Here is a 56679-nt window from a genome sequence, read left to right as displayed (position 1 = left end):
TGACCCAGATCGACTACGACCGCGAGATGGCCTTCATCGGCGAGCTGACCAACCCCGACGGCAGCCGCGAGACCCTGGGCGTGGTCCGCACGGTGACCGACCCGGACAACGAGAAGGCCGAATTCGCCGTGGTGGTGCGCTCGGACCTCAAGGGCTCGGGCCTGGGCAAGCGCCTGCTGACCAAGATGATCGAGTACTGCCGCAGCCGCGGCACCGGCGCCATCGTCGGCCAGGTGCTGAAGGACAATTCGCGCATGCTGCGCTTCGTCGAGCACCTGGGCTTCGTCCCCGTGCGCACGGTGGACGGCGACATCGTCGAGGTGGAATACGACCTGACCAAGCCGGCGAAAGATTAGGACGGCGCAGGATTAACCCAGCGCCGCTTCGGCCTCGGCGCGGGTGGCGTAGACGGGGAAGACCCGCATCAGGCCGCTGACCTGGAAGACGTCGCGGACCGGCTCGTCCATGCCGAACAGGTGGACGCGGCCGCCCTCGGGGTTGAGGCGCTTGGCGGCCAGGATGAGGGCCCTGAGGCCGGTGCTGGCGATGAAGGTGAGGTGCGACATGTCCACCAGCACCTCGGCGGCGCCGTCGTCGAGCGCCCTCTGCAGGCTTTCGTCGAACGCATCGGCCACCGCGCTCGACAACCGCCCGGCCACCGTCACCACGGCGATTCGACCCTGGCGGTCGATCTGCAGCTCCATATCCGTTCCCCCTCACCCCAGCGGCTTGAACAGGCGCAGGCGGTTGCGCCCCTCGACCCGATCATAATCCGCCCGCGCGACAAGCGTCATGACAAACTGCAATCTCCCGTCGGCAGCGTCCTTGGCCTCGGGTTCGGGCGAAGCGCCGTCATCGACGATTTCGGCGAGCATCCCCTCCGCCCCAAGCCCGAGGTGCACCGCGATGGTCCGGGCGCCGCCCCGCCCGCCGGCCCGGCGCACGATGGCGGCGACGCAGTCCTCGACCGCCATGGTCAGGGCGTAGCCGGCGGCGACCGGCACCTCGTGGCGGTGCAGATAGGCATCCAGCGCCGCCACCAGGCGGGCGACCTCGACCAGATCGGCGGCGATCTCCATCTCGAACCCGGACCGGCCCGGGACGCGGCCGAGGAAGCGGATCGCAACGCCGGTCAGGTCGTCGCTGTGGGGCTGGCCCTGTTCGAAGCCCCGCACCGCCGCCAGCATGGATTCGAGCAGGGCCGCCGGCTCGGCGCCGGCCCAGGCGCCGGCCAGCCCGGCCAGGCGATGGCGCCCGAATTCCTCGCCGGACGGGGCGGCCGCCTCGACGACGCCGTCGGTGTAGACCAGGACGGTGTCGCCGGAGGCCAGCGCCAGTTCGGCCTCGGAATAGGTGCCGCCCCAGATGACGCCGAGCAGCAGATCGTCGGCGCCCCTGACCCAGTCGGTCGCGCCGTCGGCCCGGATCAGCAGCGGCCAGAGATGGCCGGCATTGGCATAGGTGAAGGTGCCGGCGACCACGTCCAGGATGCCGTAGAACAGCGAGACGAACATGCCGCGCTCGTTGTCGGCGCTGAGCTGCTCGTTGAGGCGCTCCAGGCAGCGCGACGGCGACAGCCCGAACAGGGCGGTGGCGCGCAGCAGGGTGCGCACCATGGCCATGTAGACGGCGGCCGGCACGCCCTTGCCCGAGACGTCGCCAACGGCGATGCCGATGCGGTCGTCGTCGAGCCTGAAGAAATCGTAGAAATCGCCGCCGACCTCGCGCGCCGGAACCATCACGCCGGCGCCGGCCGCCGCCACATGGGGCGGGAACTGGCGCGGCAGGATGGACATCTGGACGTCGCGGGCGACGTTCAGCTCCTTCTCCACCGCCGCCAGGTAGTCGAGCTCGACCTGGCGCAGCCGCTTCTTCTCCAGGCACGCGCCGATGCGGGCGCGCAGCAGCACCCGGTTGAACGGCTTGGACAGGTAATCCTCGGCACCGATCTCGATGCAGCGCGCGATGTTGTCGGATTCGTCCAGGGCCGACACCATGATCACCGGCAGCGCCCGCAAATCCGGCGACGACTTGATCGCCTTCAGCACCTCGTCGCCGTTCATGCCGGGCATGATCATGTCGAGCAGGACCAGGTCGAAGGGCTGCGCCGTCACCGCGTCATAGGCGGCCAGCCCGTCGGCCACCGCCGTCACCTGATGGCCCTCGCGGGTCAGGTACTGGACCAGGACGTCGCGGTTCTGGGCGCTGTCGTCGGCCACCAGGATGCGCCCGACCGGACCGGCCGGCGGCGCCTCTCCCTCGCGCGCGGCGGCGGGCGCTTGCGGCGGCAGCGCCCGCTCGATGGCCACCAGCACCTCGGACACCGCGTCGAGGACGTGGTGCGCCGCCGCGCCGGTCGCCCCGTCGCCCTCCTCCTCGGCGATTTCCAGGACCAGCTCGCCGAATCCCTTCACCGCCACCAGCGGCGAGCGCAGGTCGTGGCGAAGGCGCGAGCAGACGGACTCGGGCGAACCTTCGGCATCGAAGCCGGCGGCGGCAGGGTCGGCGGCCATGGCCTGCAACTGGCGGGCGGCCACGGCCATGCACTCGGTCTCGGCAACGCCGCCGGCGGCGGCGAGATCGTCGGTCAGCGTCACCAGCCGTGCCGCCGCCGGCCCGACGATCTCGCCGACGCGGGCGAACGGCAGCGCCAGCGGGGCGTCGGCCGGCCGGGTCATGGCTGCAACAGCCGTTCGATCTTTTCCAGCAACTGCGGAAACTCGATGGGCTTGGTGTCGTAGTCGTCGCAACCGGCGGCCAGCGCCTTCTCGCGATCATCGGCCATGGCGTGCGCGGTCAGCGCGATCACCGGAACCGCGCGGGTCGCCTCGTCCTGCTTCAGCACCCGGGTGGCATCCCAACCGTTCAGCACCGGCAGGCTCATGTCCATCAGCACCAGATCCGGGCGCTCGGCGCGGACCATGTCCACCCCCTGCTGGCCGTCCTCGGCCAACAGCACCCGGTAGCCCTTGCGCTCGAGGCGGCGCGACAGCATGTCGCGGTTCATCTCGTTGTCTTCGACCAGCAATATGGTCGCCATGTCGCCGCCCTCCGGCTGTCATCGTTCTGTAATGTTCAAGTACTTGATCCCCCCAGATTATCACAATCATAATAGGGGTATCCATCCAGGGTGGAGACGACGTGTCCGAGGCTGCAGTACCCCCGACGGAAAACTGGAACGTCCGGGTCCGCGACTTGGTGATCGCCCAGCCCTCGGTCGATGCCGACTCCCTGTGCGGCGACGTCTTCCGCATGCTCACCGACCATGCCGACTGGCCGGGCGTGGCGGTCACCGACGCCGAGGCCCGGGTCCTCGGGCTGGTCAGCCGCAGCGCCTCCATGGCGATCCTGGCCAAGCCGGTGATGCTGGATCTCTACACCCGCCGCCCCGTCGAGCGGATCATGCAGCCCGCCCCGCTGCTGGTCGATGCCGACGACAGCATCGACGAGCTGTCGGCCCGCATCCTGGGCGAGAACGTCAACGCCCTGGTGGACGGTTTCGTCATCACCGAGAACGGCCGCTATGCCGGCCTCGGCACCGCGCTCAGCCTGCTCGAGGCGACGGTGGCGCAGGCCCGGCGCCGCTCGGAATGGATGGAGCAGGCGCGCGAGGCGGCCGAGGCCGCCAACATCGCCAAGAGCCGCTTCCTCGCCAACATGAGCCACGAACTGCGCACGCCGCTGAACGCCATCATCGGCTACAGCGAGATGGTCGAGGAGGAGTTGGAGGATCTGGGCGAGACCGCCCTGGTGCCGGACCTGAAGAAGATCCGGGGCGCCGGCCGGCATCTGCTGTCGCTGATCAACGACATCCTCGATTTGTCCAAGATCGAGGCGGGCAAGACCGAACTGTTCATCGAGGGTTTCGACGTCCTGGCCATGATCGCCGAGGTCGCCGCCACCGTCGATCCGCTGGTCCATGCCAAGGCCAACCGGCTGGAGGTCGAGTGCCCGGCCGACATCGGCGCCATGGAGGCCGACCTCACCAAGGTCCGCCAGACCCTGTTCAACCTGCTGTCCAACGCCGCCAAGTTCACCGAGAACGGAACCATCCGGCTGGTCGCCGGCCGCGACGGCGACCATGTGGTCTTCACCGTCTCCGATTCCGGCATCGGCATCTCGCCCGAGCAGATGGCGCGCCTGTTCCAGCCCTTCAACCAGGCCGACGCCTCGACCACCCGCAAGTACGGCGGCACCGGCCTCGGACTGGCCATCAGCCGCGCCTTCTGCGAGATGATGGGCGGGTCGATCACGGCCGAGAGCGAGGCCGGCAAGGGGACCGCCTTCACCGTCCGGCTGCCGGCGCGGGTGGTCAAGGACAGCCCGCCTCCGGTCGCGCCCGCCGCGTCCACCGCCACGGCGGCGGCGGCGCTCATCCTGGTGATCGACGACGACCCCGCCGCCCGCGACCTGATCGGGCGCATGCTCAGGGATAGCGGCTTCCGGGTCGCCACCGCCGAGGACGGCGAATCCGGCCTCAGGATGGCGCGCGAACTGCGGCCCGGCGCCATCACCCTGGACGTGCTGATGCCCGGCATCGACGGCTGGAAGACCCTGACCGCGCTGAAGGCCGACCCCGACCTGGCCGCCATCCCGGTGATCATGGTCTCCATGGCCGGCGATGCCGAAATGGCGGTGGCGTTGGGCGCCACCCACGTCGTCCCGAAGCCGGTGGACCGCAATGCCCTGGCCGCAATCCTGGGGCAGCTCAGGCCCGGCGCCGCCGGCCGCGTCCTGGTGGTCGAGGACGACCCCAACAACCGCGACATGCTGACCCGGATGCTGGTGGGCGACGGCTGGAGCGTCGATACCGCCGCCAACGGCCGCCTCGCCCTCGACCGGGTCGCCGAGCGCCTGCCCGATCTGGTCCTGCTCGACCTGATGATGCCGGAGATGGACGGGTTCGACTTCCTGATCGCGCTGCGCCGTAATCCCGAGGCACGGGAGGTGCCGGTGGTGGTGCTGACCGCCAAGGACGTCACCGCCGAGGATCGCGCCCGCCTGGCCGGCTCGGCCCAGCGCATCCTGGCCAAGGGGGCGGTGGACCGGGAATCGCTGCTGGCCGAACTTCACCGGCTGATTCCACATCCGCAAAAAAGATAAAATTCGAACGGAATTCGCCTCTTCTTATGCTTTATTTGATGCACAAATAAATTATTTCACGGCGACATGGTCGTCGTCGTATAATGGCCTGTCCTTAAAGTATTCATCGGCGACAGGCCATGCGCACCCTTGCCACATTCTTGCGTCTTTCCGGCGACCGCCGCGGCGCGGCGGCAGTGGAATTCGCGGTGATCGCCCTGCCGCTGTTCATGATGCTGTTCGGCATGATCGAGACCGGCATCATGGCCTTTACTTCGGCGGTGCTCGAGGCGGCAACGCGCGAGGCCGCCCGCCAGGTGCGCACCGGCGTGGTGCAGAACGCCGGCGACGCGGTGGCCCGCTTCCGCGCCGAGTTCTGCCCGCATCTGCCGGCCACCCTGGCCTGCGACCGCTTCCACTTCGACGTCCGCACCTTCCCCGACTTCGCCGCCATCACCCTGCCGCCGGTCACCCTGGATGCCGCCGGGGTGCCGCAGGGGCTGCAATTCGCCCCCGGCGCGGCCAACGAGGTGGTGACGGTGCGGGTCATCCACCCCTACCGCTTCGTCACCCCCTGGGTGGGCGAGGTCATCAGCGGCGGCGGCGACGTCGTGCCGCTGATCTCGACCGCGGTCATGCGCACGGAGCCGTTCCAATGAGCCCGCGCTGCACGAGCCCTCGGGCGCCGGGCGGCGGGCTGCGCCTTGGTTTTCTCGGCTGTACCAGGGGCGCCGTCGCGGTGGAGTACGCCTTGCTGCTGCCGGCCATGGTGTCGGCCCTGCTGGGGGCGGTCGAGACCTTCCAGGCGGTGCAGGCCTATTCCAAGGCGGTGTCGGCGGCACAGACGGTGGCCGACCTCAGCGCCCGGGCCGACAGCCACAGCGGCGCCACCCTGGCCGCCATCGCCACCGCCGCCCAGCGGGTGATGGACCCGCTGCCCAGCACCACCGCCAGCATGGGCATCCGGGTCGAAAGCGTGGTCTTCGCCGCCAACGGCACGGCGACGGCGCAATGGGGCTACAGCTGGGGTTCCGGCGCCGATCCGGTGCCGCTGTCCAAGGTCACCGGCCTGGGCAAGGCCGGCGAGAGCGTGGTGACGGTGTCGTTCCGCTATGCCCACGCGCCGCTGCTGCACGACCTGTTGGGCACGCTGACCTTCCGCGAGACCGCGGTGGCGCGCCCGCGCGTCACCCGTGTCATCCCCTTCTCCGGCTAGGGAGGTCGCCATGCGATCCCTGCTTTCCTGTTCCAAGGGCAGCGTCGCCGCCATCTTCGCCCTCACCCTGGTGCCGGTGCTGCTGGCGGTCGGCCTGGCGGTCGACACCGCGCGGGCCTATGCGGTGAAAAGCCGCCTGCAGCAGGCTCTCGACGCGGCCGCCCTGGCGGTGGGGTCCTCCACCGGCACCGATACGGAATTGCAGGCGCTGGGGCAGAAGTTCTTCGACGCCAATTTCAAGCCGTCGGGGCTGGCCACCACCTCCAGCATCCAGATCGCCGTCAATGGCGACACCATCACCGCCGCCGGCACCGCCACCGTCGATACCACATTGATGGGGCTGGCCGGCTTCGACACCATGCAGATCGCCGAGCAGTCCCAGGTCATCCGCGCCATCCGCGGCCTGGAACTGGCGATGGTGCTGGACAATACCGGGTCCATGACCAGCAACGACAATATCGGCGCCCTGCGCGAGGCGGCGGCCGAGCTGACCGACATCCTGTTCGGCGGCCAGGCCGTGCATCCCAAGTTGCGGATCGCGCTGGTGCCCTATTCCGCCTCGGTCAATCCCGGGGCGGTCTCGGAATCCCTGATCGCCGGCAGCGACGTGGTCGATCCCAATAATGTCCTGGGCTGGAAGGGCTGCGTCATCGAGCGCGCCCAGCCCGACGCGGTAGCCGACACCCCGGCCTCGACCCGGTCCTGGACCCGCTATCAGTGGCTGCCGGCCATCGACAACAGCTACGATCCCACCACGGCATCGACGGTGCGGGCCGACCCGTCCACCGGCAATGGCGGCACCGGCCCCAATCTGGGCTGCCCGACGCCCATCACCCCGCTGACCGGCGACAAGGCCACCCTGGATTCCGCCATCGCCGCCATGCGCGCCTGGAGCCGCGGCGGCACCTTCAGCGACATCGGCATGGCCTGGGGCCTGCGGGTGCTGTCGCCCGAGCCGCCCTTTACCGAGGGCCTGGCCTGGAACACGCCGAAATGGGACAAGGCGGTGATCCTGATGACCGACGGCGAGAACCAGTTCTACAAGCTGACCAGCAATTCCGGACCCAACAAGCCCAATACCGCGGTCAATTCGGACCAGACCGGCTATGGCCGCCTGGACGAGCTGGGGCGGCTGGGCACCACCAGCCTGACCACCGCCAAGGCCACCATCAATTCGCGCATGACCTCGGTGTGCCAGGCGATGAAGGCCAAGGGCATCATCGTCTACACCATCACCTTCACCTCGGGGATCAACAGCGCCACCAAGGAGCTTTACCGGTCGTGCGCGTCCTCGCCGTCCAAGTACTTCGACTCGCCCACCCAGGACGAGCTGAAGGCCAGCTTCCGCGCCATCGCCACCGAATTGTCGCAGCTGAGAATCAGCCTGTAGCGGCAATCGGCCGGACAAGCCAAACCTCCGGCCAGTGTTCCACCCTTCGCAAGCCGGCTATGGTCCGGTCGGGACGGCAGGACGGGGGTACGGATGACGCAGCTCGATTTGGCGCCGCCAACGGGACGGCGCGGCAGGGAGCTGGGCGTCTACGGCTTCATATTCATCACCTTGTTGGGCTTCGGCCTCTGGCTCGGCATCGACCTCGCCGACGGACGGCAGCGGATCATCGCCGACCGGACGCAGTTGGCGATCCAGAAAAGCCAGTTCATGAGCCAGTGGTTCGGCTCCAACATCCTTGCCGCCGACTACGTTCTTCGGGGGATCAACGACAAGGTGGGTCCCGGCAGCCTCGATCCCGACAAGGCCTTGGGCCTGTCGGGCTGGCTCACCGAGAAGACGAAATCCGTTCCCGGCGTGGTCGGGATCACCATCTATGACGAGACCTGCGTTTTCGTGGCGGCGGCGGATCCCGGGCTCATCGGCTTTCGCAGCAACCAGAAGGTCTGTGTCGAGCGGCCGGAGCGTATCGAGGACAGGCTTCACGTTCAGTACGTACCGGCCGAGAAATCGGCGTCCAAGCGGGCGGTCGTCCTGGCGTCCCGTCACCGCCTGTCGCCGGACGGGCAACTGCTTGGCGGCGCGCTGGCGGCCATCGACCTCGGCTTCGCCCGCGACTGGATCGGCACCTTCGACGTCGGTGCCGACGACGTCCTTGCGGTGGTGGACGGCGACGGCATCCTGCTGGCCCGCAATCCGCACCTTCCCGAGGCCATCGGCAAGCGGACGCCGTCGCCCGCCGGGCAACCCAGCTTCGGCGAAACCCGCTCCAGTGCCGGCTTCATTGCCGTCTCGCCCCTCGACGGCCGCCAGCGCATCTACGGGATCAGCAAGATCGAGGACGTCCCGATGGTGATCATCGTCGGCTTCGACATGAGCGGCAGCCTGGCGGAATGGCGGCGGCGGGCCTGGCAGTTGTCCGCCGGCTACTTCTCCCTGGTGATCCTGTCCCTGCTCGCCCTGCGCGCCCACATGACGGCGCTGCATCAACGAGAAGAGATGCGCCGCCTCGCCACCACCGATGCCCTGACCGGAGTCTCCAACCGCCGCCATTTCGTCAGCGCCGGCGTGCACGAGACCCAGCGGGCGTCCCGGTACGGCAGCACCCTTTCGGTGCTGATGGTCGACATCGATCACTTCAAGGCGATCAACGATACCTGGGGCCATGCCACCGGCGACCGTGCCATCCAGTCCCTGGCCCGGAACATGGTCGCCCCGGTGCGCGACCAGGACATCGTGGGGCGGCTGGGCGGCGAGGAATTCGCCATCCTGCTGCCGGAAACCTGCCAGGACGGCGCCAGGACCATTGCCGAACGGCTGCGCCTCGCCGTCCAGGACGACTCGTCCATCACCACCGCCGATGGCGCCACGGTGCGGTTCACCATCAGCATCGGCGTTGCCACCTACACCACCGGCGATTCGTTCGACAACCTGATGACCCGGGCCGACCAGGCGCTCTATCGGGCCAAGGAAGGAGGGCGCAACCGGGTGGTGGCCGGATAGACTATCGCGCCGCCGCCTCCTTGCCCTCCACCGCGCGGCTGCACGAGCTGCCGCAGGCGTAGACCACGGTCCTGCCCCCGGGATCGATGCCCTTGCCCGCCCCGTAGGTCACGGTGACCGCGCCGGCGCCGCCGGGATGAACCACCACCCGGGCCTCCAGCAGCACCGCCCGGCCGCCGCCCAGCACCGTCAGGGTGGTGCCGCCGGGGCGCTTGCCGAACACCGCCAGGCGGTTCGGCCCCTCCACCGACACGTCGGCCACGGTGGGGTCGCCCACCACCACCGAGCGGGCCGGCTTGGCCAGGGTGACCAGCGCGGCGTGCCCCGCCCCGACTTCGATGGGGGCGTCGGCGGCGGCGGCCGGAGACAGCGCGGCGAAGGCGGCCGCGAGGGCGAAGGCTTGCAGTCTCGACATCTTCCCCATCCCGAATGAAGTATTGGACAAAGTCATCATAATGCAGATAATAGGGAGCAGGCAAGTTTTGCTTGTTCGTTATTTACTTTTAATATGGGCGAAAATCATGACGCATTTTATGCATCTTCCCGCCGCCGCCCTGCTCGCGCTGTCGCTGGCCGCCTGCGCCGGTGCCCCCGCCCCCGACGGCGCGGGCGTCGATACCGTCGCCAAGGCGGTGGAGCCGTCCTTGCGCGCCGCCGCCGCCACCGCCGAGGCCAATCAGGACTGGAAGGGGGCCGCCCATCACTGGCGCACCCTTCATTCCCGCTATCCCCAGGACAAGGCCCTGGCGCTATCCCTGGCGCGGGCGCTGCGCTACGCCGGCGAGGCCCAGGCCGGCGCCGACCTGGTGCAGCCGGTCCTGGATCGGGTGGGGCGCGACCCGGCGCTGGTGGCGGAACTGGGCAAGGCCTGGCTGGCCGCCGACCGCCTCGGCCTGGCCACCCGCACCCTGGAGGAGGCGCGGTCGCTGGCGCCCTCCGACTGGGAGGTGCACTCCGCCCTGGGCGTCGCCTTCGACGCCGCCGCCCGCCATGACGAGGCGCGGGCGGCCTATGCCAGGGCGCTGGAGCTGTCGCCCGACAATCCGCAGGTTCTCAACAATCTCGGCCTGTCCCAGGCCATGGCGGGCCGGCTGGACGAGGCCGTCGCCACCCTCCGCCGCGCCGACGACCAGCCCCGCGCCGGCAGCCAGATCCGCCAGAACCTGGCTTTGCTGCTGGCGCTCAAGGGCGACGCCGTGGCTGCCGAACGGGCCGCCGCCAGGGACCTGCCGCCCGAAGCCACCCGCGCCAACGCCGCCTTCTACCGATGGGCGGCGGGTCAGGGACGGTAATCCTTCATTTCTCCCCTTCTCCCCTCCCCTTGATGGGGAGGGGTTGGGGGCGGGGTGAGTTCCGCGACACCGCCGACGCGGTTCCCCCCCACCCCGGCCCTCCCCCGCGTGCGAAGCACGCATTGTTGAAAGGCGGGCTTCGCCCGCAAGGGGGGAGGGAGTCTTCTCCCCTCCCCTTGATGGGGAGGGGTTGGGGGTGGGGTGAGTTCCGCGACACAGCCGACGCGGTTCCCCCCCACCCCGGCCCTCCCCCGCAAGGGGGGAGGGGGAGAAGGGGGGAGGTTGAGAGTCAGCCGCCGGCCCGGAACTGCATCACCTGGATCACCGCCGGACCGGCGATGACCAGGAACAGCACCGGCAGGAAGAAGGTGATCATCGGCACCGTCAGCTTGGCCGGCAGGGCGGCCGCCTTCTTCTCGGCGGCGGCCATGCGCGACTCCCGGGTTTCCTGGGCCAGCACGCGCAAGGCCTGGCTCACCGGGGTGCCGTATTTCTCGGACTGCACCAGCGCCGTGGCCAGCGACTTGAACAGCGGCAGCCCGGTGCGCTCGGCCAGATTGTCCCAGGCCAGCCGACGGTCGCCGAGGAAGGCCAGCTCGGCCGCCGCCAGCCCCATCTCCTCGGCCAGGGCCGGCGAGGACGAGCCCAGTTCCTCGGTGACGCGGATCAGCGCCCCTTCCACCGACTGGCCGGCCTCGACGCAGATGACCATCAGGTCGAGGGCCTCGGGGAAGGCGCGGGTCAGAGCCTGGCGGCGCCGCTGCACCAGATTGGCCAGCCACAGGGCCGGCACGTAGCTGCCGGCGATGAAGGCCGACAGCGCCACCATCAGCCGGGTGGTGGCGGGCCGGTCGCCGAAGGCGGGGGAGTAGACATAGAGCAGCGCAGCCACCAGCAGCACCACCGGCAGGGCGACGCGGGAGAAGATGAAGGTCACGGCGGCGGTGTTGCCGCGGTAGCCGGCGCGGGCCAGCTTCAGCTTCAGATCCCGGGCCTCCAGCAGTTCCTGCAGGTTGAGCCGGGCGATCACCGCCTTCATCAGGCCGACATGGCGCCGGGGCTGGAAGCGGCCGCCGCCCAGGCGCTCGCGCTGGCTGGCCGACAGCTCGCGGCGCCGCTCCGCCACCGCCTTGAGGCGCCCCGCCAACTGGTCGCGCGACGCCAGCGGCACGCCGAGGGCCAGCACCGAGACGAAGGCGGCCAGCGTGGCCACGGTGACGATGAGGATTTCCATGGCGGCCATGGCCGGCTCCCTTTCCCTCACATGTCGAAATTGATCATCCTGCGCATGACCAGCGCCCCGGCCAGCATCAGCACCACCCCGATGGCGACCAGGAACTGGCCGGTATCGGTGGTGAACAGCAGCATCACGTAGTCGCGCCCGACCAGGAACAGCATGCCGGCCACCACCAGCGGCAGCGAGCCGATGATGGCGGCCGAGGCGGTGGCTTCCGACGAATAGGCCTTGATCTTGTCGCGCATGCGCTTCCGCGCCCGCAGCACCTCGGCCAGCTTGGCCAGGGTCTCGGCCAGGTTGCCGCCGGTCTGCTGCTGGATGGCCAGCACGATGGCGAAATACTTGAAATCGGCGGTGGGGGTGCGCTCGACGGCGCGCTCCAGCGCCTCCTGCAGCGACAGGCCCAGCTTCTGGCCTTCCGCCATCAGGCGGAACTCGGTGCCCAGCGGCGCCGGCATGTCGCGGCCGATGATGGCGATGCACTCGCCCAGGGGCAGGCCCGAGCGCAGGCCGCGGACGATGACGTCCAGGGCTTCGGCGAACTGGCCGGTGAAGCGGCCGATGCGGCGGGCCGCCAGCACCGACAGGGCGAATTTGGGCAGCCCCAGGCCGACGATCAGCGCCGCCAGCGGGATGGCCAGCGGCGGCAGGTGCCCGGCCCAGGCGAACAGTGCCCCCAGCGCCGCCAGGGCGGCATTGACGGCGAGATAGTGCCAGAGGCCGGCGCGGATGCCGGCCTGCATCATCTGCTCGCGCAGCCGGAAGGCCCAGGTGGCGCCCTTGCCCTCGGCATCGATGCGGGCCTGCAGCGTGCGCCGCTTGACCGACGGCCCGCGCGACGGGTCCAGCGCCTCCGGCCTGACGCCGCCGATGCGGGCGATGCGGCGGCGCAGGGTGGCACGCGGCCCCTTGACCGCATCGGCCAGCCACCAGGCGAACAGTCCCAGCGCCGACAGCAGGGTCAGCACCACGGCGAAGATCAGGACGGGCAGGTCAGACATGGTCGCTCAAGGCCTCCGCCAGCTCGCGTTCACGGCCGAAATAGCGGGCGCGGTCCCAGAACGCCGGGCGGATGCCGGTGGCGCGGTGGCGCCCGGTGATGCGTCCCTGGGCATCCTCGCCCTCGATGTCGTAGACGAACAGGTCCTGCAGGGTGATGACGTCGCCCTCCATCCCCACCACCTCGGTGACGTGGGTGATCTTGCGGCTGCCGTCCCTCAGGCGCGAGGCCTGGACGATGATGTTCACCGCCGAGCTGATCTGCTCGCGCACCGCCTTGGCCGGCAGGTTGTAGCCGCCCATGGCGATCATGTTCTCGACGCGGGACAGAGCGTCGCGCGGGGTGTTGGCGTGGATGGTGCCCATGGAGCCGTCATGGCCGGTGTTCATGGCCTGCAGCAGGTCGAAGGCCTCGGGGCCGCGCACCTCGCCGACGATGATCCGCTCGGGGCGCATGCGCAGGCAGTTGCGCACCAGATCGCGCATGGTCACCTGCCCCACTCCCTCCAGGTTGGGCGGGCGGGTCTCGAGGCGCACCACGTGGGGCTGCTGCAACTGCAGCTCGGCGGCGTCCTCGCAGGTGACGATGCGCTCGCCGGCGTCGATGTAGAGGGTCAGGCAGTTCAGCAGGGTGGTCTTGCCCGAGCCGGTGCCGCCCGACACCAGGATGTTGCAGCGGCTGGCCGCCGCCACCTCCAGCAGCTTGGCCCCGGCCGGCGAGATGGTGCCGAAGCCGATCAGCTTGTCCAGGGTCAGCTTGTCGCGCTTGAACTTGCGGATGGTGAGCGTGGGTCCGTCCAGGGCCAGCGGCGGCACGATGACGTTGACGCGGCTGCCGTCGGCGAGGCGGGCGTCGCAGATGGGGCTGGCCTCGTCCACGCGGCGCCCCACCGCCGAGACGATGCGCTGGCAGATGTTCATCAGCTGGGCGTTGTCGCGGAAGCGGATGTCGGTGAGCTCGATGCGCCCGTTGGTCTCGATGTAGACCTTGCCGGCCCCGTTCACCATGATGTCGGCGATGTCGTCGCGGGCGATCAACGGCTCCAGCGGCCCCAGGCCGAGCACGTCGTTGCAGATGTCGGCGATGACCACCTGCTGCTCGGCCGCCGACAGCGTGAGGTTCCGCATGGAGATGATCTCGGCGACGATGTCCGAGATCTCCTCGCGCACCGCATGGCCGTCGAGGCGCCCCAGCTCGGTGGGATCGACCGAATTGATGAGGTCGTTGAAGATGGCGATCTTGATGTCGGAGAGACGCTGGTCGGGCAGACGCTGATCGGATGCCGGCGCGGCCGCCTGAACCGCCGCCGGCTGGGCGGCCGGGGCAGGAACGGGAGCGGAGGCGGCGCGGCGTCCGAACATGGCATTCACCTCGCCAGCAGGCGCAGCAGCGGATTGCCGCGCGGCGCGGTCTCGCGGACGGTACGGCCCGACAGCCGCTCGGCGAAGCCCCGCACCTGCTCCACCACCTTGTGCCCCCGTGCCGCCTCGGCCAGCATCTGGCCGTTATTGGCGGCCTCGCCGAACAGCTGGGGCTCGAAGGGAAGCGCCAGGGCCGGTTCGGCCCCCAGGGTCTCGGTGAAATCCTTGGGCGACAGCTGGGTCTTGCGGTAGCAATCGAGCTTGTTGAGGACCACCTTCGGCGCCGCCCCGGAACGGCGGCCGGACAGACCGTCCAGCAGGGTCTTGGCCTCCCGCAGGCTGGCGAGGTCGGCCTGCGCCACCGCCACCACCTCGTCGGCGCCGGCCAGGACATGGCCGGTCCAGTCGCACCACAGCCGCGGCAGATCGACCACCACCACCGGCGCCATGCGCGAACACAGCTCCAGCAGGCGATCGACGCCGTCCAGGGTGGCGGCGGCGGCCTGGCGCGGATCGGCGCCCGCCGCCAGCACCCGCAGTTGCTCGCCGTAAGGCACCATCAGGCGTTCCAGCAGCACCGGGTCCATGCGCTCGGGCGCCGCCAGGGCGTCGGCCACGGTCTGGCGCGGGTCGATGTTGAAGGCCAGCAGCGAGGTGCCGAAGGCGAGGTCGAGATCGACGTAGAGGGCGGCTTCGCCCAGCACCCCGCCCAGGGCATGGGCGGTGTTCTGGGCCAGGGTCGAGGCCCCGGCGCCGCCGCGCACGCCCCAGAACGCCATCACCTTGCCGCGCGGGGCGGCGGCCGGGTCGGCGAACAGCGCAGCCACCGCCTCGGCCAGCGGGGCGGCGGCGACCGGGGCGACCAGGTATTCGCTGACGCCCTTGGCCATCAGGGTGCGGTAGAGGCGGATGTCGTTGAGCTGCCCCACCACGATGACCCTTGTGCCGGGCTCGCACAATTCGGCCAGCTGGTCGAGGCGGCGGCACAGCGCGGCATCGTCGTCGTCCTCCTCGACGATCACCACCTGGGGCGAGGACCGCCCGCCGTACTCCGCCACCGCCGCCGCCAGACCGCCGGGGAAGCTCTGGATGCGGGCCATGGCGAAAGCGCTGTCGGCGGCCAGCCGGGCCACCGCCTCGGCGAAGGCCGGCGTGAGGGTGAAGGCGTCGATGGTGGCGCGGCAGATCATCGCCCCCTCCCCTATTTGCTGCCGACGGTGGACAGGGTGGCGCTGGGCTTGGCCTCCTCGGCCTTGGAGGCGGTGGCCTTGCCCTCGCCGTACTTGGTCAGCACGTCGGCCGAGCGCACGCCGGAGCGCCCGGTGGCGCCGCGCGCCCGCTCCAGATCGGCCGGGTCGGAGACCATCAGGCCGATGTTGCGGGCGATGGCGCAGCCGAAATTGGCGGTGTTCTGGTTGCGCCGGTCGGGATTGACCGCCTCGGGCCAGGCGCCGCATTCCGGCACCACCGCCACCCAGATGGGCACCCGGATCTCGGCGGCGACGGCCGGGGCGGTGGCGAATGTGACGGCGACGGCATCCGCCCCGGCCTCGTCCAGCGCCTCCGTCACCACCCCGGCGAAGGTGCGCGCCGCCTCGTCCGACGGCCCCGCCGCCGCCACCGCCACCGGCCCGGCGCCGCGGCGCAGGTGCTCGCGCACCAGATCGGCGATCACCGCACGGTCGGCGGGCGACAGCGGCGCGCCGTCGCGCCACGGGCTCAGCGCGGCCACCGCCTGGCGCTTCTCCACCGTCGGGCGGAAGCGCTGGTGCGGGTCGTAATCGGCCAGGGGCGCGGCTTCGCAGGCGGCGAGCAGGGCAACGGCGGCAAGGATGGCGAACGAGCGCATGGGGGGCTCCTATTGCACGATGTAGCCGACCGGACCCTGCAGCTCGGGCGCAACGGCGGCGCCGGCGCGGCCCGACAGGTAGGTCTCCTGCAGCCGGTTGAGCAGGATGCGATCGAGGTCCGAGGATGGCGCGAAGCCGTCGGTGGGCAGGGCCAGGCCGGGCTTCTCCAGCGGCTGCACCACATAGGCGGAGACGATCACCACCAGCTCGGTTTCCTTACGCTGGAACGAGGTGGACTTGAACAGCGCGCCCAGCACCGGCACGTCCATCAGCCCGGGCATGCCCGACAGGGTCGAGGTGATGTCGTTCTGCAGCAGCCCGGCGATCATGATCGAGCCGCCCGATGGCATCTCCACCGTCGACGAGGCGCGGCGCACCGACAGGCCGGGGATCTGGGTGCTGGACAGGGTCACCGTCAGCGAGCTGTCGATGGCGCTGACCTCGGACTGCATCTTGAGCGAGATGCGGCCGGGATCGAGAACCACCGGGGTGAAGTTAAGAAGAACTCCGAACTGCTTGAATTCTATTGAAATCTTGCCCAGGTCCTCGGCCACGGGAATGGGGAACTCGCCGCCCGCCAGCAGATTGGCGGTCTCGCCCGACACGGCGGTCAGATTGGGCTCGACCAGGGTGCGGATGAGGCCCTGGCGCTCCAGCGCGCTCAGGCTGGCGACCAGCGAACTGATGCCGGTGACCGAGACCGTTCCGAACAGCTGCGAGGCGCTCTGCGTCAATCCGATGGTTGACGCGGTGGCGATATTGGCGACCTGGTCGCCCATGCGGGCGATGGGACCGGACAGGCCGACGCCCAGCTCCTTCAGCACCGTCTTCTGCATCTCGGCGACCTTGACCTGCAGCATCACCTGCTGCTCGGCCGAGACCCGCAGCAGGTTGACCACGTTGGCATCGTCCTTGACGAAGCGCCGCGCCAGCGAGCGGGCGTTGACGACGGCGACGTCGCTCTTCACCGTGCCGGCGAGGTAGATGCTGTCGCCGACCCCGGAGACGCGGATGCGGGTCTCGTCCGGCAGCACCTGGGCCAGCACCGCTTTCAGGGCCTCGGCATCCACATGGACATCGACGGCGATGCGGCGCATCACCGTGCCGGTGGCGTCGAAGAAGGTGACGTCGGTCTGCCCCACCCCGCGCGCCGCCAGCAGCACCTGGGTCGGGCTGCGCACCAGGGCATCGACCACATCGGGATTGCCGACCACGATGTCCCTTACCGGCGCCGGCAGCAGGATCTCGGTGGTCTTGTTGAGGGCCAGACGGGCGATGTCCGACGGGGCGCGGGCGGGCGTCGCCAGCGGCTGGGCGGCGACGGCGATACGCGGGGCCGGGACCGCCGGCGGCGGCTCGGCGGCGAAGCCGGGCTGGGCCAGGAACAGGCCGAGGGCGGCAAGGGCGGAGCGGATGCGGATCATCTCAGTAGCTCCCGGTCGAGACGGTGCCGGCGCGGTTGATGCGCACGCCGCCGCCGCCGTTGCTGGTCCGGGGCTCGCCGTTCAGGGCGCGCATGGCCTTCGACGCCTCGATGTCGGCAGTGAACGAGGCCATGGCGGTGGTTTCCGGCGCCTCCTCCTCCCGCGCCTGCGGCCGCAGCACCAGGGACAATTGCCCCATCATGCCGGCGGCGATCATGGCTTCCGCCTGCTTGGGCGACACCTCGATGGTGGCGGTCTTGCCCTGGATGGCGGCGCCGTCCTTGCCGCGGGCGATCTGCTGGTCGATGGCCAGCACCTTGACGTCGCGCAGCACCGTCTCGGCGGCGAAGCGGACGATGGGGCCGCCCTTGCCCACCGAGTCCTGGTCGGCGCGCTGGAAATCGGCGGCCATCACCACATCGACGCGGTCGCCCGGGGCGACGAAGCCCGACACCGCGCTGGCATTGCTGATGGCCACCGAGACCGCGCGCATGCCGGGGGCGAGCAGGCCGGCCAGCAGCCCGGCATCGGGCTTGGCGGCGGCGGCCTGGGTGAAGGGCTCGCCCTCGGCCAGGGCGCGGCGGGTGACCAGGCCGACCATCTGCGCCCGCGGGTCCTCGCCCGGCTTGCGGGCGACGAAGCGCTGGGCCGCATTGGCCGGCCACGGCTCGTAGCGCAGATCGGCCTCGGCCAAAGCGGTGCCGGCCGCCACCTCGCGGGCCACCACCAGCACCTCGGCAACGGGCGCCGCCTGGGTCGCCACCGGCCGCGCCGCCTGGGTCGAAACCCAGCGCTGGGCCAGGAAGGCGGTCGCGGACGCGGCGGCGACGGCAACGGCCATCAGAACGATTACGACGGGTTTCATCCCTCATCCCTCCCCCGGGCGCGGCCGATGGCCTGGCGCCCACCCGATGCCGGCGTCTCAGCCGGCCAGCCCCGACATGCCCGCCCGGGCAATCCAGTCCGCCCCGGCGGCGGCGATGGCGACGCCGTAGGGCAATTCCGCGCTGCGCGCCGCGCCGCCGGGAAGCCGGCGCAGCACCAGCACCACCACGGCCAGGATGCCGCCGGCCAGCGCCATCACCACCAGGAAGCGGGGCATGCCGGCGAAGCCGACGAACAGCCCCAGGGCGGCGGCCAGCTTGGCGTCGCCGCCGCCCCACAGGCCCTTGGCGAACAGCACGAAGCCGCCGGCCAGCACCACGGCGGCGGCGGCGAGATGGGTCAGCGGCAGCGCGCCGAGGGCGGCGAGCCCGGCGAAGGCGGCCGCGGCCAGCAGCGGATCGCGGTCGGGGATGCGGCGGCACCGGAGATCCGACACCACCGCATCCACCAGAGCCGCCCCCAACACCGCGAGCCCGATGATTTCCGCCATCCCCGCCATGCCCATGCCCTTTCCCAAAAAGCGAAAGCGCCTCCCGGCCGGACCGGGAAGCGCTTTGTCACGCGGCGACCCGGCCGGCGGGATTGTGTCAGTTGGCGCTCTGCGCGGTGGTGAGGTCGGTGCCGATGCCGGTGAACATCTGGTTCAGCGCGGGACCGGCCACCTGGGCGCCGGCGACCAGGGCCAGCGAGATGAAGGCGGCGATCAGGCCGTATTCGATGGCGGTGGCGCCCTGTTCGTTGCGGGCGAAAACACGGATCAGCGTGCGGATCGAGGTCATGGTCAGCTCCTGTTGCTCGGATGCCCCGCCTGGGGCTGTTCGTTCATTTCCGGGATCGGGGCCGGCCCTTCGGCCTTCGCATCCCCTCCCCATCCACGAGAACAGGTATACCTCTTCACAGAACTTGCATCAATAAAAAATGTGGCCTGCGTGGCATTTTTATTTACGCGTTGCATGTTTTATTTCAGATTTTTTTTGTTGGTTGTTTGGATTTTCTTTATGCGTATCTTTCATAAAATTGCATCGAATTTTGCGCGGAATCAAAAAGGCCGCCGCCCCCGGGGGGGACGGCGGCCGCTGTAGCCGGAAAACCGCTTATGCCCGCGCCATCAGCTGCAGGCGCGGCCAGTCGCTGATCACCAGGCCGATGCCGCGCCGGCGCACCACGCCGTCGCGGGCCAGCTCGCCGATGGCCTGGGCCACCGTCTCGCGCGTGGTGCCGACCCAGGCGGCAAGCTCCTTGTGATTGGGCAGGTCGGCGATGATCCAGGCGTCGGGCTTGCCCTGCTCGGGTTCGGCCAGGCGCACCAGCTCGCCGCAGATGCGCTGGGTCTCGCTGGTGGTGGCCAGTTCGGCCACCCGGTGGTCGAGGGCGCGGACGATGCGGGTCAGGCGTTCGAGCACCCTGACCGCCACCTCGGGATGGGCGTGCATCACCTCGAGGAAGGCGGGACCAGGCAACGAGGCGAGCCGCGCCGCCTGCGTCACCACCACCCGCGCCGAACGCCGGAGGCCGTCGATGGCGGCCAGTTCGCCGAAATAATTGCCGGCCACCACATCGGCCAGCGCGATATCGCAATCCGCCCGCTGCGTCAGGATGCGGACGGCGCCGGTGACGACGAAATAGACTTCCAGGGTGTCGCTGTCGCGATCGAACACCTGATCGCCGACCTCGAAGCGATGCCAGGTGCAGCGGGCCTCGATTGCGGCAAGGTCTTCGGGCGTGAGACCGGCGAACAACGCGAAGCGGGCCAGTCCCTCTTCGGTCTTGGTCATGGCAAATTCCTAAACCGGCGCCCATCCGCCGGCGCCGATTATGGCCAAAGCCGGGGCACCGGCGCAACCTCCGTCACGGCGGCCACAGCAGGACGATGAGCGGCGGTGCCAGCACCGCCACCATCACCGACAGCGGCAGGCCGAGATGCCAGTAATCGGAGAAGCGGTAACCGCCCGGCCCCATCACCAAGGTGTTGCACTGGTGCCCGACCGGGGTCAGGAAGTCGCACGCCGCCCCCACCGCCACCGCCATCAGGAAGGGATCGGGATTGGCCTCGACCTGGCGGGCCAGCGAAGCGGCGATGGGGGCCAGCACCAGCACGGTGGCGGTGTTGTTGAGAAAAGGGGTGACCGCCATGGCCGCCAGCAGAATCGCCGCCACCGCCCCCAGGGGCGGCAGCCCTTGGACCGAATCCGCCAGGGCGGCGGCGATCAGGCCGGAGCCGCCGGTCCGCTGCAGCGCCTCGCCGATGGGGATCAGGCAGCCGATCAGTACCAGGATCGGCCATTCGACACGGTCGTAGGCGTCGGTGAGCTTCAGCGCTCCGGTGGCCACCATGGCCACCGCCGCCGCGAAGAAGGCGGCCGCCACCGGAATGACGCCGCTGGTCGACAGGGCGATGGCCACGCCCAGGATCGCCACCGCGCGCCAGGCATGGGCCGGGCGGTCGAGATCGATGCGCCGCTCGGCCAGCGGCAGGCAGCCGAGAACGCCCAGCAGCGTCGGCATGTCCTCGGCATGGCCCTGGAATACCAACAGGTCGCCACGGCGCATACGGGTGTCGCGGATGCGCTGGCGCACCGGTCGGCCGCGCCGCGACAGCGCCACCAGATTGAGCCCGAAATGATCGCGCAGGCGAAGATCGCGGGCGGTGGCGTTGATCAGCGCCGACCCCTCGGTCACCACCGCTTCGGCCACCGCCACCTCGTTGCCGCTGGCCGCCTGGGGAATCTCGGTGGCGCCCGGAACCTCGAGCTTGGCCCGCATCACCAGGCGCTTGAGGGCGGTTGCGTCGCAGCGCAGCACCAGCACGTCGCCGCCGAACAGCCACCAATGGCCGGCCGGGATATAGCGCCGGCCGCCGTCGCGGATCACCGCGCAGATGGTGACGTCGCCCTCGCCCGCCTCCTCGAGCGCCTCGACGGTCTTGTTGACGAAGGGGGACGCCGTCGGCAGCAGCATCTCGGAGGTATAGTCGTCGACCATGAACGGCTGGCCCGCGCCACCGCCCCTGCCCCGGGGCAGCAGGCGCCAGCCCACCGACAGGAAGGCCACTCCCAGCACCGTCAGCGCCAGCCCCAGCGGCGTGAACGAGAACATCCCGAAGGGGGTTCCCAGCATCTCTTCACGCATGCGCGAAACGATGATGTTGGGGCTGGTGCCGATCAGGGTGCAGATGCCGCCCAGCAGCGAGGCGAAGGCCAGCGGCATCAGCAGCCGCGACGGCGGGGTGCCGTGGCGACGGGCGAGCTGGATGGCGACCGGCAGGAAGATGGCCAGCGCCCCGACGTTCTTCATCACCGCCGACAGGATGGCGACCGCGCTGCCGAGCACCACCACCTGCCGGGTCACCGAGTCCAGGCGGCCGGAAATGCGTCCCAGCAGCAGGTCCACCAATCCGGACCGTTCGATGCCGGCGCTGACGACCAGGGCCGAGGCGACCAGGATGACGATGTCGTCGGAAAACCCGGTGAACGCCTCCTTGACCGGCACCACGCCGATGGCCACGCCGACCACCAGCGCCGTACCGGCGACGATGTCGTAGCGGAACCGGTCCCAGATCAGGAACCCCATCACCCCCGCCAGCAGGGCGAAGGTTGCGAGCATTTCGGCGGTCATGCGGGCCCTCCCGTCCTCGGCAAACAGGGCGCGGCGCCCGCGGTTCTGGGGCAATCCCTCGTCATGGCTATTCACCATGCCCGGCCCGGGTGCGGAACCTCGCCGCGCCCCTCCGGGTTGGTTTGGCATCATTCCAATCCGGAGCCCCGCCCCATGGCATTCAATCCCTTGCAGGAACGCGGCATTCCGCTCGACCGCCAGATCCGCAACTGGTCCGAGCTGAACACCACCCCCTACCGCAAACAGGACGTTCACCCCTACAGCCGCTGCCGCGGCATCGTGATGAACGGCATCGAGGTCGAGGCGGTGATGTTCTCGCACCAGATGAACCGCAACACCCTCGACCCCGAGGTGAAGAAAGCCCTGGCGACGGTGCGCCGCGTCGAGGCGCAGCAGCAGAAGGCGATCAACTGGCTGATCCCGGGCGACGAGAGCACCCTGGAGGTCACCATCGGCTACGAGCAGGTGGCGGTCGATCTCACCGCCTGGGCGGCGCAGCACGAGCCCGACCCCTATCTGCGCCAGGTGTACGAATTCGGCCTGCTCGAGGATTTCGACCACCTCTACCGCTACGCCAACCTCTACAGCCTGCTGCAGGGCAAGGACGCCCAGTGGCTGGTGGACGGCCTGACCGAGATCATGCCGGGCCGCCCCACCATCTTCGAGCACCGTGACCCCGCCGACGAGATCCGCCGCCCCATGACCAGCCTGGCCGCCGATCCGCAATCGGTGCTGAACGCCATGACCGTCACCGCCGCCGAACAGCAGACCATGAACTTCTACATGACCATCGGCAACCGCTTCACCGAGCCGCTGGCCCGCGCCACCTATCTGGAGATCGGCCTGATCGAGGAGCAGCACGTCACCCAGTACGAATCCATCCTCGACCCCACCTGCACCTGGCTCGAAAATCTGCTGTTCCACGAATACAACGAGTGCTGGCTGTACTACTCCTTCATGGAGACCGAGCCCGACCCCAAGGTCCGCGCCCTCTACGAGCTGCACCTCAACATGGAGATCGAGCATCTGCGCATCGCCTGCGAGATGATGCGCCAGATCGAGAAGCGCGACCCCGAGGCGATCCTGCCCAAGTCCATCGACCGGGTGATGACCTTCCAGGAGAACAAGGCCTGGGTGCGCCAGATCCTGGCCGACCAGGTCGATCTGACGGCCAAGGGCTCGCAATTCATCAACATCGCGGAACTGCCGGTCGACGACGCCTATTACGCCTATCAGGCCCGGGTCAACGAGGGCGGCTGCCCGACCGAGCAGGTCATCGCCGAGACGGCTTCCGCCAAGGGCGACGAGTACCGCCTGGAGACCGAGGGCGAGCACCCGGTCCCCGGCCTGCGCCGGCCGGATGCGCGCAAGGGAGCATCGACGGAATACGCCCGCTGCCTGTTCAACGAGCCGGGCGGCTTCCCCCACGGTGCCTCCCCCACCCTGCAGCAGCCCCCGGCGGGAGGCCCGTCATGAACGCCGCCATGCCCCTGATCGCAGATCGCGGCATGGGCGAGCCCATCTCGCTCGCCGCCATGCTCGCCGCCGGCAAGAAGGTGGCGCCGGAGGCGGTTTCGCTGCTGATCCAGGACCACCGCGAGGCCGTCGCCTTCTTCGACTGGTACCAGCACTGCTCCGACCCGGTTGAAAAGGCCGAGGTGGCGCGGCGCCTGTGCACGGCGCTGCGCGCCCACATGACGGTCGAGGAGGAGATCTTCTACCCCGCCGCCCGCCAGGCCACCGGCGACGACGGCATCGTCGACCATTCCATGGCGGAGCACGACGAGGCCCGCCAGCTGATCGACCATATCGAGGCGCTGGTCAAGTCCGGCGGCGGCGACGACGATTCTGTGGCCGAACTGCGGGAAGTGATCGAGGACCACGTCGCCGACGAGGAGGAGAAGATGTTCCCCGAGGTGCGCGCCGCCGGCCTCGACCTCTATGACCTGGGCTGTCGACTGGCGGCGCGCCGGGGCGAATTGCTGTTCGAACTGACCGGAAAGGAGATCGCCATGGCCGACGCCCCCCTGCACATGGACAGCCCGCAGATTCCCATCGCCGCCGACCAGGCCCTGCCGCTGTTCGCCGACGGCCTGCGCAACGCCCACGCCATGGACAAGAACTGCCGCGAGATGCTGGAACGCCAGGTCGATCGGCTGGAGAACTACCCGGCGGTCAAGAACCGCCTCAGCCTCCACCTCAAGGACAAGGACGCCCAGTTGCAGCGGATCGAGACCATCCTGGACGACATGGGCGAATCGCCCTCGACCATGAAGGACATGGCCGGCAGCCTGGGCGGCAACCTGTCGGCCATGATGAACGCGCCGGCCGAAGACGAAATCCTGAAGAACTCGGCCGCCAACTACGCCATGGCCAACCTGGAGATCGCCACCTACGAATCCCTGCTGGTGCTGGGCGAGGCCGCCGGCAAGGTCGACGCCATCCGGGTGCTGCAACAATCGTTGAGCGAGGAACGCGCCATGGCCAACTGGCTGGCGGAACACCTGCGCGAAACCGCGGTCATGTTCATGAAGGTGAAAAGCGAGGGCGGCCAGGCCAGCCACTGAAGCGATTCCGGGTGCCGCCCCCCGTGGCGGCGCCCGGCGTTGGCCTTAACAACTGCATACCACCGAGATTGCTCACCATGGCCGAAGACAAGCAGATCCTGGCCTCGCAGCCGGTGGTCGAGGAAACCGTCCACCTCTCCACCAGAACCGTCCCCACCGCAACCCTGCGCGTATCGACAACCACGGAACACGCCCGGCAGCACGTGGAAACGCCGCTGGAGATCCAGGACGTCTTGGTGGAGCGAGTGCCGGTGGGGCGCTGGGTCGACGGCGCGTTGGCCCCCCGCCAGGAGGGCGACACCACCATTTTTTCCGTGGTCGAGGAGGTGGCCGTGGTGGAGAGGCGCTTCCGCTTGATCGAGGAGGTCCGGGTCACGCGCCGGACGCGCTCGGAAACCTTCGCGGCCGATATCGACCTGCGGCACAACCGCGTCTCGGTGGAACGCACCGAAATGAAACCCAACCCGAAAGGACGCCAATGACCAATGTCATCGGACTTTACGACAATCCCGAGAAGGCCCGGCAGGTGATCAGCCAGCTCGCGCGCAAGGGCATCAACGAAGACGAGCTTGAATTGATCGCCCAGGACGAAGAGGACCTGGAAGGCCATCTCGGCGGATTTGGCATGAGCCAGGAAAACGTGCGGCTCTATGCCGAGGCGGTGCGCCACGGCAAGGCCATGGTGAGCGCCCACACCGACGACGAGCATGTCGACGAGGTCAGGGACCTCTTCAACGCGAACGGCGCGCTCGATGTGGACGAGCTTTCCCGCCAATTCCAGGCGGACGACAAGGCGAAGCAAGACCGTCCGAAACAGGTCTCGAAGGACACCGAAGTCATCCGCCAGGTCGAGGAAACCCTGACGGTTGGCAAGCGCAAGGTCCTCGAGGGCGGCAAGCGCGTCTCCACCACGGTCCGCGAAGAACCCGTGGAGGCACGGGTCACGTTGCGCGAAGAGAAGATCGATGTCCAGAAGCACCAGTCCGACCGCGCACTGAGCGCAAAGGAGGCCAACGCCGCCTTCAAGCAGCAAACCCGGGATTTCACCGAGACCCGCGAGGTTCCCGACGTGAAGAAGGTGACGCGCGAAACCGGCCGGGTCGAGATCACCCGCAGCGCCAGCGAGCACGAGGAGGTCATCAAGGAGACCGTGCGCAAGAGCGAGGTCGAAACCGAAGACACCAAGCCGGAGGCGAAGGGCCGGTAATCGGTCCGAAGGGCAGGCGCGACCAGCGGTTCCTTTTTCGCCTGTCGGCACGGAAATTCATAAGACAAGCCGGATGCTATCAGGTTGAATCGCGAGGCGATCCAACCTGATAGCTGACCAACCTGATAGCTGAATCGCACTCTAGACCCAGGATGTCGTGCCGGCGTGCCGTCCGATCAACGATGCACAAGACAACTCAGACTTACAGGTAACTCAAAGATCGTGTTGAACGCCCACCAATTATTCCAGCATTTCTTGCCAAACAGGCATGGCACGCGGCACCGCGCCTCCGCCCGGGCTGCTTTCGGCTCTTGAACTCTGCCGCCGCGGCCCCGTGCGTTTCCCCCTTTGCCATCCAACCCGCCGCGCTATAAACCTCGGCTCTTGGCAAGCCCAAGACCCGCGCAGCCGTAGCTCGGCTGGATCGGCATCACGGAAATTGGAGACGGCCACTGGCTGGCCCGCTTCGCCGATATCGATCTCGGTATCATCGACCGTAGGACCATGAAACTTCACAGCTTTCGGCCGGCGCGCCCGCCCCGCCCCAAAGCACCCGCAACCTCGCCGGTGTCAGCCATGTATCCGGTATGAGGTGTCAGGGATCTATCCGCGTGCTCAGGCACCAGCCCCCCACCCTGCCTCTTCCATGGGGAGGGGGACGTGCCTTTACTGCTTCGGCGCCGGGCCGGGGCGCTTCTTGCGCGCCTCGGTCTCGCTGCCGTCGTCGAAGATGTCGAACAGGTTCCTGAGGAAACCCGGGGTCAGCACGCTCAAGGGGTTGACCACCACGTCCGGCTCCGATGACGGCCCCTTCATGGAGAAGTTGAAGGCCAGCAGTCCGCCGCCCTTCTCGCCGCCGGTGATCAGCCAGCCCAGCACCGGAATGTTGCCCAGCACCGAGTTCAGCGCATAGGCCGGCACCACCGTGCCCTCCAGGGCCAGGCGCGAGGCTTCCAGGTCGATCTGGCCCTTGGCGGTGATGCCCAGGGCCGGGCCGTAGGCGCGGGCGTCCTTCACCGTCAGCAGCCCCTCGGACAGGGTGAAGGGGGCGTCCAGGGTGGTGAAGCTCACCCCCTCGCCCTGCATCAGGTCGACGATGCCGGTCAGCGCGGCGACGGTCAGCAGCCGCGCCAGCGCCGGGGCGTTGCCGATGTGGTAGTCCGACACCCGGATGGTGCCCGACAGCGGCTGGTCGTCGCGGGAATCGTCATAGGCGGCGTCCACCTCGAGCTTGCCGCCGCGCATGTGGCCGTAGGCGTCGAAGGCCCGGAGCACGCCGCCGGCATCGTCCGAGGCGATCTTGACATTGCGCCGGTTGGGACCGCCGGGGCGCAGCTCCAGCGCCAGCGGCTTGCCCGAGTCCAGCGTGCCCTTGACGGTCATGCTGCGCCAGTCGGTGGCGTCGCGGCTCATGGCGACAGAGGCATCGACCAGGCGGCCCGGCTTGGACAGCCACAGATTGCGCACATTGGCGGTGATGGCCATGGGCGGCAGGTCGTCCTTCTTGCGCTCGGCCCGCGCCCGACGCGCCGCCTCGGCCTCGGCCGGGGTCTGCTCGCCGGTCGAGACCAGCGGCTCGGCGTTGAAGGACTCGCCCCTGGCGCTGATGTCGAAGCCGCCGCCCGGGCGCAGCGTCATGACCCCTTCCACGTCGGTGCGGCCGCCATAGCTCAGCTTGGCGAAGTCCACCCGGCGCGGCTTGCCGTCGCCGTCGAAGGCCACCGCGCCGCGGGTCTGCAGGTCGCCGGCGGTGACGGCGAAGCGCGGCACCGCGGCGATCCTGTTCTTCACCAGCTTGACCAGAACCTCGGCGCCGCCGGTGGTGCGGTCCTCCTTGCGCCAGCCCAGGCCGGGCAGCTGCATGGCCGCCGGGGACAGGTCGATCTTGGCCTCGATGTCGCCGTTGCCGCCGCCCTGCAGGGTGGCGACCACCTGCGCCGCCACCGTGCCGGAGATGAAGGGGGCGACGAAGGGCGGGCCGTCGAGGCCCAGGCTCTTGCGCTGCTCCTCGTCGACGCGGGCGGCCTTGAGCTCGTAGCGGGAGCGGAAGGGCACGCCCTTGACGGCGAAGTTCTCGCGCCAACTCAGCTCGCCGGGAATGGTGCCCAGCACCACCGGGCCGGTGGCGTCGAGGCCCTTGGCATCGACCACCAGGTCGAGATCGGCGGCCGAGAGGTCTAGCCCCAGCGCCACCTTGGGGATCGACACCGCCTTGGTCGAGGATTGCACCTTGACCGACAGATCGTCCAGCCGCAGCGCCTTCAGCAGCGGGAATTTCAGGCGCAGCCGGGTGACCGCCTCGCCGGTCACGGTCTTGGGGTCGATGCCCAGCGCGCTGGCATAGCGCAGCGGCGGGTTGTCGATCAGCCTCAGCGCGTCGGTCACCGGGCCGCCGACGGTCAGGTCGATGTCGGCGAACTGGTCGGCGGCGCTGAGGCCCGACAGCACGATCAGGCCTTCCTTCACCCTGAGGCCGTAAAGCTCGCCGGCCTTGACGTTGATGCGCAGGGCCTCGGCGTCGAAGCTGGCGACGGCGGCGGCGTTCTTCACCACCGGCATGGGGTGGAGGTAATCGACGGTGACGCCGTCGCCCTTCAGCTCGCCCGACAGGTGCCCGATGACCAGATCGTCGAAGGTGCCGTTGGCGGACCGCGCCGACAGGGTCATCCGCGCCTCGCGGGCGACCCCCTTCGACATGTTCTTCACCACCCATTCCCGCGGATTGGGCGCCGCCGCCGCCGGCCACAGTTTGGGCAGCTCGTCGAAGGGCACCTCGTGCAGCGCCGCCTCGACCTTGACCGCGGTATCGCCGCCCAGGCCGTCGGCGTTTCCCGACACGGTCAGGCGCGGCCCGCCGAAATCAATGGCCAGTTCGTCCAGCTGCGCCTTCCTCAGGCCCTCGTAGGCACGGCCGCGCAGGGCCACATTGGTAACCTCCCGGCGCATGCCGAGATGCTGGGTGAGGTCGAGCGATCCGGCGCCGCCGGTCATGTCGAAGGCGATTTCGTCCACATGGCCGTCGATGGTGCCCCGCACCCGCGCCACGCCGGCCAGCGGCATGTCGATGAGGCCGAGCGGGGTCAGCGCCCCGCCCAGGCGGGCCAGCGAGGCCGGACGCAGGCCGGACAGCCACACCTCGCCCTCGACCACGCCGCTGGCCTTGGCGAAGGTGGCGCTGGCATCCACCGAGCCCTCCTCGCCGGCGAGGTCCAGCACCATGCCGATATCGGCGGCCAGCCCGTGCGCCACCCGCCGGACCTCGATGTCGGCATCGGGGGCGTGCCAGGTGGTGCCCAGGCGCAGGTCCTCGACCATCAGATCGGCATCGACCACCGCGGCGCGCTGCAGATGGCGCCCCGGCTGGGCCGGATCAGGCTCGCCCACCAGCGCGTCGATCAGGCGCGCCACCACGTCGTGCGACGAATGCGGCCCGGCCGCGTCGCCGATGCCCAGTTGCAGGGCGCCATCCTCGCCGCGGACCAGGCGCAGGCGCGGCCGGTACAGGGTCACCGAACTGGGCGCCAGGACGCCGGTCATCAACGCGCGGCCGTTGAGGTTCATGGCGACTTCCGGCACCTCGGCGACCGCCTGCTCGGAGCCGCCGGCATAGGCCTTCACCCCGAGGGCGCGGATTTCCAGCATGCGCTGGCCGGGGGCCATGGCCAGCACGGTGGTGTCGAGCCGCACCGAAACCGCGCCATCCCTGGCGGTCAGCGCCTCCTCGATATAGGGCGTCAGGAAGTCGAGCGAGATCGGCCCGGTGGACAACCGCCATGCGAGCAGGGGCAAGGCGATCAACAGGCCGACGACCGAGACACCGATCAGCTGGAACAAACTGCGGACGGCGCCGTGAACCACTGGCGTAGGGCCTCCAAGACCACCTTGACCGGCAGGGCCGGTTTGACGAGTGTGAAGCAATCACAACGCCCGGGGATGCACAAGGTGAAGTTTCCATTCGATGAACAGGACTTGCCGGGCATCGCCGACGCCGCCCTCGCGTCGCGCGGCTTCGAGCAATGGTCGGAGCACGCGGACGAAGAGGAGGATGCCGGCCTCGCCCAATACATGCGCGCGATTTCCGGCGATACCAGGGCGGCCCGCCTGCTCGCGGCGATCTTCGGCAATTCCCCGTTCCTGACCCGGGCGGCGGTGCGCGAGCCGGCCTTCCTGCGCCGCCTGCTCGACGACGGTGCCGATGAGACCTTTCCCGCCCTGTTGGCCGAGCTGGCCGCCGAGGTGGCGGCCGAGACCGACATGGCCCGGCTGATGCGCGCCCTTCGCATCGCCAAGCGCCGGGTGGCGCTGCTGGCGGCGCTGGCCGACATCGCCGGGGCCTGGGACCTGGCGCGGGTGACGGCGGCGCTGTCGGACTTCGCCGAGGCGGCGACCCGCCACGGCGTGCGCTTCCTGCTGCGGCGCGAGGCGGCGAAAGGCGAATTCGCCCTGCCCCATCCGGACGACCCCGAGCGCGGCTCGGGTCTGGTGGTGCTGGGCATGGGCAAGTTCGGCGCCGGCGAGCTGAACTATTCCAGCGACATCGACCTGATCGTGCTCTATGACCACGAACGGCTGGCCTATACCGGCCGGCGCTCGCTGCCGGAATGCATGATCTCGCTCACCAAGGACCTGGTGAAGATCCTGGATGAGCGCACCGCCGACGGCTACGTCTTCCGCACCGACCTGCGCCTGCGCCCCGATCCCGGCGCCACCCCGGTGGCGGTGTCGCTGGTGGCGGCCGAGGCCTATTACGAGGGCTACGGCCAGAACTGGGAGCGGGCCGCCATGATCAAGGCGCGCCAGGTGGCCGGCGACGACGAGGCCGGCGCCGCCTTCCTGCGCTTCCTCAGGCCGTTCATCTGGCGCAAGTCGCTGGACTTCGCCGCCATCCAGGACATCCATTCCATCAAGCGCCAGATCAACGCCTATCGCGGCGGGCGCACCATCGCGGTGGCCGGCCACAACATCAAGCTGGGCCGCGGCGGCATCCGCGAGATCGAGTTCTTCGCCCAGACCCAGCAGCTGATCTGGGGCGGCCGCGATCCGGCCATGCGCTCTCCGCGCACCCTCGATTCCCTGGCGGCGCTGGCCGCTTCGGGGCGCATCGATGCCGCCGCCGCCGAGCAGCTGACCGAGGCCTACCTGTTCCTGCGCCGGCTGGAACACCGGCTGCAGATGATCGACGACAAGCAGACCCAGACCCTGCCCGATTCCCCCGAGCGCCTGGGCGAGCTGGCGGTGTTCATGGGCTTCGCCGGCAGCGACGAATTCGCGGCGGCCCTGACCCGCCGGCTGCAGATCGTGGAGAGCCATTACGGCGGCCTGTTCGAGGACGCCCCGGCCCTGGGCGTGCACGGCAACCTAGTGTTCACCGGCGGCGAGAACGATCCCGAGACGATGCGCACCATCGGCGAGATGGGCTTCGCCAGCGCCGAATCCATCTGCTCGACCATCCGCGGCTGGCACCACGGGCGCATCCGCGCCACCCGCTCGACCCGCGCGCGCGAGCTGCTGACCGAGCTGACCCCGGCGCTGCTGTCGGCCATGGCCGGCACCGCCAGCCCCGACGACGCCTTCATGCGCTTCGACGACTTCCTGTCGCGCCTGCCGGCCGGGGTACCGCTGTTCTCGCTGTTCTATTCCAACCCGTCGCTGCTCGACCTGGTGGCCGAGATCATGGGCAACGCCCCCCGGCTGGCCGAGCACCTGGCGCGCCACACCTCGCTGCTCGACAACGTGCTCTCGCCCAGCTTCTCGGAACCGCCGCCGCCCGCCGACGAGCTGGGCGTCGAGTTGGACCGGGCGCTGAGGGAGGCGGCCGGCGACTTCCAGGAGATCCTCGATACCAGCCGGCGCTGGGCCAACGACCGCAAGTTCCAGGTCGGGGTCCAGGTGCTGCGGACCATGCTGGCCCCGGACGCCGCCGCCGCCGCCTATTCCGCCGTCGCCGACGCGGTGCTGGCGCGCATGGTGCCCCGCGTCGAGGCCGAATTCGCCCGCATCCACGGCCGCGTGCCGGGCGGCGAATGGTGCATCCTGGCCATGGGCAAGATGGGCGGACGCGAGATGACCGCCACCTCGGACCTCGACCTCATCCTCATCTACGACGCCCCCGAGGGGGCCGAGGACTCCGACGGCGCCCGCCCGCTGGCCACCGCCACCTGGTACGCCCGCATGACCCAGCGCATCGTCAACGCGCTGACCGCCAAGACCGCCGAGGGCACGCTGTACGAGGTCGACATGCGGCTGCGGCCCTCGGGCAGTTCCGGCCCCATCGCCACCAGCTTCGCCTCGTTCGAGCGCTATCAGCGCGAATCCGCCTGGACCTGGGAGCACATGGCGCTGACCCGCGCCCGCGTGGTCGCCGGCGACCCCGCCTTGTCCGACCGGGTCGAAGCGGTCATCACCGAGACCCTGACCCGGCCGCGCGACACCGAGCGCCTGGTGCTGGACGTCGCCGAGATGCGCGAGCGCATGGCGCGCGAGCACAAGACCGACAGCCGCTGGGAGGTCAAGCACCGGCGCGGCGGCCTGGTCGACATCGAGTTCACCGCCCAGTGGCTGCAATTGCGCTTCGGCGCCGACCATCCCGCCGTGCTGGCCCACAACACCCGCGACGCCCTGGCGGCAGCCGCCGCTGCCGGCCTCATCTCGGGCGGCGACCTCGACGCGCTGGTGGCGGCGTGGCGGCTGTGGTCGGCGGTGCAGCTGGTGCTGCGCCAGACCATCGCCGGCGCCTTCGACGAAGCCACCGCCCCCCGCGGCCTCAAGGACGTCCTGGTCCGCGCCGCCGGGCTGACCGACTTCAAGACCATGGTCGATCGCATGGACGACTGCGCCCGCGACGCGCTGGAGGTGTTCGAACGCCTGGTCGGCGAGCCGGGGCGGCAGGTGCGCGCCCGCCTCGGGCCGGAAGGTTAAAGTTACCTTCACTTTACAATTCGGTTTCCGCCTCTATACAACGGGCCGACAGGTCTAACCCGCAAGGACAGCCCCATGACAGCCGTTCTCGGCCAACCCGCTATCGGCCAACCCGCCCCCGGCTTCACCGTCGAGACCGACGAAGGCCCGCGCAGCCTTGCCGACTACGCCGGCAAGCGGCTGGTGCTGTATTTCTATCCGAAGGACGATACCTCGGGCTGCACCTCCGAGGCGCGGCAGTTCCGCGACGAATACCTGCGCCTCGTGGTGAACAAGGCCGAGGTGCTGGGCGTGTCCAAGGACACCGTCACCAGCCACATCAAGTTCCGCGCCAAGCACACCCTGCCCTTCCCGCTGGCCGCCGACGTCGATGGCGCCCTGTGCGAGGCCTACGGGGTGTGGAAGGAGAAGTCCATGTACGGGCGCAAGTACATGGGCATCGAGCGCTCCACCTTCCTCATCGACGAGGCCGGCGTGCTGGTCCGCGAATGGCGCAAGGTCAAGGTCTCGGGCCACGTCGCCGAGGTCCTGGACGCACTGCACGCATTGGGGTGAGCGCCACCCTGTCGGCGGCCGCGGTGACGGTGCTGGGCACCGCCGCCGCCTTCGAGAAATGCCGCCTGACCCGCGCCTTCGCCGCCGACCGGGCCGAGGGCCGGCTGGCGGCGCCGGGGAACGAGGCGCCGCCCCCGCGCCCGGCGCGGCCCGAGCGCCCCGTCCTGCTGGCCCCGCGCGAGATGCCCAAGCGCGCCTATGGCGGCGAGAAGGGGCGCATCGGGCTGATCCATGCCCTCGCCCATATCGAACTCAACGCCATCGACCTCGCCTGGGACATGGTCTGCCGCTTCTCGGCCGAGGCGATGCCGGGCGCGTTCCTGGACGACTGGGTCCGGGTGGCGCTGGACGAGGCCATCCATTTCGAGATGCTGGCCGGCCTGCTGCACCGCCTCGGCGCCGCCTACGGCGACCTGCCGGCCCATGACGGGCTGTGGCAGGCGGCGGAAAAGACCGCCGACGACCTGATGGCCCGCCTGGTGGTGGTGCCGATGACGCTGGAGGCGCGCGGCCTGGACACCACTCCCACCACCATCGAGCGGCTGACCCGCAACGGCGACGACCTTACCCCGCCGGCGCTGGAGGTGATCTACCGCGACGAAATCCGCCACGTCGCCGCCGGACTCCGCTGGTTCCGCTTCCTCGCCGAGCGGAGGGGACTGGACGGGAAGGCCGAATACCACCGGCTGATGGCGGACCGCTTCCCCGGCGGCCTCAAGCCCCCCTTCAACCACGACGCCCGCGCCGAGGCCGGCTTTCCCCGCGACTGGTACGAACCGCTGGGGCGGTAGAAAGCGCCCTTGACGGCGCCGCCCGCATGGGTAGGCTGTCGCCCGCCTGAACGAACAGCCCGCCCGAACGAAGAGAGTGCAAGCCATGAAATTCTTCATCGACACCGCCGAGGTCGCCGACATCCGCGCCCTGGCCGAGACCGGCCTGGTCGACGGGGTGACCACCAATCCCTCGCTGATTGCCAAGTCGGGGCGCAACATCCTGGAAGTCATCTGCGAGATCTGCGACATCGTCCCCGGCCCCATCTCGGCCGAGGTCGCCGCCACCGATTTCGAAACCATGCTGGCCGAGGGGCGCAAGCTGCGGGCGCTGCGTCCCAACGTGGCGGTCAAGGTGCCGCTGACGGTGGACGGGCTGAAGACCTGCAAGGTGCTGGCCGACGAAGGCACCAAGGTCAACGTCACCCTGTGCTTCTCGGCCAACCAGGCGATCCTGGCGGCCAAGGCCGGTGCCGCCTTCGTCTCGCCCTTCGTCGGGCGCCTGGACGACATCGGCCAGGACGGCATGCAGCTGATTTCGGACATCGTCGAAATCTATGCCCAGTACCCGGAATGGACGACGGAAGTGCTGGTCGCCTCGGTGCGCAGCCCCATGCACGTCTCCGACGCCGCCCGCCTGGGCGCCCATGTGGTGACCATGCCGCCTTCGGTGCTGAAGCAGATGTACGGCCACCCGCTGACCGACAAGGGCCTGGCCGCCTTCACCGCCGACTGGGCCAAGACTGGCCAGAGCATCCTGTAGGCGGGGCCCTCAGGGGCCGTCGGTTCGGGTCTTGCCGCATCCGTAGCCTCATCCTGAGGAGAGCGCCTCAGCGCTCGTCTCGAAGGATGGGGCGGGCCATGAACAACGTGCGACGGGCCTCGCCCTTCAAGACGCCGCCTGCGGCGGCTCCGCAGGATGAGGCCCGAATGAGGCGTCGGAGCTGTGCGCCGGAAATTCACGCTGGGCACCCGTGTCTCATCAGGCCCGGCGATGCGACCCGGCTACCCGCTGCCGCACCCTACACCCGGACCAGATGCACCGTGGTGATCGGCTTGTGGCCCAGCATCTCCTTGAGCTGGCGGCGCACGGCGCGGCGGATGGCTTCCTTGGCGGTGTCGTCGTCGAGGCGGGCGGCCGCCGGAAGGTTTTCGAAGGCGTCGCGGGCGGCTTCCACCACCAGCTCGTGCTCCTCGGCGAAATGCTCGGAATCCAGCAGGCCCAGCGCCGTCACCTGGGGATCGCCGAGCAGGCGGCCCTTGCGGTCCACCGCCATGGTGCATACCGCCGAGCCGTTGAACACCATGCGGCGGCGGTCGCGGATCAGCTCGGAATCCAGGCGCACCAGGCGCGGCCCGCCCTCCAGCGCCTGGCCGTCCACCGCCAGCCGGCCGGTGGGGATGTGATCGACCACCTCGACCGGGCCGGGGGCCAGGCGCACCATGGCGCCGTTGTCGATGGCCAGGGTCTCGGCGACGCCGCAGGCCCGCGCCAGGGCGCAATGCTCGCGCACGTGGCGGGCCTCGCCGTGCACCGGGATGGCGATGCGGGGGCGGACCAGCTGGTACATGGTCTGCAGTTCCTCGCGGGCGGGATGGCCGGAGACGTGGATGTGGCACTCGCGCTCGGTGACCAGCTCGACGCCCAGGCGCACCAGCTCGTTCTGCAGGCGGAAGATGGACTTCTCGTTGCCGGGGATGACGCGGGACGAGAACAGCACCGCGTCGCCCGGCCCCAGCTTGACGTGGGGATGGTCCTGGGCGGCGATGCGGGCCAGGGCGGCGCGCGGCTCGCCCTGGCTGCCGGTGCACATGTAGAGCACCTTGTCGGCCGGCACATAGGCCGAATCGTGGTCGGTGAGAAAGGGGCGGATGCCCTTGAGATAGCCCAGCTCGCGCGCCGCCTTCTCGATCCGCCACAGCGAGCGCCCCACCAGCGCCACCGATCGCTCCGCCGCCTCGGCGGCCAGGGCGACGCTTTCCATGCGGGCCACGTTGGTGGCGAAGCAGGTGACGGCGACGCGGCCGGTGAAGCGCTGCAGCAGACCGATCAGGTTGGCCCGCACCTCGCCCTCGGAGCCGGAATGGCCGCGGCTGAAGACGTTGGTGGAATCGCCCACCAGGGCCAGCACACCCTCGTTGCCGACCCGGCGCAGCGAATCCAGATCGGCCGGGCCGGAGATCAGCGGATCGGGGTCCAGCTTCCAGTCGCCGGTATGCAGCACGGTGCCCGCCGGGGTGCGGATGGCCAGGGCGTTGGGCTCGGGGATGGAATGGGTGAGGCTGATGAATTCCAGGTCGAATGGCCCGACCGAAAAGCGCGAGCCCGGATTCACCACGGTCACCGGCACCTGGCGCTGCAGCCCGACCTCGTGCAGCTTGTTCTTCAGGATGGCGGCGGCGAAGGGGCTGGCCCAGACCGGGCAGCGCAGCCGCTGCCACAGATAGTGGATGGCGCCCACATGGTCCTCGTGGCCATGGGTGACGACGATGCCGACCAGGTCGTCGCGGCGGTCCTCGATCCATTGCGGATCGGGCATCACCACGTCGATCATCGGCATGGATTCGTCGCCGAACGACACGCCGCAATCGACGATCATCCACTTGCCGTCATAGCCGTAGACGTTGAGGTTGGTGCCGATCTCGCCCGACCCGCCCAGGGGCAGGAAGAACAGCTCGCCGGCGCCGCCGGTCTTCTTGCGCGCCATCGTCTACTCCAGCCGGGCGTTGCGGCGCTGGATCTCGACCAGGCCGCGTAGGGTAAGGTCGTCGTCCAGGTGATGGATGACCGGCGTCGCCTCGGCGAACAGCGGCGCCAGGCCGCCGGTGGCGATCACCGTCATCGGCGCCCCGAACTCGGCCTCGATGCGGCCGACCAGCCCCTCGATCAGGCCGACATAGCCCCAGAAGATGCCCGACTTCATGGCCGGCACGGTGGCCTTGCCGATCACCTGCTTGGGTCGCCCGATGGCCACCCGGGGCAGCTTGGCGGCGGCCATGTGCAGCGCCTCCAGCGACAGATTGATGCCGGGCGCGATGGCGCCGCCGCAATAATTGCCTTCGGCATCGATGACGTCGAAGGTGGTGGCGGTGCCGAAATCGATGACGATCATCGGCCCGGTGTAGAACTTGTGCGCCGCCACCGCGTTGACCAGGCGGTCCGCCCCCACCTCCTCGGGCCGGTCGAGCAGCACGGCGATGCCCAGCTGCACGCCCTCGTCGCCGACCACGATGGGCTCACAGCCGAAATAGCGCCGGCACAGGGTTTTCAGCGAGAACACCATGGCCGGCACCACGCTGGCGATGATGGCGGCCGAGATGTGCTCGCGCCCCAGCCCGGCGGTGGTCAGCAGCTGCATCAGCCACACCCCCAGCTCGTCGGCGGTGCGCTCGGTCTGGGTCGAGGCGCGCCATTCGCCCTTGACCTCGTCGCCGTCGAACACGGCGAAGACGATGTTGGTGTTGCCTGCGTCGATGGCGAGCAGCATGGCGGGAAAAGCCTTTCGCGTCAGACCGGGGGAAAGAAGACGTCGCCGGCAAGGATGCGGCGGACACCGGTGCCGGGCTGATCCAAAAGCAGAGCGCCGTCGCCGTCAAGTCCGGCAAACGCGCCGGTCAGCGTTTCGCCTTCCAGCCGCACCACCGTCGCCGCCCCGAGACCGCGGGCGCGGGCCAGCCAGGCATCGCGCACGGGGGCGAATCCTTCCGCCCGCCACTGCGCCAGGCGGGGGACGAAGGCGGCGCAGAAGGCGGCCAGAACGTCGCCGGCGTCGCCGCCATAGCCGAGATCGGCCAGCGCCGTGGCCGGATAGAGCATACCGTCGGGCGGCGGCGCGGCGGCGACGTCGATGCCCAGGCCCAGCACCAGCCAGCCCTCGCCCGCCGGCTCCAGCAGCATGCCGGCGCATTTGCGGCCCTCGGCCAGCACGTCGTTGGGCCACTTGGCGGCGAAGGCGCGGCCGGGCAGCAGCCCCGACAGCGCATCGACCAGCGCCACTGCCGCAACGAAGCCGGCCTGCGCCGCCTTGGCCAGATCGCCGCCGGTGGCCAGCACCAGGGAGCAGTGGAGATTGCCCGGCGGGCTGACCCAGACCCGGCCGCGGCGGCCGCGGCCGGCGCTCTGTTCGGCGGCGGCGACCACAAGGCAGTCGGCGGCGGCACCCGAAAGTGCCCGCCGCCGCGCTTCGTCGTTGGTGCTGTCGATGCCGTCCAGCCAGACCAGGCTGAACGGCGCCGGCAAAAGGGGGGGCATCACTGCGGGAACAGCACCGACGCGGCCGCCTTGGCGCTGGTCAGCAGCGGCCCGGGCAAGAAGGTGAACAGCAGCACCACCGCGGTCGACAGCGCCATCACCATGCCCATGGCGCGGCCGGAGACCCGTTCGAACGGCTCGATGGCCTCGTCGAAGTACATGATCTTGATGATGCGCAGATAGTAGAAGGCGCTCACCACGCTGGTCAGCACGCCGATGATGGCCAGGGTGAACAGCCCGGCATCGACCGCCGCCTTGAACACGTAGAACTTGCCCCAGAAACCGGCCAGCGGCGGGATGCCGGCCATGGAGAACATCAGCGCCGCCATGGTCAGCGCCATCAGGGGATGGGTGCGGGACAGGCCGGCAAGGTCGTCGATGCCCTCGACCATGCGGCCCTTGGAGCGCATGCACAGGATGACGGCGAAGGTGCCGACGTTCATGAACAGGTAGATGGCGAGATAGACCAGCACGCCCTGGACGCCGTCGGCGGTGCCCGCCGCCAGGCCGACCAGCACGAAGCCGACATGGCCGATGGAGCTGTAGGCCATCAGGCGCTTGATGTTGGTCTGCACGATGGCGGCGAAGGCGCCGACGAACATGGACAGGATGGCGATGAAGGTGATGACCTGGCGCCACTGATCGACCAGATCGCCGAAGGGCCCGACCATCACCCGGGTGAACAGCACCAGCGCGGCGATCTTGGGCGCCACCGCGAAGAACGAGGTGACCGGGGTCGGCGCCCCCTCGTAGACGTCGGGGGTCCACATGTGGAACGGCACCGCCGAGATCTTGAAGGCCAGGCCGGCGATGATGAACACCAGCCCGGCGATGAAGCCGAGATGGGGCGCCGCCGGATGGTCGCCGCCGAAGATGCGCGGCAGCACCTCGAACGAGGTCGAGCCCGAGAAGCCGTAGACCAGCGAGACGCCGTAGAGCAGCATGCCCGAGGCCAGCGAGCCCAGCACGAAGTACTTGAGGCCCGCCTCGGTCGCCCGCACGCTGTCGCGGTTGTAGGCGGCCAGCACGTAGAGCGACAGGGACTGCAGCTCGAGGCCCAGGTAGAGGGCGATGAAGTCGTTGGCCGAGATCATCATCATCATGCCCACGGTGGCGAACAGGATGAGGATGGGATACTCGAAGCGGCCCAGCTTCTCGCGCTCCAGGAACGACACGCTCATGGCCGCCGTCAGGGCCGAGCCCACCAGCACCATCAGCTTGGCGAAGACGGCGAAGGAATCCATCACGAACATGCCGCCGAAGGTGGTCTGGCGCTCGTCGCCGCCCACCGCCCACACCAGCACCGCCGCCGCCACCATGGCCATGATCGCCAGGCTGGTGGTGGAGCCGAAGCCCTCGTCCTTGCGGAACACGCCGGCCATCAGCAGCGCCATGGCCGCCAGCACCAGGAACAGCTCGGGCAGGACGGGGATCAGGTCGAAGGTCTCGCTCATGTCCGCATCCCCCTTTAGCGCGCCGCCACGGAAAGGCCGTCGGCGGCCGCCCGCGCCAGTTCGAAATTGTCGATCAGCTTGGCCACCGAGGCATGCATCGGATCAAGGAAGGTGGGCGGATAGACGCCCATCCAGATGACGATGGCGATCAGCGGCGCGAACATCGCCACCTCACGCGGCGAGAGGTCCAGGATCGCCTTCAGGTCGTCGCGGGTGATCTTGCCGAACACCACGCGGCGGTACAGGTACAGCATGTAGGCCGCGCCCAGCACCAGGCCGGTGGCGGCGAACAGCGCCACCCAGGTGTTGACCTGGAACACCCCCAGCAGCACCAGGAACTCGCCGACGAAGCCCGAGGTGCCGGGCAGGCCGACCGAGGCCATGGTCATGATCATGAACACCAGCGCGTATTTCGGCATGCGCTGGGCCAGGCCGCCGTAGCGCGAGATCTCGCGGGTGTGCATGCGGTCGTAGACGACGCCGACGCACAGGAACAACGCCCCCGACACCACGCCGTGCGACAGCATCTGGAAGATGGCGCCCTCCACACCCTGGGGCGTCATGGAGAAGATGCCGATGGTGACGAAGCCCATATGCGCCACCGAGGAATAGGCGATCAGCTTCTTCATGTCCTCCTGCACCAGGGCCACCAGCGAGGTGTAGATCACCGCCACGATGGACAGGGTGTAGACCAGCGGCGTGAAATACTCGCTGGCGAACGGGAACATGGGCACCGAGAACCGCAGGAAGCCGTAGGCGCCCATCTTCAGCAGCACGCCGGCCAGGATCACCGAACCCGCGGTGGGCGCCTCGACGTGGGCGTCCGGCAGCCAGGTGTGCACCGGCCACATGGGAACCTTGACCGCGAACGAGGCGAAGAACGCCAGCCACAGCCACAGCTGCATGCCCTGCGGGAACGAATGGGCCATCAGCGTCGGGATGTCGGTGGTGTCGGCCTGGAAGTACATGGCCAGCAGCGCGATCAGCATCAGCACCGAGCCGGCCAGGGTGTAGAGGAAGAACTTGAAGGCGGCATAGACCCGCCGCGCCCCGCCCCACACGCCGATGATGATGAACATCGGGATCAGCACGCCTTCGAAGAAGACGTAGAACAGCACCATGTCCAGCGCGCAGAACATGCCGACCATCATGGTTTCCAGCACCAGGAAGGAAACCATGTATTCCTTGACCCGGGTCTCCACCGCCCCGATGGAGGACAGGATGCAGATGGGGGTGAGGAAGGTGGACAGCAGCACGAACCACACCGAGATGCCGTCCACGCCCATGGTGTAGGCGATGTTGGTGCCGGGCAGCCAGGTGGTGCTTTCCTTGAGCTGCATCTCGGCCGAGGCGGCGTCGAAATTGCCCAGCACGAACAGCGACACGATGAAGGTGGCGACGGAGGTCAGCAGCGCCACGTTGCGGGCGTTGCGCGCCACCACCTGGGGCTCGCCCCGGATCGCCAGGATGAACAACGCGCCCACCAGCGGCAGGAACGTCGTCAGCGAGAGCAAAGGCCAGTCGGTCATGGTCTTCCCCGGGGGTTGGGTTAGCGCGCGTTGAACATGTACCAGGTGACGAACGCCGCCACCCCGATCAGCATGGCGAAGGCGTAATGGTACAGGAAGCCGGATTGCAGCCGGCCCACCTTGCGGGCGATCTCGCGGGTGGCGGCGGCGACGCCGTCCGGCCCGACACCGTCGATCAGCGCCCCGTCGCCGCCCTGCCAGAAGCCGCGGCCCAGCTTGAACGCCGGCTTGACGAACAGGTAGTCGTACAGCTCGTCGAAGTACCACTTGTTCAGCAGGAACAGGTACACGCCGTTGAACGAGCGGGCCAGCATGGCCGGGATCGACGGCGCCACCGCATACAGGATGTAGGCCAGCACGATGCCCGACACCGCCACCACGGTGGGCAGGATCGCCACCCAGCCGGGGATGTGGTGCAGGTTCTCCATGGTCTTGTGGGCGTCGATGTTGAGGATCGAGGCCCCCCAGAACTGCTGCTGGTCGTGGCCGACGAACATGTCGTAGCCGAGCCAGCCCGAGAACAGCGCGCCGGCCGCCAGCACCATCAGCGGCAGGATCATCACCGCCGGGCTTTCATGGACGTGCGCCATGACGTGCTCGTCGGCGCGCGGCTTGCCGTGGAAGGTCAGGATCAGCAGCCGCCAGGAATAGAAGGCGGTCAGGAAGGCGGCGCCGACGCCCAGCGCGTAGGCCAGCAGGCCGACGTTGGAATGGGCGGCGAAGGCGGCCTCCAGGATGGTGTCCTTGGAATAGTAGCCGGCGAAGAACGGGATGCCGGCCAGCGCAAGGCTGCCGATCCACATCAGCGCCCAGGTCACCTTGACGTGCTTCCAGATGCCGCCCATGCGGCGGATGTCCTGCTCGTCGCTCATGGCGTGGATCACCGAGCCGGCGCCCAGGAACAGCAGCGCCTTGAAGAAGGCGTGGGTCATCAGGTGGAAGATCGCCGCCTGATAGGCCGAGACGCCGATGGCGAAGAACATGTAGCCCAGCTGCGAGCAGGTGGAATAGGCGATGATCCGCTTGATGTCGTTCTGGACGCAGCCGACGGTGGCGGCGAAGAAGGCGGTGGCGGCGCCGACCAGGGTCACCACCATCAGCGCGGTGTCCGAGAACTCGAACAGCGGGCTCATGCGGGCGACCATGAAGACGCCGGCGGTGACCATGGTGGCGGCGTGGATCAGCGCCGAGACCGGGGTCGGGCCCTCCATGGCGTCGGGCAGCCAGGTGTGCAGGCCGAGCTGGGCCGACTTGCCCATGGCGCCGACGAACAGCAGCAGGCAGCAGATGGTCAGCGCGTCCCACTCGATGCCGAAGAAGCTGACGGTGGCCCCCACCTTGCCCGGCGCGGCGGCGAAGATGGCGTCGAAGGTGACGCTGTCGAACAGGAAGTAGATGCCGAAGATTCCCAGCGCGAAGCCGAAATCGCCGACACGGTTGACGATGAACGCCTTGATGGCGGCGGCCGAGGCCGACGGCTTCTCGTACCAGAAGCCGATCAGCAGGTACGAGGCGACGCCCACGCCCTCCCAACCGAAGAACAGCTGCACCAGGTTGTCGGCGGTCACCAGCATCAGCATGGCGAAGGTGAACAGCGACAGGTAGCTCATGAAGCGCGGGACCGAGGGGTCGTGGCTCATGTAGCCCACGGAATAGACGTGGACCATGAACGACACCCAGGTCACCACCACCACCATCACCGCGGTCAGGGTGTCGAACTTCAGCGCCCAGCCCACATCCATGGTGCCCGACTGGATCCAGGTCATCAGCGGGATGGTCACGGTGTTGTGGTCGATGGCCACCTGCTTGAAGATGACCGCCCCGCAGACCGCGGAGATGCCCAGCAGCAGGCAGGTGACCACTTGCGCCCCGCGGTCGCCGATGAAGCGGCCGAACAGGCCGGCGACGATCGAGCCCAGCAGCGGCAGGAAGATTGCGGCGACGTAAAGCATCGCTGGATTACCCCTTCAGCTGGCTGATTTCCTCGACCGCGATGGTGCCGCGGTTGCGGAAGAAGACGACGACGATGGCCAGGCCGATGGCCGCCTCGGCGGCGGCGACGGTCAGGATGAACATGGCGAAGACCTGGCCGACCAGGTCGTTCAGGTACGACGAGAAGGCCACCAGGTTGATGTTCACCGCCAGCAGCATCAGCTCGATGCTCATCATGATGATGATCACGTTCTTGCGGTTCAGGAAGATGCCGAACACCCCCAGGGTGAACAGGATCGCCGCCACCGTCAGGTAGTGGGAGAGACCGATCTCGAACATCAGATGCCTCCCCCCGAGGGAACCTTGCGGATCTCGACGCTGTCCTTGCCCGTGCGCGCGATCTGGTCGGCGATCTTCTGCTTGCGCACGCCGGGGCGCCGGCGCAGCGTCAGCATGATGGTGCCGATCATGGCGACCAGCAGGATCACCCCCGACGCCTGGAACAGATAGGCGTAGGTGGTGTAGAGCAGCCGCCCCAGGGCGTCGGTGTTGCTGACCTGGTCGGCGGTGGGCGCCGGCGCCATCACCAGCGCCTCGACGTCGGGGGCGAAGGTCCAGCCGCCGAACATCACCGCCAGTTCGACCAGCAGGATCAGGCCGATCACCGCGCCGGTGGGCAGGTACTGCAGCACGCCTTCCTTCAGCTTCACGAAGTTGATGTCCAGCATCATCACCACGAACAGGAACAGCACGGCCACCGCGCCGACATAGACCACCACCAGGACCATGGCGAGGAACTCGGCCCCCAGCAGCAGGAACAGCCCGGCGGCGTTGAAGAAGGTGAGGATCAGGAACAGCACCGAGTGGACCGGATTGCGCGAGGCGATGACCATCACCCCCGACGCCACCGCCAGGCCGGCGAACATGTAGAAGATCAGAGCGGCGATCATGCCATTCCCCCCGTTCACCGGTACGGCGCGTCGGCGGCGATGCGGGCGGCCAGCGAGGCCTCCCAGCGGTCGCCGTTGGCCAGCAGCTTGGCCTTGTTGTACATCAGCTCGGCCCGGGTCTCGGTGGCGAATTCCAGGTTCGGGCCTTCGACGATGGCATCCACCGGGCAGGCCTCCTGGCACAGGCCGCAATAGATGCACTTGGTCATGTCGATGTCGTAGCGCCGGGCACGGCGCGAGCCGTCGTCGCGGGTCTCGCCTTCGATGGTGATGGCCTGCGCCGGGCACACCGCCTCGCACAGCTTGCACGAGATGCAGCGTTCTTCGCCGTTGGGATAGCGGCGCAAGCAATGCTCGCCGCGGAAGCGCGGGCTCTGCGCCACCCGCTCGTGCGGATAGTTGATGGTGACGGACGGCTTGAACATGTAGCGGAACGTCAGCGCCAGCCCCTGGAACAGCTCGGCCAGCAGGAACGCCCTGGCGGTGCGGTCGAGAAACGACATACCCATCCCTCCTTAGCCCTGGCCCGGCAGCAAGCCGAAGGCGACCAGCACCCCCGACGTGGCCACCAGCCAGAACAGCGAGAACGGCAGGAACACCTTCCAGCCCAGGCGCATCAGCTGGTCGTAGCGGTAGCGCGGGAAGGTTGCGCGCACCCACAGGAAGACGAACAGCACGGCGCAGATCTTGAGGGCGAACCAGATCACGCCGGGGATCCAGTTGAACGGCGCCACGTCGATGGGCGGCAGCCAGCCACCCAGGAACAGGATGGTGGTGGTGGCGCTCATCAGGATCATGTTGGCGTATTCGCCCAGGAAGAACAGCGCGAAGGTCATCGCCGAATATTCGACGTTGTAGCCGGCCACCAGCTCGGATTCGGCCTCGGGAAGGTCGAAGGGGGCGCGGTTGGTCTCGGCCAGGGCCGAGATCAGGAAGATGAAGAACATCGGCAGGTGCGGGATGATGAACCACACGGTCTCCTTCTGCCGCAGCACGATGTCCGAGAGGTTCAGCGACCCCACGGTCAGCAGCACCGAGATCATCACGAAGCCGATGGACACCTCGTAGGACACCATCTGCGCCGCCGACCGCAGGCCGCCCAGGAAGGCGTATTTCGAATTGGACGCCCAGCCCGACATGATGATGCCGTACACGCCCAGGCTGGAGATGGCGAACAGATAGAGGATGCCGACATTGATGTCGGCCACCACCCACCCCTCGTCGAACGGGATCACCGCCCAGGCGACCATGGACAGGAAGAAGGTCAGCATGGGCGCGACGATGAACACCACCTTGCTGGAACCGGTGGGCAGCACCGTCTCCTTCAGGAACAGCTTGGCGCCGTCGGCGAAGGGCTGCAGCAGGCCGAACGGGCCAACCACGTTGGGCCCCTTGCGCAGCTGCATGGCGCCGATCACCTTGCGCTCGGCATAGGTCAGGTACGCCACGGCGACCAGCAGCGGCACGACGATGATCAGGATCTGGGCGACGATGACGACCAGACGCCAGAGTTCCGGGGGCAGCAGGCCCGCCAGCATGTCTACCATGTCAACCATGGGTCCCCGTCTTCTTGCCGTTGCAGCCGCAGCCCGCCCCGAACGCCGCCGTGCACTCCGCCATGGTCTTGGAGGCGCGGCTGATGGGATCGGTCTGATAGAAGTTGTCGATGGTCGAGGCCAGCGGCGCCGCGGCGACGTTGCCAGACGCGCCGAAAGTGCCCCAGGCGGCCGGCTTGACCACGCCCTCGGCGGCGAAGACCGGATGGGCGCCGGCCATGCGCTCGCGCAGCTGCTTCGGGGTGTCGAAGGCCAGCGGCTTGCCCAGCGCGTCGGACAGCGCCCGGATCACCCGCCAATCCTCCTTCGCCTCGCCGGGCGGGAACGCCGCCAGGCGGGTGCGCTGGACGCGGCCCTCGGTGTTGACGTAGGTGGCGTTCTTCTCGGTATAGGCGGCGCCCGGCAGCACCACGTCGGCGCGGTGCGCCCCGGCATCGCCGTGGCTGCCGAGATAGACCACGAACGCGTTGCCCAGGCCCTTCATGTCGATCTCGTCGGCGCCCACCAGGAACACCGCGGCGATCTCGCCCGACTGGGCGCCGGCCAGGATGCCGGCCACGTCACGCCCGCCGGCCTGCGGCACGAAGCCGAGGTCGAGGCCGCCGACCCGGGCGGCGGCGGTATGCAGCACGTTGAAGCCGTTCCAGCCCGTCTTCACGCACCCGGCCGCTTCGGCGACCTGGCGTGCGAGGCCCAGCAGCACGGCCCCGTCCTCGCGCGCCAGGGCCCCCTGACCGACGATGATCGCCGGCCGATCGGCGCCCTTCAGGACCTCCAGGAACGGATGCTTGCCGGCGGCCAGATCGGCCAGCACCGAAGCATTGTCGCCCAGCCACTCGTGCTTGAAATGGAGGTCGGCCTTGGGGCCGATCACCGCCGCCTTGAAGCCGCCCTTCAGCCAGCGCTTGCGCAGCCGCGCGTTCAGCACCGGCGCCTCGATGCGCGGGTTGGACCCGACGATCAGCAGCGCGTCGGCATCCTCGATGCCGGCGATGGTGGAATTGAACAGGTAGGAGGCGCGCACCGACGCGTCCAGCCGGGTGCCGTCCTGGCGGCAATCCAGGTTGGGCGAACCCAGCGCCGCCATCAGCTCCTTGACCGCGAACAGGGTCTCGCAATCGGCCTGGTCGCCGGCGATGGCGGCGATCTTCGTGCCGGCCATGCCCTTCACGTTGTCGGCGATGGCGGCGAAGGCCTCGCCCCACGAGGCGGGGACCAGCCGGCCCTCCTTGCGCACGAAGCAGCGGTCGAGGCGCTGGCGCTTCAGGCCGTCGCAGGCGAAGCGCGAGCGGTCCGAGATCCATTCCTCGTTGATGTCGTCGTTGACGCGGGGAAGGACGCGGATCACCTCGTTGCCGCGGGCATCGACGCGGATGGCCGAGCCCAGGGCGTCCATGACGTCCACCGATTCGGTCTTCTTCAGTTCCCAGGCCCGGTAGGTGTAGGCCGCCGGCTTGTTGGTCAGCGCCCCCACCGGGCAGAGGTCGATGAGGTTGCCCGACAGCTCCGACGACACCGCAGAGCCGACGTAGCGGCCCACTTCCATGTGCTCGGAGCGGCCCAGCCCGCCCAGCACCGGGGTGCCGGCGACCTCGGTGATGAAGCGGATGCAGCGGGTGCAGTGGATGCAGCGGGTCATCCAGGTCTGGATCAGCGGGCCGTAATCCTTGTCCTCGACCGAGCGCTTCTCTTCCTGATAGCGGCCACGATCGCCGCCATAGGTCATGGCCTGATCCTGCAGGTCGCACTCGCCGCCCTGGTCACAGATGGGGCAATCCAGCGGGTGGTTGATGAGCAGGAACTCCATCACCCCCTGGCGCGCCTTGCGGACGTTGGCGTTGTTGGTGTGGACCACCATCCCCTCGCCCACCGGCATGGCGCACGAGGCCACCGGCTTGGGCATCTTCTCGACCTCGACCAGGCACATGCGGCAATTGCCGGCGATGGCCAGGCGTTCGTGGTAGCAGAAGCGCGGGATCTCGATGCCCAGATGCTCGGCGGCCTGGAGGATGGTCGTCCCGGCCTCGACCTCGATCTCGCGTCCGTCGATAGTCAGTTTCGGCATGGTCGTCTCGGTGCTCCTCTAGGCCGCGCTCTGGGAACGCGCCTGGATCTTGGCTTCCATCAGCGGCCGGAAATGGCGGATCAGGCCCTGGATCGGCCACGCCGCGGCATCGGCCAGGGCGCAGATGGTATGGCCCTCGACCTGGCGGGTGACCTGCTCCAGCAGGTCGATCTCGTCGATCCTGGCATTGCCGGCGTCGATGCGCTCCATCAGCCGCCACATCCAGCCCGTGCCCTCGCGGCAGGGGGTGCACTGGCCGCAGGATTCATGCTTGTAGAAGCGCGACAGGCGGGTGATGGCGCGGACGATGTCGGTGGACTTGTCCATGACGATCACCGCCGCCGTGCCCAGGCCGGAGCGGACGTCGCGCAGGGCGTCGAAATCCATCAGCACGTCGTCGCAGGTTTCCTTGGGCAGCACCGGGACCGAGCAGCCGCCGGGGATGACCCCCAGCAGGTTGTTCCAGCCGCCGCGCACGCCGCCGGCATGCTTCTCGATGAGCTCCTTCAAGGGGATGCTCATCTCCTCTTCCACGTTGCACGGCTTGTTGACGTGGCCCGAGATGCAGAACAGCTTGGTGCCCGAGTTCTTCGGCCGGCCGAAGCCGGCGAACCACGAGGCGCCGCGGCGCATGATGGTCGGCACCACCGCGATGGATTCCACGTTGTTGACCGTGGTCGGGCAGCCGTACAGGCCGACGCCGGCCGGGAACGGCGGCTTCAGGCGGGGCTGGCCCTTCTTGCCTTCCAGGCTTTCGATCAGCGCCGATTCCTCGCCGCAGATATAGGCGCCCATGCCGCGATGGACGTAAAGGTCGAAGGCCCAGCCCGAGCCGCAGGCGTTGGCGCCGATCAGCCCGGCCGCGTAGGCCTGGTCGATGGCCGCCTGCAGGTGCTCGGCCTCGCGGTAGAATTCGCCGCGGATGTAGATGTAGCCGGCATGGGCGCCGACGGCGAAGCCGGCGATCAGGCAGCCCTCGACCAGCTTGTGCGGGTCGAACCGCATGATCTCGCGGTCCTTGCAGGTGCCGGGCTCGCCCTCGTCGGCGTTGACCACCAGGTAGTGCGGCCGCGCCCCTTCGGTCTTGGGCATGAACGACCACTTCATGCCGGTCGAGAAGCCGGCGCCGCCGCGGCCGCGCAGGCCCGAGTTCTTGACCTCCTCGACGATGGCGTCGCGGCCCCGTTCCAGGATGGCCTTGGTGCCGTCCCAGTCGCCGCGCGCCTGCGCGCCCTTGAGGCCCCAGTCATGCAGGCCGTAGAGGTTGGTGAAGATCCTGTCCTGGTCGCGCAGCATCAGCCCTTCTCCCCGGCAAAGGTGAGGTCCTTCAGCGTCGTCGGGCCGCCCTCGGGGGCCGAGAACTGGCGGCCGTTCTGTGGGCCGGGCTTCGGCGTCTCGCCCTGCTTGAACGCCTCGATGATCGCCTTGGCGGTCTCGGGCGTCAGGTCCTCGTAATAATCGTCGTTGATCTGCATCATCGGCGCGTTGACGCAGGCGCCCAGGCATTCCACCTCGGACAGGGTGAACCGGCCGTCCTCGGTGGTCTCGCCCCAGCCGATGCCCAGGCTTTCGCGCGCCGCCTCGGCGACGCCGTCGCAGCCCCGGAGCAGGCAGCAGATGTTGGTGCAGACCTGGACGTGGAACTGGCCGACCGGGTGCTGGTTGTACATGGTGTAGAAGGTCACCACCTCCTGCACCCGGATGGGGGCCATCTCCAGCATCTCGCCGATGTATTCGATCACCGGCAGACCGACCCAGCCGGCCTGGCGCTGGGCCAGATCGAGCAGCGGCATCACCGCGCTCTGCTGCCGGCCCGAGGGATAGCGGGCGATGATCTTCCTGGCCGCGTCCAGGTTCTCGGGGGTGAAGGCGAAATTGGTCATGTCTTCGTTGCTCATCGGTCGATCTCGCCGAAAACGATGTCGATGGAGCCGATGTTGGCGACCACGTCGGCCAGCATGTGACCCTTGCTCATCATGTCCAGGGCCTGCAGGTGGACGTAGCCCGGCGGCCGGATCTTGCAGCGGTAGGGCTTGTTGGTGCCGTCGGCGACCAGGTAGACGGCGAACTCGCCCTTGGGCGCCTCGACCGCGGCATAGGTCTCGCCTTCCGGCACGTGGAAGCCCTCGGTGAACAGCTTGAAGTGATGGATCAGCGCCTCCATGGAGCGCTTCATCTCGGCCCTGGGCGGCGGCGTCACCTTGCGGTCGTCGGCGCGCACCGCGCCGGCCGGCATCTCGCGGATACACTGCTTCATCATCTTGACGGACTCGCGCATCTCGACGATGCGGATCAGGTAGCGGTCGTAGCAATCGCCGTGCTTGCCCACCGGGATGTCGAAGTCCATGCGGTCATAGACCTCGTAGGGCTGCGCCTTGCGCAGGTCCCAGGCGATGCCCGAGGCACGCAGGTTGGGGCCGGTGAAGCCCCAGTCCAGCGCCTGCTCCGGCGACACCGTGCCGATATCGACGGTGCGCTGCTTGAAGATGCGGTTCTCGGTGACCAGGGTCTCGATGTCGTCGATGACCTTGGGGAACTGGTCGCACCAGGCATCGATGTCTTCCAGCAGGCCGGCGGGCACGTCCCAGGCGACGCCGCCGATGCGGAAGTAATTGGCGTGGAGCCGGGCGCCGCTGGCGCGCTCGTAGAACTCCATCAGCTTCTCGCGTTCCTCGAAGCCCCACAGCATGGGCGTCATGCCGCCGACGTCGAAGACGAAGGAGCAGACGTTCAGGATGTGGTTGAGGATGCGCCCCATCTCGCAATAGAGCACGCGGATGTACTGGCCGCGCAGCGGCACCTCCAGGCCCAGCAGCTTCTCGGCCGCCAGCACGAAGGCGTGCTCCTGGTTCATGGTGCCGACATAGTCCAGGCGGTCGAAATAGGGGATCGACTGCTGGTAGACCTTGTGCTCGATCAGCTTCTCGGTGCCGCGGTGGAGCAGGCCGATATGGGGATCGGCGCGCTCGACGCTTTCGCCCGACATCTCCAGGATCAGGCGCAGCACGCCGTGCGCGGCCGGATGCTGCGGGCCGAAATTGATGTTGTAGCTCTGGATCTTGGCTTCGGCCATGTCAGCCTCTCCCTTCCGCCTTCTCGTCGCCGGGCAGCGGGCCGGAGCCCTCCCACGGCGACAGGAAGTCGAAGCTGCGGTAATCCTGGGTCAGCTTCACCGGCTCGTAGACGCAGCGCTTCTGCTCCTCGTCGTAGCGCAGCTCGACATAGCCGGTGAGCGGGAAGTCCTTGCGCAGGGGATGCCCCTCGAAGCCGTAATCGGTGAGGATGCGGCGCAGATCCGGGTGGTCCGAGAAGACCACGCCGTACATGTCCCACACCTCGCGCTCGAACCAGCCGGCCGAGCTGAACACGCCCACCACCGAGGGGACCGGTGCGTCCTCGTCGGTGGCCACCTTCACCCGCACCCGCTGGTTATGCTTCAGCGACAGCAGGTGATAGACCACGTCGAAGCGCTGCTCGCGCGCCGGCCAGTCGACGCCGCAGACGTCCACCAGCTGCTTGAACAGGCAGTTGGCGTCGTCGCGCAGGAAGGTCAGCACCCGGACCACCGAGCCGGTTCGCACGGTGACGGACAATTCGCCAACCCGGTTCACCTCGGTGTCGAGCACATCGTTGGGCAGGGCGGCGGCGATATGGTCGCCCAGGTCCTTCAGCGCTTGCGTCATGGTGATGTGGCCGTCCCTGGTTGATGTCTAGCGCAGGATGGATCCGGTCCGCCGGATCTTCTTCTGCAGCTGGAGAATGCCGTACAGAAGCGCCTCGGCGGTCGGCGGGCAGCCGGGGACGTAGACGTCCACCGGCACGACGCGGTCGCAGCCGCGCACCACCGAGTAGGAATAGTGATAGTAGCCGCCGCCATTGGCGCACGAGCCCATGGAGATCACCCAGCGCGGCTCGGCCATCTGGTCGTAGACCCGCCGCAGCGCCGGGGCCATCTTGTTGGTCAGCGTGCCGGCCACGATCATCACGTCGGACTGGCGCGGGCTGGGGCGGAACACCACGCCGAAGCGGTCGAGGTCGTAGCGCGAGCAGCCGGCGTGGATCATCTCGACGGCGCAGCAGGCCAGGCCGAAGGTCATCGGCCACATGGATCCGGTGCGGGCCCAGTTGACCAGCTTGTCGACGCTGGCCAGCACGAAGCCCTTGTCCGCCATCTCGTCGCCGACCAGCTTCATGACCTGATCCTGGGCGGGACCAGGGGGCAGCGGCGAGGACGCCGCCGGCGTCACCAGTCCGGAGTTGGTCACTCCCATTCCAAGGCTCCCTTTCGCCATTCGTAGATGAAGCCGATGGTGAGCACACCCAGGAACACCATCATCGACCAGAAGCCGAACAGGCCGATCTTGCCCAGGCTGACCGCCCACGGGAACAGGAACGCCACCTCGAGGTCGAAGATGATGAACAGGATGGCGACGAGATAGAAGCGCACCTCGAACTTGGAGCGGGCGTCGCCGAAGGCGTCGAAGCCGCATTCATAGGCCGCGTTCTTCTCGGGGTCCGGCTTCTGGCGCCCGACCAGCCACGAGGCGCCGATCATCACCATGGATATGGCGACGGCGATGCCCAGGAAGATCAGGATCGGCAGATATTCGAGCAGCCAAGCTTCCATCGTCCCTGCCCTTCGTTCGCATCGGGCCCTTGAGCATCCCCGGCGCTCGGGTCCGGCTCGCTTCTCGAACGGCAGGCCACCAGTTCCAACGGAATATGGAAACGGGCCTGTCGGATTGAAAGCGGTGCCGAACGGCGAATGACCGGAGAGGGCCTCCTTGCAAGACACTAGCCTCTAGAGCCGCCCGCCGCCAGCCCGATTGCTTCCCAAGAAGCAACTTCCGGCAGCAACCGGCCCAACGTTCCGCCGCCGTCCGGCGCGACAGGGCTAGCCTGACAGCCACCCGGGCGGGTAGGCGTGGTGTAATCCAGGGCCACCGGGCTGTCAAGCGGACACCCCCTGCCCCGCCGCCTTTTTGCCATACTCCGGGAGGCAGCGCCCATCCCCGGACGGGGAGGCGCCGCCCACCCGTCGCACCGGCCGCACGGGTGTGCACCGCAACAGGGTAGCCGCCCCCGAGGGACGTCCCGGCCTGGACTGGTGGGCGGTGAGGGGTTCGAACCCCCGACCCTCTCGGTGTAAACGAGATGCTCTACCGCTGAGCTAACCGCCCGGGCCCCTTCCCCGTCATTGCCGGGCTTGACCCGGCAATCCAGGCCGCCGAACACACCCTGGACACCATGGACCCTCGGGTCAAGCCCACTTCTGTCCGGTTTATTTTTCGGAGAGCCTTCGGGAGCCCTTGGTGTCGGCCGCGTCCAGGGTGATGTTGGCGGAAGCGGACAGATTACCCTCGCCCGCCTGCGGGAGAGGGAGGGACCCGTCGCGCCAGCGACGGGAGGGAGAGGGCGCGCGCCGTCAGGTGCGCTTCGCGACAGCGAAAACCTCTGCGTTTTCAGGTCTTGGGCGCGTGGACACGCGCCGCCCTCACCCCGGCTCGCTGACGCTCGCCCCCCTCTCCCGCAGGCGGGCGAGGGGGCATGGGCCAGCCGAAAATTAAACCGGACAGCCATGGGTCAAGCCCGAGGGTGACGACCAGGGGGGGGCAAAAAAAGCAAGGCCGGCCGCGGAGCGCTCCTCCGCGGCCGGCCGCACAACCGGTAAAGGCGCCCCCTACTGCACCGAATCCTTCAGGCCCTTGCCGGCCTTGAACTTGGGCTGCTTGGAGGCCGGAATGGTGATCTTCGCGCCGGTGCGCGGATTGCGGCCTTCCGAGGCGGCGCGGCTGGCCACCGAGAAGGTGCCGAAGCCGACCAGGCGGACTTCGTCGCCACCCTTCAGCGCGCCGGAAATGGCATCGAAAACGCCGTCGATGGCTTTGGCGGCGTCGGACTTGGTGAGGCCGGTGCTGCTGGCAACCGCCGTCACGAGATCGTTCTTGTTCACCTGATAGCCCCCTTCGCTAGACCCATTGGTAGAGGGGACCCGCGTCCCCTGCGAAAATAGACGGGGCGCAGTCTAAAACGGAGGGCAGCCCCGGTCAATCGGCAATGCCGCCGAAGGTCAGGGAATCCGCCATTTTCTTGCCATTGCAGGGAATGCCGCAGGGTGTGCACCGCACACCCCGCCGGCCCGGCCGGCGGGGAGTCGCGACGGCGACGCGACCGGTCAGTCAGTGGGTGGTGACCGGCTCCACCGCCCCGCCGTCCTTGGCGGCGGCAGGAGCGGGCTCCTCGGCCGGCTCTTCCCATTCGATCGGCACCGGCATGCGCACCAGGGCGCGGGCCAACACCTCGTCCACCGTGGCGACGGGGATGATGTCCAGCCCCTTCTTCACGTTATCCGGAATCTCGGCCAGGTCCTTCTCGTTCTCCTTGGGGATGAGAACGGTCTTGAGGCCGCCGCGCAGCGCCGCCAGCAGCTTCTCCTTGAGGCCGCCGATGGGCAGCACGCGGCCGCGCAGGGTGACCTCGCCGGTCATCGCCACCTCGCGCCGCACGGCGATGCCGGTGATGGCCGAGACGATGGCGGTGCACATGGCGATGCCCGCCGACGGACCGTCCTTGGGGGTGGCGCCTTCGGGAACGTGGACGTGGATGTCCTTCTTCTCGAACACGGTCGGCTTGATCCCTAAGCTGACCGAGCGCGAGCGGACATAGGAGCGCGCCGCCTGCACGGATTCCTGCATCACGTCGCCCAGCTTGCCGGTATGGCTGAAGCTGCCCTTGCCGGGCATGGTGACCGCCTCGATGGTCAGCAGCTCGCCGCCCACCTCGGTCCAGGCCAGGCCGGTGACGGCGCCGACCATGTCCTCCAGCTCCGCCTCGCCGAAGCGGTAGCGCTTGACGCCGGCGTACTTTTCCAGGTTGCGCGGGGTCACCGACACCTTCTTCTTGCCCTTCGACACGATCTCGGTGGTGACCTTGCGCGAGATGTTGGCCAACTCGCGCTCGAGGTTGCGCACCCCGGCTTCGCGCGTGTAGTAGCGGCAGAGATCACGGATGGCGTCGTCGCCGATGGAGATCTCGGTCTTCTGCAACCCGGCCGCCTTGATCACCTTGTCGAGCAGGTGGCGCTTGGCGATCTCCACCTTCTCGTCCTCGGTGTAGCCGGACAGGCGGATCACCTCCATGCGGTCGAGCAGCGGCTGCGGCATGCGCAGGGTGTTGGCGGTGGTGACGAACATCACGTCGGACAGGTCGTAATCGACCTCGAGGTAATGGTCGTTGAAGGTCGAGTTCTGCTCGGGATCGAGCACCTCGAGCAGGGCCGAGGACGGGTCGCCGCGCCAGTCGGACCCCAGCTTGTCGATTTCGTCGAGCAGGAACAGCGGGTTGGACGACTTGGCCTTCTTCATGCCCTGGACGATCTTGCCCGGCATGGAGCCGATATAGGTGCGGCGGTGGCCGCGCACCTCGGCCTCGTCGCGCACGCCGCCAAGGCTGATGCGCACGAAGTTGCGCCCGGTCGCCTCGGCCATGGACTTGCCCAGCGAGGTCTTGCCGACGCCGGGCGGGCCGACCAGGCACAGGATCGGGCCCTTGACCTTCTCGGTGCGGGTCTGCACCGCCAGGTACTCGATGATGCGCTCCTTGACCTTCTCGAGGCCGTAATGCTGGGCGTTGAGGATGCGCTCGGCCAGCTTGACGTCCTTCTTGACCCGGGTCCGCTTCTTCCACGGAATGGTCAGCAGCCAGTCCAGATAGTTGCGCACCACGGTGGCCTCGGCCGACATGGGGCTCATGGACTTCAGCTTCTTCAGCTCGGCGAAGGCCTTCTCGCGCGCTTCCTTGGACAGCCGGGTCTTGCGGATGCGCTCTTCCAGCTCGGCGGCCTCGTCCTTGCCGTCCTCGGCCTCGCCCAGTTCCTTCTGGATCGCCTTCAGCTGCTCGTTCAGATAGTACTCGCGCTGGGTCTTCTCCATCTGGCGCTTGACCCGGTTGCGGATCTTCTTCTCGACCTGAAGGACGCCGATCTCGCCCTCCATGTACGAGAACACCCGCTCGAGGCGCTCGGCGATGGTTTCGGTCTCCAGCAGCTCCTGCTTCTCGGCGATCTTCAGGGACAGGTGCGAGGCGACGGTGTCGGCCAGCTTGCCCGGGTCCTCGATCTGGTTGACCGAGACCAGCACCTCGGGCGGAATCTTCTTGTTGAGCTTGATGTACTGCTCGAACTGCGAGACCACCGAGCGCGACAGCGCCTCCAGCTCCTGGGTCTCGCCCTCGCGCTCGTCGAGCACGTCGGCATAGGCCTGGAAGAAGGTCTCGTTGTCGGTGAAGCCGCTGATGCGGGCGCGGCTGCCGCCCTCGACCAGAACCTTCACCGTGCCGTCCGGCAGCTTCAGCAGTTGCAGCACCGTCGAGACGGTGCCGACGGTGTAGATGTCGTCGGTGGTGGGATCGTCCTGGGCCGCGTTCTTCTGCGCCACCAGCAGAATCTGCTTGTCCTCGCGCATGACGTCCTCGAGGGCGCGGACGGATTTCTCGCGGCCGACGAACAGGGGAACGATCATGTGAGGGAACACGACGATGTCGCGCAGGGGAAGAACGGGGAAGACGTCGCCGCGTGCGATTTCGACCATGATACCTCTTGGGTCAAGCGGCGGCCCGGATGGGCGCAGCCGTCGTAATGCCTTTGTCCTTCAGACCTAAGTGGTCCGAAGTGCCTATCCCGTCAAGGGGAGCCGGCCTCCCCCACCCGGGACTCAGGCGCTGGTGCCCACGTCTTCGCGCCGTTCGGAATAGATGTAAAGCGGCTGGGCACGGCCCTCCACCACTTCCTTGTTGACCACCACTTCCTCGACACCGTCCATGCCGGGCAGGTCGAACATGGTGTCGAGCAGGATGCCCTCCATGATCGAGCGCAGGCCGCGGGCGCCGGTCTTGCGGGCGATGGCCTTCTCGGCGATGGATTTCAGCGCCTCGTCCTGGAACGCCAGGCGGGTGTCCTCCATCTCGAACAGGCGCTGGTACTGCTTGACCAGGGCGTTCTTGGGCCGGGAC

Annotated in this window: 51 protein-coding genes and 1 tRNA gene (2 of these 52 cut by a window edge); 15 read left to right on the top strand and 37 right to left on the bottom strand. The window is 68.6% G+C overall.

The window, feature by feature from the left end; all coding sequences use genetic code 11:
* On the top strand, nt 1-356 hold the final stretch of the coding sequence (locus tag MTBUT4_RS13225) for a bifunctional acetate--CoA ligase family protein/GNAT family N-acetyltransferase (RefSeq protein WP_173980153.1). The gene continues 2341 nt to the left of window position 1, outside the view; only the last 356 of its 2697 coding nucleotides appear in the window; its start codon lies off the left edge, out of view; its stop codon occupies nt 354-356.
* A 12-nt stretch (nt 357-368) separates the two neighbouring features.
* Here MTBUT4_RS13225 and MTBUT4_RS13220 read toward each other — a convergent pair whose 3' ends face one another.
* The 3 genes from MTBUT4_RS13220 to MTBUT4_RS13210 are packed head-to-tail and all read right to left on the bottom strand — an operon-like array spanning nt 369 to nt 3040.
* Entirely contained in the window at nt 369-704 is a 336-nt protein-coding gene (locus MTBUT4_RS13220) for an STAS domain-containing protein (RefSeq protein WP_173980152.1), read from the bottom strand.
* Nucleotides 705-716: 12 nt separating this feature from the next.
* Nucleotides 717-2678 (bottom strand): SpoIIE family protein phosphatase, encoded by a 1962-nt coding sequence (locus tag MTBUT4_RS13215; RefSeq protein WP_173980151.1) that lies wholly within the window; start codon nt 2676-2678, stop codon nt 717-719.
* Nucleotides 2675-3040 (bottom strand): response regulator, encoded by a 366-nt coding sequence (locus MTBUT4_RS13210; RefSeq protein ID WP_173980150.1) that lies wholly within the window; start codon nt 3038-3040, stop codon nt 2675-2677. Before MTBUT4_RS13210 ends, MTBUT4_RS13215 begins: the two co-directional genes overlap by 4 nt.
* A gap of 101 nt (nt 3041-3141) precedes the next feature.
* Between MTBUT4_RS13210 and MTBUT4_RS13205 the strand changes: the two genes are divergently transcribed.
* The 5 genes from MTBUT4_RS13205 (at nt 3142) to MTBUT4_RS13185 (ending at nt 9251) form a co-directional block, all read left to right on the top strand.
* Nucleotides 3142-5103, top strand: a complete 1962-nt coding sequence (locus MTBUT4_RS13205; protein ID WP_254434857.1) for a hybrid sensor histidine kinase/response regulator — start codon at nt 3142-3144, stop codon at nt 5101-5103.
* A 119-nt stretch (nt 5104-5222) separates the two neighbouring features.
* Nucleotides 5223-5741, top strand: a complete 519-nt coding sequence (locus MTBUT4_RS13200; RefSeq protein WP_173980149.1) for a TadE/TadG family type IV pilus assembly protein — start codon at nt 5223-5225, stop codon at nt 5739-5741.
* An 80-nt stretch (nt 5742-5821) separates the two neighbouring features.
* The gene (locus MTBUT4_RS13195) at nt 5822-6298 is read left to right on the top strand and encodes a TadE/TadG family type IV pilus assembly protein (protein ID WP_173980148.1); all 477 of its coding nucleotides are present in this window, start codon (nt 5822-5824) and stop codon (nt 6296-6298) included.
* 10 nt (nt 6299-6308) lie between these two features.
* The gene (locus MTBUT4_RS13190; RefSeq protein WP_173980147.1) at nt 6309-7688 is read left to right on the top strand and encodes a pilus assembly protein TadG-related protein; all 1380 of its coding nucleotides are present in this window, start codon (nt 6309-6311) and stop codon (nt 7686-7688) included.
* Between the two features lie 93 nt (nt 7689-7781).
* On the top strand, nt 7782-9251 hold the full coding sequence (locus MTBUT4_RS13185; RefSeq protein WP_173980146.1) for a GGDEF domain-containing protein: 1470 nt from the start codon (nt 7782-7784) through the stop codon (nt 9249-9251).
* Between the two features lies 1 nt (nt 9252).
* Here MTBUT4_RS13185 and MTBUT4_RS13180 read toward each other — a convergent pair whose 3' ends face one another.
* Nucleotides 9253-9666: a pilus assembly protein N-terminal domain-containing protein gene (locus MTBUT4_RS13180; RefSeq protein WP_217424171.1), complete on the bottom strand. Its 414-nt coding sequence runs from the start codon at nt 9664-9666 to the stop codon at nt 9253-9255.
* A gap of 106 nt (nt 9667-9772) precedes the next feature.
* On the opposite strand from MTBUT4_RS13180, the gene MTBUT4_RS13175 reads away from it, so the two are divergent.
* A complete protein-coding gene (locus MTBUT4_RS13175) occupies nt 9773-10543 on the top strand; it encodes a tetratricopeptide repeat protein (RefSeq protein WP_173980144.1) in 771 nt (256 codons plus the stop codon).
* Nucleotides 10544-10832: 289 nt separating this feature from the next.
* On the opposite strand, the gene MTBUT4_RS13170 is transcribed toward MTBUT4_RS13175, so the two are convergent.
* The 11 genes from MTBUT4_RS13170 to MTBUT4_RS13120 form a co-directional block, all read right to left on the bottom strand.
* On the bottom strand, nt 10833-11786 hold the full coding sequence (locus tag MTBUT4_RS13170) for a type II secretion system F family protein (RefSeq protein ID WP_173980143.1): 954 nt from the start codon (nt 11784-11786) through the stop codon (nt 10833-10835).
* A gap of 17 nt (nt 11787-11803) precedes the next feature.
* Nucleotides 11804-12781, bottom strand: a complete 978-nt coding sequence (locus MTBUT4_RS13165; RefSeq protein ID WP_173980142.1) for a type II secretion system F family protein — start codon at nt 12779-12781, stop codon at nt 11804-11806.
* Nucleotides 12774-14141 (bottom strand): CpaF family protein, encoded by a 1368-nt coding sequence (locus MTBUT4_RS13160; RefSeq protein WP_173980141.1) that lies wholly within the window; start codon nt 14139-14141, stop codon nt 12774-12776. Before MTBUT4_RS13160 ends, MTBUT4_RS13165 begins: the two co-directional genes overlap by 8 nt.
* A gap of 5 nt (nt 14142-14146) precedes the next feature.
* Nucleotides 14147-15331, bottom strand: a complete 1185-nt coding sequence (locus MTBUT4_RS13155) for a cellulose synthase operon protein YhjQ/BcsQ (RefSeq protein WP_173980140.1) — start codon at nt 15329-15331, stop codon at nt 14147-14149.
* An 11-nt stretch (nt 15332-15342) separates the two neighbouring features.
* Entirely contained in the window at nt 15343-15990 is a 648-nt protein-coding gene (locus MTBUT4_RS13150) for a CpaD family pilus assembly lipoprotein (RefSeq protein WP_173980139.1), read from the bottom strand.
* A 9-nt stretch (nt 15991-15999) separates the two neighbouring features.
* A complete protein-coding gene (locus MTBUT4_RS13145) occupies nt 16000-17415 on the bottom strand; it encodes a type II and III secretion system protein family protein (protein ID WP_173980138.1) in 1416 nt (471 codons plus the stop codon).
* A 1-nt stretch (nt 17416) separates the two neighbouring features.
* Nucleotides 17417-18280, bottom strand: coding sequence for a Flp pilus assembly protein CpaB (gene cpaB, locus MTBUT4_RS13140; protein ID WP_173980137.1), 864 nt, complete (start codon nt 18278-18280; stop codon nt 17417-17419).
* A gap of 57 nt (nt 18281-18337) precedes the next feature.
* Nucleotides 18338-18805, bottom strand: coding sequence for a prepilin peptidase (locus MTBUT4_RS13135; RefSeq protein WP_254434856.1), 468 nt, complete (start codon nt 18803-18805; stop codon nt 18338-18340).
* Nucleotides 18806-18887: 82 nt separating this feature from the next.
* Nucleotides 18888-19079, bottom strand: a complete 192-nt coding sequence (locus tag MTBUT4_RS13130; RefSeq protein ID WP_173980136.1) for a Flp family type IVb pilin — start codon at nt 19077-19079, stop codon at nt 18888-18890.
* Nucleotides 19080-19394: 315 nt separating this feature from the next.
* Nucleotides 19395-20075 (bottom strand): Crp/Fnr family transcriptional regulator, encoded by a 681-nt coding sequence (locus MTBUT4_RS13125; protein WP_173980135.1) that lies wholly within the window; start codon nt 20073-20075, stop codon nt 19395-19397.
* 73 nt (nt 20076-20148) lie between these two features.
* Nucleotides 20149-21915: an SLC13 family permease gene (locus MTBUT4_RS13120; protein ID WP_173980134.1), complete on the bottom strand. Its 1767-nt coding sequence runs from the start codon at nt 21913-21915 to the stop codon at nt 20149-20151.
* A gap of 153 nt (nt 21916-22068) precedes the next feature.
* On the opposite strand from MTBUT4_RS13120, the gene MTBUT4_RS13115 reads away from it, so the two are divergent.
* The 4 genes from MTBUT4_RS13115 (at nt 22069) to MTBUT4_RS13100 (ending at nt 25689) form a co-directional block, all read left to right on the top strand.
* Complete coding sequence (locus MTBUT4_RS13115) at nt 22069-23391, top strand: hypothetical protein (RefSeq protein ID WP_217424170.1); 1323 nt, start codon at nt 22069-22071, stop codon at nt 23389-23391.
* A complete protein-coding gene (locus MTBUT4_RS13110) occupies nt 23388-24482 on the top strand; it encodes a DUF892 family protein (RefSeq protein WP_173980133.1) in 1095 nt (364 codons plus the stop codon). The genes MTBUT4_RS13115 and MTBUT4_RS13110 overlap by 4 nt, the downstream gene beginning before the upstream one ends.
* A gap of 77 nt (nt 24483-24559) precedes the next feature.
* Complete coding sequence (locus tag MTBUT4_RS13105) at nt 24560-24964, top strand: DUF2382 domain-containing protein (protein ID WP_173980132.1); 405 nt, start codon at nt 24560-24562, stop codon at nt 24962-24964.
* Nucleotides 24961-25689: a YsnF/AvaK domain-containing protein gene (locus tag MTBUT4_RS13100; RefSeq protein WP_173980131.1), complete on the top strand. Its 729-nt coding sequence runs from the start codon at nt 24961-24963 to the stop codon at nt 25687-25689. Before MTBUT4_RS13105 ends, MTBUT4_RS13100 begins: the two co-directional genes overlap by 4 nt.
* Before the next feature lie 666 nt (nt 25690-26355).
* Here MTBUT4_RS13100 and MTBUT4_RS13095 read toward each other — a convergent pair.
* Nucleotides 26356-29547 (bottom strand): DUF3971 domain-containing protein, encoded by a 3192-nt coding sequence (locus MTBUT4_RS13095; RefSeq protein ID WP_173980130.1) that lies wholly within the window; start codon nt 29545-29547, stop codon nt 26356-26358.
* A 75-nt stretch (nt 29548-29622) separates the two neighbouring features.
* Here MTBUT4_RS13095 and MTBUT4_RS13090 point away from each other — a divergent pair, with 75 nt between their 5' ends.
* The 4 genes from MTBUT4_RS13090 to fsa all read left to right on the top strand — a co-directional run bounded on the left by MTBUT4_RS13090 (nt 29623) and on the right by fsa (nt 34695).
* Entirely contained in the window at nt 29623-32607 is a 2985-nt protein-coding gene (locus MTBUT4_RS13090) for a bifunctional [glutamine synthetase] adenylyltransferase/[glutamine synthetase]-adenylyl-L-tyrosine phosphorylase (RefSeq protein ID WP_173980129.1), read from the top strand.
* 75 nt (nt 32608-32682) lie between these two features.
* Nucleotides 32683-33162, top strand: coding sequence for a peroxiredoxin (locus MTBUT4_RS13085; RefSeq protein ID WP_173980128.1), 480 nt, complete (start codon nt 32683-32685; stop codon nt 33160-33162).
* The gene (locus MTBUT4_RS13080; RefSeq protein WP_371737910.1) at nt 33153-33953 is read left to right on the top strand and encodes a ferritin-like domain-containing protein; all 801 of its coding nucleotides are present in this window, start codon (nt 33153-33155) and stop codon (nt 33951-33953) included. Before MTBUT4_RS13085 ends, MTBUT4_RS13080 begins: the two co-directional genes overlap by 10 nt.
* An 85-nt stretch (nt 33954-34038) precedes the next feature.
* Nucleotides 34039-34695: a fructose-6-phosphate aldolase gene (gene fsa, locus MTBUT4_RS13075; protein ID WP_173980126.1), complete on the top strand. Its 657-nt coding sequence runs from the start codon at nt 34039-34041 to the stop codon at nt 34693-34695.
* A 259-nt stretch (nt 34696-34954) separates the two neighbouring features.
* Here fsa and MTBUT4_RS13070 read toward each other — a convergent pair whose 3' ends face one another.
* From MTBUT4_RS13070 to clpX, 21 genes are all read right to left on the bottom strand, one after another.
* Entirely contained in the window at nt 34955-36640 is a 1686-nt protein-coding gene (locus MTBUT4_RS13070; RefSeq protein ID WP_173980125.1) for a ribonuclease J, read from the bottom strand.
* Nucleotides 36641-36643: 3 nt separating this feature from the next.
* On the bottom strand, nt 36644-37420 hold the full coding sequence (locus MTBUT4_RS13065; protein ID WP_173980124.1) for a type III pantothenate kinase: 777 nt from the start codon (nt 37418-37420) through the stop codon (nt 36644-36646).
* A 20-nt stretch (nt 37421-37440) separates the two neighbouring features.
* On the bottom strand, nt 37441-38184 hold the full coding sequence (locus MTBUT4_RS13060; RefSeq protein ID WP_173980123.1) for a biotin--[acetyl-CoA-carboxylase] ligase: 744 nt from the start codon (nt 38182-38184) through the stop codon (nt 37441-37443).
* On the bottom strand, nt 38184-39638 hold the full coding sequence (gene nuoN, locus MTBUT4_RS13055) for an NADH-quinone oxidoreductase subunit NuoN (RefSeq protein ID WP_173980122.1): 1455 nt from the start codon (nt 39636-39638) through the stop codon (nt 38184-38186). The genes MTBUT4_RS13060 and nuoN overlap by 1 nt, the downstream gene beginning before the upstream one ends.
* Nucleotides 39639-39652: 14 nt before the next feature.
* A complete protein-coding gene (locus MTBUT4_RS13050; RefSeq protein WP_173980121.1) occupies nt 39653-41167 on the bottom strand; it encodes an NADH-quinone oxidoreductase subunit M in 1515 nt (504 codons plus the stop codon).
* 20 nt (nt 41168-41187) lie between these two features.
* Nucleotides 41188-43119 (bottom strand): NADH-quinone oxidoreductase subunit L, encoded by a 1932-nt coding sequence (gene nuoL, locus MTBUT4_RS13045; RefSeq protein ID WP_173980120.1) that lies wholly within the window; start codon nt 43117-43119, stop codon nt 41188-41190.
* 7 nt (nt 43120-43126) lie between these two features.
* Nucleotides 43127-43438 (bottom strand): NADH-quinone oxidoreductase subunit NuoK, encoded by a 312-nt coding sequence (nuoK, locus tag MTBUT4_RS13040; RefSeq protein ID WP_173980119.1) that lies wholly within the window; start codon nt 43436-43438, stop codon nt 43127-43129.
* Nucleotides 43438-44049, bottom strand: coding sequence for an NADH-quinone oxidoreductase subunit J (locus MTBUT4_RS13035; RefSeq protein ID WP_173980118.1), 612 nt, complete (start codon nt 44047-44049; stop codon nt 43438-43440). Before MTBUT4_RS13035 ends, nuoK begins: the two co-directional genes overlap by 1 nt.
* 14 nt (nt 44050-44063) lie before the next feature.
* Complete coding sequence (nuoI, locus tag MTBUT4_RS13030; protein WP_173980117.1) at nt 44064-44552, bottom strand: NADH-quinone oxidoreductase subunit NuoI; 489 nt, start codon at nt 44550-44552, stop codon at nt 44064-44066.
* 12 nt (nt 44553-44564) lie between these two features.
* Complete coding sequence (gene nuoH, locus MTBUT4_RS13025) at nt 44565-45596, bottom strand: NADH-quinone oxidoreductase subunit NuoH (protein ID WP_173980174.1); 1032 nt, start codon at nt 45594-45596, stop codon at nt 44565-44567.
* 1 nt (nt 45597) lies between these two features.
* Nucleotides 45598-47670: an NADH-quinone oxidoreductase subunit NuoG gene (gene nuoG, locus MTBUT4_RS13020; RefSeq protein WP_173980116.1), complete on the bottom strand. Its 2073-nt coding sequence runs from the start codon at nt 47668-47670 to the stop codon at nt 45598-45600.
* 18 nt (nt 47671-47688) lie between these two features.
* Nucleotides 47689-48966, bottom strand: a complete 1278-nt coding sequence (nuoF, locus tag MTBUT4_RS13015; RefSeq protein WP_173980115.1) for an NADH-quinone oxidoreductase subunit NuoF — start codon at nt 48964-48966, stop codon at nt 47689-47691.
* Nucleotides 48966-49568, bottom strand: a complete 603-nt coding sequence (gene nuoE / locus MTBUT4_RS13010) for an NADH-quinone oxidoreductase subunit NuoE (protein ID WP_173980114.1) — start codon at nt 49566-49568, stop codon at nt 48966-48968. Before nuoE ends, nuoF begins: the two co-directional genes overlap by 1 nt.
* Entirely contained in the window at nt 49565-50743 is a 1179-nt protein-coding gene (locus MTBUT4_RS13005) for an NADH-quinone oxidoreductase subunit D (protein ID WP_173980113.1), read from the bottom strand. Before MTBUT4_RS13005 ends, nuoE begins: the two co-directional genes overlap by 4 nt.
* Nucleotide 50744: 1 nt before the next feature.
* On the bottom strand, nt 50745-51353 hold the full coding sequence (locus MTBUT4_RS13000) for an NADH-quinone oxidoreductase subunit C (protein ID WP_173980112.1): 609 nt from the start codon (nt 51351-51353) through the stop codon (nt 50745-50747).
* A 27-nt stretch (nt 51354-51380) separates the two neighbouring features.
* Nucleotides 51381-51941 carry an NADH-quinone oxidoreductase subunit B family protein gene (locus MTBUT4_RS12995; protein ID WP_173980111.1) on the bottom strand — a complete coding sequence of 187 codons (561 nt, stop codon included), beginning with the start codon at nt 51939-51941 and terminating at the stop codon, nt 51381-51383.
* Nucleotides 51932-52297 (bottom strand): NADH-quinone oxidoreductase subunit A, encoded by a 366-nt coding sequence (locus MTBUT4_RS12990; RefSeq protein WP_173980110.1) that lies wholly within the window; start codon nt 52295-52297, stop codon nt 51932-51934. Before MTBUT4_RS12990 ends, MTBUT4_RS12995 begins: the two co-directional genes overlap by 10 nt.
* A gap of 478 nt (nt 52298-52775) precedes the next feature.
* A tRNA-Val gene (locus MTBUT4_RS12985) sits at nt 52776-52850 on the bottom strand.
* Between the two features lie 500 nt (nt 52851-53350).
* Nucleotides 53351-53623: an HU family DNA-binding protein gene (locus tag MTBUT4_RS12980; RefSeq protein ID WP_173980109.1), complete on the bottom strand. Its 273-nt coding sequence runs from the start codon at nt 53621-53623 to the stop codon at nt 53351-53353.
* A gap of 226 nt (nt 53624-53849) precedes the next feature.
* Nucleotides 53850-56258, bottom strand: coding sequence for an endopeptidase La (lon, locus tag MTBUT4_RS12975; protein WP_173980108.1), 2409 nt, complete (start codon nt 56256-56258; stop codon nt 53850-53852).
* Between the two features lie 123 nt (nt 56259-56381).
* Nucleotides 56382-56679: the final stretch of an ATP-dependent Clp protease ATP-binding subunit ClpX gene (clpX, locus tag MTBUT4_RS12970; protein ID WP_173980107.1), read on the bottom strand. Its footprint extends 968 nt past the window's final position; the window shows 298 of its 1266 coding nt (coding positions 969-1266); the start codon falls outside the window, past its right edge; it ends in the stop codon at nt 56382-56384.

The organism is Magnetospirillum sp. UT-4, assembly GCF_902729435.1.
Taxonomy (GTDB): domain Bacteria; phylum Pseudomonadota; class Alphaproteobacteria; order Rhodospirillales; family Magnetospirillaceae; genus Magnetospirillum.
The sequence above is the reverse complement of the archived record's forward strand: the minus strand, read 5'-3'. Positions and strand labels throughout refer to the sequence as shown.

Excerpts from the sequence above, each read along its gene's own strand:
- MTBUT4_RS13085 (WP_173980128.1), top strand. The coding sequence starts at position 32,683 with ATGACAGCCGTTCTCGGCCAACCCGCTATCGGCCAACCCGCCCCCGGC.
- MTBUT4_RS13005 (WP_173980113.1), bottom strand. The coding sequence starts at position 50,743 with ATGGCCGAAGCCAAGATCCAGAGCTACAACATCAATTTCGGCCCGCAG.
- MTBUT4_RS13180 (WP_217424171.1), bottom strand. The coding sequence starts at position 9,666 with ATGTCGAGACTGCAAGCCTTCGCCCTCGCGGCCGCCTTCGCCGCGCTG.
- nuoN (WP_173980122.1), bottom strand. The coding sequence starts at position 39,638 with ATGAGCGAGACCTTCGACCTGATCCCCGTCCTGCCCGAGCTGTTCCTG.
- MTBUT4_RS12990 (WP_173980110.1), bottom strand. The coding sequence starts at position 52,297 with ATGGAAGCTTGGCTGCTCGAATATCTGCCGATCCTGATCTTCCTGGGC.
- MTBUT4_RS13070 (WP_173980125.1), bottom strand. The coding sequence starts at position 36,640 with ATGGCGCGCAAGAAGACCGGCGGCGCCGGCGAGCTGTTCTTCCTGCCC.
- MTBUT4_RS13165 (WP_173980142.1), bottom strand. The coding sequence starts at position 12,781 with ATGTCTGACCTGCCCGTCCTGATCTTCGCCGTGGTGCTGACCCTGCTG.
- MTBUT4_RS13215 (WP_173980151.1), bottom strand. The coding sequence starts at position 2,678 with ATGACCCGGCCGGCCGACGCCCCGCTGGCGCTGCCGTTCGCCCGCGTC.
- MTBUT4_RS13115 (WP_217424170.1), top strand. The coding sequence starts at position 22,069 with ATGGCATTCAATCCCTTGCAGGAACGCGGCATTCCGCTCGACCGCCAG.
- MTBUT4_RS12995 (WP_173980111.1), bottom strand. The coding sequence starts at position 51,941 with ATGGGAGTGACCAACTCCGGACTGGTGACGCCGGCGGCGTCCTCGCCG.
- MTBUT4_RS13155 (WP_173980140.1), bottom strand. The coding sequence starts at position 15,331 with ATGATCTGCCGCGCCACCATCGACGCCTTCACCCTCACGCCGGCCTTC.
- MTBUT4_RS13100 (WP_173980131.1), top strand. The coding sequence starts at position 24,961 with ATGACCAATGTCATCGGACTTTACGACAATCCCGAGAAGGCCCGGCAG.
- MTBUT4_RS13000 (WP_173980112.1), bottom strand. The coding sequence starts at position 51,353 with ATGACGCAAGCGCTGAAGGACCTGGGCGACCATATCGCCGCCGCCCTG.
- MTBUT4_RS13185 (WP_173980146.1), top strand. The coding sequence starts at position 7,782 with ATGACGCAGCTCGATTTGGCGCCGCCAACGGGACGGCGCGGCAGGGAG.
- lon (WP_173980108.1), bottom strand. The coding sequence starts at position 56,258 with ATGGTCGAAATCGCACGCGGCGACGTCTTCCCCGTTCTTCCCCTGCGC.
- MTBUT4_RS13120 (WP_173980134.1), bottom strand. The coding sequence starts at position 21,915 with ATGACCGCCGAAATGCTCGCAACCTTCGCCCTGCTGGCGGGGGTGATG.
- MTBUT4_RS13135 (WP_254434856.1), bottom strand. The coding sequence starts at position 18,805 with ATGGGCATGGCGGGGATGGCGGAAATCATCGGGCTCGCGGTGTTGGGG.
- MTBUT4_RS13035 (WP_173980118.1), bottom strand. The coding sequence starts at position 44,049 with ATGATCGCCGCTCTGATCTTCTACATGTTCGCCGGCCTGGCGGTGGCG.
- nuoG (WP_173980116.1), bottom strand. The coding sequence starts at position 47,670 with ATGCCGAAACTGACTATCGACGGACGCGAGATCGAGGTCGAGGCCGGG.
- MTBUT4_RS13175 (WP_173980144.1), top strand. The coding sequence starts at position 9,773 with ATGACGCATTTTATGCATCTTCCCGCCGCCGCCCTGCTCGCGCTGTCG.
- MTBUT4_RS13130 (WP_173980136.1), bottom strand. The coding sequence starts at position 19,079 with ATGACCTCGATCCGCACGCTGATCCGTGTTTTCGCCCGCAACGAACAG.
- MTBUT4_RS13220 (WP_173980152.1), bottom strand. The coding sequence starts at position 704 with ATGGAGCTGCAGATCGACCGCCAGGGTCGAATCGCCGTGGTGACGGTG.
- nuoK (WP_173980119.1), bottom strand. The coding sequence starts at position 43,438 with ATGTTCGAGATCGGTCTCTCCCACTACCTGACGGTGGCGGCGATCCTG.
- MTBUT4_RS13110 (WP_173980133.1), top strand. The coding sequence starts at position 23,388 with ATGAACGCCGCCATGCCCCTGATCGCAGATCGCGGCATGGGCGAGCCC.
- MTBUT4_RS13160 (WP_173980141.1), bottom strand. The coding sequence starts at position 14,141 with ATGTTCGGACGCCGCGCCGCCTCCGCTCCCGTTCCTGCCCCGGCCGCC.
- MTBUT4_RS13210 (WP_173980150.1), bottom strand. The coding sequence starts at position 3,040 with ATGGCGACCATATTGCTGGTCGAAGACAACGAGATGAACCGCGACATG.
- nuoE (WP_173980114.1), bottom strand. The coding sequence starts at position 49,568 with ATGAGCAACGAAGACATGACCAATTTCGCCTTCACCCCCGAGAACCTG.
- MTBUT4_RS13050 (WP_173980121.1), bottom strand. The coding sequence starts at position 41,167 with ATGACCGACTGGCCTTTGCTCTCGCTGACGACGTTCCTGCCGCTGGTG.
- MTBUT4_RS13150 (WP_173980139.1), bottom strand. The coding sequence starts at position 15,990 with ATGCGCTCGTTCGCCATCCTTGCCGCCGTTGCCCTGCTCGCCGCCTGC.
- MTBUT4_RS13105 (WP_173980132.1), top strand. The coding sequence starts at position 24,560 with ATGGCCGAAGACAAGCAGATCCTGGCCTCGCAGCCGGTGGTCGAGGAA.
- nuoL (WP_173980120.1), bottom strand. The coding sequence starts at position 43,119 with ATGCTTTACGTCGCCGCAATCTTCCTGCCGCTGCTGGGCTCGATCGTC.
- nuoH (WP_173980174.1), bottom strand. The coding sequence starts at position 45,596 with ATGGTAGACATGCTGGCGGGCCTGCTGCCCCCGGAACTCTGGCGTCTG.
- nuoI (WP_173980117.1), bottom strand. The coding sequence starts at position 44,552 with ATGTCGTTTCTCGACCGCACCGCCAGGGCGTTCCTGCTGGCCGAGCTG.
- MTBUT4_RS13065 (WP_173980124.1), bottom strand. The coding sequence starts at position 37,420 with ATGCTGCTCGCCATCGACGCAGGCAACACCAACATCGTCTTCGCCGTG.
- nuoF (WP_173980115.1), bottom strand. The coding sequence starts at position 48,966 with ATGCTGCGCGACCAGGACAGGATCTTCACCAACCTCTACGGCCTGCAT.
- MTBUT4_RS13190 (WP_173980147.1), top strand. The coding sequence starts at position 6,309 with ATGCGATCCCTGCTTTCCTGTTCCAAGGGCAGCGTCGCCGCCATCTTC.
- MTBUT4_RS13200 (WP_173980149.1), top strand. The coding sequence starts at position 5,223 with ATGCGCACCCTTGCCACATTCTTGCGTCTTTCCGGCGACCGCCGCGGC.
- cpaB (WP_173980137.1), bottom strand. The coding sequence starts at position 18,280 with ATGAAACCCGTCGTAATCGTTCTGATGGCCGTTGCCGTCGCCGCCGCG.
- MTBUT4_RS13145 (WP_173980138.1), bottom strand. The coding sequence starts at position 17,415 with ATGATCCGCATCCGCTCCGCCCTTGCCGCCCTCGGCCTGTTCCTGGCC.
- fsa (WP_173980126.1), top strand. The coding sequence starts at position 34,039 with ATGAAATTCTTCATCGACACCGCCGAGGTCGCCGACATCCGCGCCCTG.
- MTBUT4_RS13090 (WP_173980129.1), top strand. The coding sequence starts at position 29,623 with ATGCACAAGGTGAAGTTTCCATTCGATGAACAGGACTTGCCGGGCATC.
- MTBUT4_RS13125 (WP_173980135.1), bottom strand. The coding sequence starts at position 20,075 with ATGACCAAGACCGAAGAGGGACTGGCCCGCTTCGCGTTGTTCGCCGGT.
- MTBUT4_RS13060 (WP_173980123.1), bottom strand. The coding sequence starts at position 38,184 with ATGCCCCCCCTTTTGCCGGCGCCGTTCAGCCTGGTCTGGCTGGACGGC.
- MTBUT4_RS13170 (WP_173980143.1), bottom strand. The coding sequence starts at position 11,786 with ATGGCCGCCATGGAAATCCTCATCGTCACCGTGGCCACGCTGGCCGCC.